This is a genomic window from Variovorax sp. P2_H12, assembly GCF_056403395.1.
In genome coordinates this window covers 1-56732 of sequence record NZ_JBFUFO010000013.1, presented here as the reverse complement: position 1 = coordinate 56732, position 56732 = coordinate 1, and the positions used below count along the sequence as shown (strand labels likewise).

The following is a 56732-nucleotide window of genomic DNA, read 5'->3' as shown; positions in this document are numbered from 1 at the left end:
GCGTTTGCAGCGATGACCCAACAGCACGCCGATGGACTCGTCATCTTCGGAGATGTGATGTTTACGCGTGATTCCGAACGGCTTGCCGAGCTGGCGCGCTTGCATGCGTTGCCATCCATCTATTTGCACAAGGCATTCGTTGTCGCCGGTGGACTGATGACTTACGGCCCCGATCTGCGGCGCCTTCTCGATCTCGCCACGGATTACGTCGACAAGATCCTCAAAGGCGAGAATCCTGGCGCGTTGCCGGTGCAGCAGCCGACAACGTTCAAGCTGATCATCAACACGAAGACCGCGAAGGCAATCGGGCTGAAGATCCCGCAATCGCTGCTCCGTCGCGCAGACGAGGTGATTCAATGATTGCGCATCGCCAATCGGTTTCGTCTGCCTCAACGCATGAAGGGTCTGCGTGCCAGCCCGGCCGGTTCCATCGGCCAAATCACTCGCGCGACGCGAGATGTTCGCGCACCGCGGCCACGTGATTGCCGACCTTGGCGAGGGCATCCCGCAGCTTCGCCTCGGTGCATCGAAGCTCCCTGCACCAGTACTGCAATGCTGAGTGCAACGGGGGGGCCGGGTCGCGTGCGCACCGCCTCCTGCTTGAATTCGGAGTCACTGCCTCACCGCATTCGCCACGATCAACCGCGAAGTCGCCCGCGTCGCCCCCACGTAGAACAACCGCATCTCCTCCAGCGGATCGCTCTCCTCCGCCTTCGCGCCGGTCGGGTCCCCCGCCACAGCCTGCCGCGCCCCCATCACCGCCACCACTGGAAACTCCAGCCCCTTGCTCGCGTGCAGGGTCATCACCTTGATGGTGTCGGCCAGCGGGTCGAAGTCGTGCGCGCCCTTGCGCACCTTGTGCGGCAGGCGGCGGCGGGTCAAGGCCTTGGCGCATTCGTCCATCAGCGCCCAGCTGCGGCACAGCACCGCCATGTCGCCCCAGGCATGGCCTTCGTTGTGGGCGCTGGCCATCAGCTCGGCGATGCGCTCGGCCTGCTCGCGCGGGGTCGGCAGGTCGATGACGATCGGCTCGGCGCCGTCGCGGCCGCAACTCACGGGGTGAAGCAGTGGGATGCCGTCGTCGCCGTTCTCCTGCGGGCGCAGCAGCTCGGTCGCCATCGCGCTGGCGGCCTGCAGGATCTGGCGGGTGTTGCGGTAGTTGATCTTCAAGATGGTGGTGCGGCCCTGCGCCTGCACGCCCACGCTCTTGAAGCTGAAGGGCTTACCGCCGCGCCGCTTGTCGTAGATGCTCTGGGCATCGTCATACAGCAGCAGCAGGCTGTTGGTGTGGGGGTCGACCATCTGCGTGACCAGCTTGAGCCATTCCGGCGCGAAGTCGTGGCCCTCGTCGACCAGCACCGCCAGGTACTGGCCCGAGGGGATCATGCGGCGGTCGACGCCGTCGATGACGTTCTGCACCATCTGCTCCATGAACGCCCCCACGGGCAAGCCATTGGGCGGCAGGGGCTGGCCGAAGGCCACCAGCTGGTCGCGGCACCACTTGTGGAAGTGCCGCACATGCACGCGCCCGTCCAGCTGCTTGGCCCGCATCACGGCCTGCAGCTTGACCGCCAGCGGCTCGTTGTAGCAAAGCACGAGCACCGGCTTGGCCGCGTCGGCGTTGGCGCCAACGGCCTTGGCCAGGTACTCGGCGCGGTAGCCGAGGATCATGGTCTTGCCGGAGCCGGCCACGCCGTGGATCACGCGGTGGCCGTCTCCGAGGCTGCGCGCCAGCTGCTCCTGCTGCAGGTCCATCACGCGCAGGAAGTCGGGGATGGTGGCGGCTTCATCCGCATCGTCGAAGGGAGACGCAGCGAAGAGCGTGCCCTGCTCGGCCACGCGCACCTCGGGAAACAGGTTCCAGCGCACGCGGTCGATCTGGGGCAACGAGAGCGTGCCGCGCATGAGCCGCGGGAACATCTCCCACAGCCGGCGCTGGAAGGGCTCGGGCTCGCACTCCTCCAGCATCTCGTCGGAGCAGATCACGCGGTGCGGCTCGATCGCGTTGCCGAGGCCCGCCGCATCGAACTGCTTGCGCGTGATGCGCGTGAAGACGACGCCGTAGCTCCACGGGAAGGTGAGCATGCCTTGCCACTTGCCCTCGTGAACGATCAGCTGCGCATCGCGCTTGAGGGCATCGACCACCTGCAGCGTCTGGTGGCGGGCCTGCTCGATGGGGTTGGGCACGCTCTTGGGCACACCGTCGGGCGCGATCAGCCAGTCGCCCCGGCTCGCCTTCTGGATGGTGTCGAGGCGCCAGTCCTTGGTCTCCAGGATCAGCAGGCCACGGCGCGGGTGCAGCACGACGAAGTCGGGATGGCACTGCTTGGGGCCGATGGGCACGTCGAACCACAGCAGGTAATCGTTGTCGAGCTTCTGCTGCAGGCGCTCGGCGAGACGGCGCTCGCCGGAGGTCATGCGGGCGACGCAGGTGCTGAGGGCGGGGAGGAGGACGGCCATGGAGGGGTGCTCGAGATGGTCAGCCTGGGATCATGGCCCTACTGTTCTCCTCTGGGTTTTCATGCTCTATCAACGAGGCGGGAACTGTGCAATATGTCCCGGCGTCGACTGCAAGAGGCGACCTCGAAGAGCTGGGTCCGAATTGCAGCGGAAGCAGTCATAGACCTCGTGACTGCGTCAAAGATGCGACCAAACATGTGAATTTGTTGGCAGCTAGTACTCCGTCCAGCGGATGCCACTAAGAAATTCAGGTCATCATCCCCGGAATAGATCTCGCAATCCCGCAAGCGATCTACCTTCCACGCCGCAGCATTCAACCTCATGGCCAAATACGACCCACTCATCGAGCTACTAAACGCAACATCGTCGTATGCCCTGCGATTGAGTTTTGGGGACGTCGAGAAAACCTTAAGGGATCGACTACCTGAGTCCGCAAGAAAGTACGCAGCATGGTGGGCCAACTCCAGCGTTGAGGACACTCATTCTTGGGCACACGCATGGCAAGCTGCGGGCTGGAAAGCGTCGGTGAAGCTCGCTTCTGGCATGGTCGATTTCCATCGCGTTCCGCGAGTGGCGGCCTCGGCGCTCAGTGTCCTACGACCCAAAACTCGCGAGTATGTGATGGATCTCGTCAAGCATGCCGGCGTCGACGTGACAGATTGGGAATTCACCGCCGACGGTCGCGAAGTGAAGAATCCGCGTGCCAACCCACGCTTCTGCTACGACTGGTCGTTCGGTAACGCTACTGAAGGCTATGTCCTATGCATTTGGCACGAGCTCCTGGAAGAGCGCAACGGCCGTGTGGTCTACAACTCAGACTACGGTGAACACACGAAGCAGCTTCGTGACCGACTTCATCGCGCGGGAGCAACGCAAGAGCAGCGGGGTCGGTTGCTACAGCAGATTCGACGATCCGAGGCGTTTGAAGAGGCATTGAACTCGTCGTTTCATGCAGACAGAGCAGTTCGAATTATTCTCAATGCAGGTGACATGCGCGCAGATCAGGAACTGGGTGACGCGTCCGCTGCCGTGAGCGAACGAAGCCTTGACCCGGCAGAGTGGTTCGTTCACCGAATCAACGACGGTGACGCGTTGATCGTCCGCGGCGAGCGTGGGGCCAGGTTGGCTGCAGTTGCGACGGACGGGATGCAACCACCCGAGACCGTGGGCGAAGACGACAGGTGGCGAGAGGGTCAAATTCGCCTCCGGCAGGGCCAGTCAGCATTCAGATCGTCGCTGCTCGCAGCGTATCGTCGACGATGCGCCGTCACGGGCTGTATCTTGGAGCCAGTGTTGGAGGCCGCACACATCATTCCTCACGCGGAGGGTACTGACTACCGCACGAGCAACGGATTGCTGCTTCGCTCGGATGTACACACCTTGTATGACCTCCATCATCTTTCCGTCGATAGCCGAGGGCAAATTCACCTCTCGAGGGAGGCAATGAGCACTGACTACCGTCAATTTCATGGCAAATCAATTAATCTTCCCGATTTAAGCACTCAGCAGCCGGCTTCTTCTAACCTCGAAAGCCGGCACAATCGATTTCTCTTAAAGGAGAAAGAACGACTCTAGTAGGTACAGAGAAGGAATGTCGTTGCGGCTGAGGGCCTCCCCCCTATTGATCAACTTCGATGGGCTCGAAGGAAGGCGCTGCAGATGCTGCCTCAGGCTCGGTTCACTAGCTGGTGCGCGCCACAATTGACCCGTGAAGCATACGACAGCCGAAGTGACCAATCTCGAAACAGCCGCAATGCTGCGGCAGCAATTGCCCAAAAACGCTGGACTTCAGCACCGGCCACTCAGGCGCGAGCTTCGCTTTGACCCTCCTTGGACGTTGACGAGCAGATGAGAGCAACACTTTCAGCACGCAAATACAAGCAACTCGCCTTGGAGTCGCTACGCAATTCCTTGAGGCTCTTGAGGGACTCAATCTCCCTATTTGAAATTGGATCGTATCCAACAGCCTTTCAACTTGCGGTACTCTCTATGGAAGAGTATGCGAAAGCAAAGTGGGTTGATCATGTTTACTACACCGCACTTACCAACGAGAGTCTCCCCGCGGCAGCGGAGGAGCAGCCATGGTTGAAGCTGCTCTACTTGCACTCGGAAAAACAGTCCGCTTTCATGGGCAGTGAATACTTCGAATTTTCCCCAAAGCTGCTCCGAGCTGCTGCTGATGGAAATTTGGAGCGCCGGAAGCAGGCAGCTATTTACGTTGGCCTCCCAAAGCAAGGCAAGCATGTCGATGTCAATGCGCGCGTTTCGCTTCCAAGCTCAACAAAGCAGCCCGACGCCAAGCAGATGATTTCGATCGTGGCTAGAGAGATCAGAGACGTCTACGCGCTCATTGAACGGAACGACCGATATTTCGGAATCGAGTCGCTCGATGAAGTAATTACGTCGCACGAAGCGATGTTCGTGTTTACATGGCCCCATGGATCCGGTCTGAAATCGCGACGGTTTCGGCCACTACACGGTTGGAAGAAGTAAGTTGAGAGCCTCTACTTGCGGCCAAGCACCTTCAGATTCGCCTCAATGCGGTTTTGCAGCGGTTTTTCCAGGTCAGAAACATCGCCTTGCAACTCGGGGGCTTGTCCGGCTAGAGGCGGAAGTTTGATGTCGCCCTTGCAGGTTCGCTAGGTCAATCTGCGCCGGCAGGGTCAGCCATAGGGGGCGAATGTCGAGCGGACTCGGACAAGAAGCTCTTCGCGCGCGCAGCTTGGGACTTCCTGAAGCTCAACTCGCTCTTAGCATGGCGAAGGATGTTGTTGACGGCCTCGTACTGTCCTTTGGGATACCAAATCGCAGTGATGCCTAAGCGCAAGAGTTCGCTGTTTCGGGCAACCAGCGTCTCCAACTGCTTGGGCGCCTGTTCGATGGAAAAATGCTGAGGGAACAGCACGTCGCCAGCACTTTCCTTGGTGGCTTGAAATACTTGTACGGTTCGATCGTTGTGCAAGCTGCAACCGATGAAGAACAGGCCGTTGTTGCAGTAGTAGCGCGCCAAGATCTTGGGTACGGGCCGGTGCAGATCCAGGCCGTCTTCGCCATAGGCCGCGTCGTACTGTGTTTTGCCAAGGATGCATTGCGCAGGCGCCTTGAAGTCCCCGTGGATCTTGATGATCGTGACCTTCGAAGGATCGGGTAGCTCCATGGCAGTCGTGCCGTTGATCACCTGCACGCGGCCGGCGCCATCGGTGTCGTACACCTGCTCCAGCAGGCGGTCGTAATTAGTGGTGATCAGCGTGTCGCTGAACAACTCCGAGATGAGCAGGGTGATGTCTTGAATGCTGCCGCGCTTGCCGAACACATCGCGGATTTCTTGGGCGAAGACATCGCGCCCATGTTGCTGCTCAATGTGCGCAATGATCTCTTCGTGTTGGCCTTGAGCCAGCCATGCCTCGACCTGTTCTGGCGCAATGCCCGCCGTGCGCCCCTGTTGGCGTAGATGATTGGCCCAGGTCGGAAAACCACCACCAGCAGATATGCCCGCGCCGATGAAAGGCACCACCTCCTGCGCTGCGAGGCATTCCACCAGCTGGTCGAAGCGCTGTTCGTTGCGCTCAAACCAGTGCAGACCGTCGGCTTCGCCGTAGGTCTCCACGAATGGATCGCGGCTCAGCACTGCCCGGCGACGCTCTGCGCGATAGGCCTTCAGGGCCTGCTCGTACGCCTCGCGGTCACCCGCGAAAAACGCCTTGCTGGGATTGGAGAGGCCGACTTGGTTGAGCCCGCGCAGCAGTGGCAACTCCAGATCTATGTCGCCCTCGTCGATCCAGGCATTGAAGTCCTCGAACAGCCCGTAATCCGCGTGCCCATCAGCTTGGCACCAGGTTTCGACCTGTCCGTTCATCATGGCCTCGCAAGCGCCTTCTCGGCCAAGGTATCGGCAAGATGCAGCTGGTTAGTTTGCGCGTCATTCAGGCGGAACTTGAGCCAGTCGCACAGTGCTATCAGCTCGTCGACTTTGGCGACGATGCGGTGTTGCTCTTCTATGGGAGCCAAAGGGAATCTGAAACTTCTAACTTTTTTCCCATTCAGCGCCGGTTGCGCCCCTCCATGACCATCATCTCTATGAGATTCATACTTGCTTTTAGCCCATATCCAAACATATTCAGGGAAAATAAATTGTTCATTGAATACAAATGCAGCAACATTCTGATTTGTACAGGCATTTATTTCAAGAAGAGCTGTTTGGCCTCGTGTTTTTCCTTGGCCGATGATGGCCATAAGTAGACTTCGCGCTGGAATCATTGATGCGCTCGATTTTTTTAAACCCTCTTGCGTTATTTTTTCGGAAGTATCCCTGATTATGCAATTAGCAACCTCCCCTGAGCTCACCCAAGGTATATCTCCATTCCAGAATTTTGACTCTGTCCTGCTTGGCGTACTGCCAAGACGAATATCAGCGAAATCCTGAACGACAATCTCTACCCAGGTAGCTGGCAACGCCTGCGACTTCCCCATTGGCTCAACGGGAAGATGATTTTTGATCACGCCTTCCTTCATCAGCTTGGCCTTCTCAGCAGCGATCTTCTTGAGTAATTCGCTGGCGGGCTCGTCGTTTGGATCTTGCGGGACGAGCATACCCATCACGGCTAGTTGCAGGATGGTCTGCTTGAGCTGGTTGATGCTTTCTTCGGTGGTGAACAGGGTGTCGAAGTGCTCGGCGATGCCCTGCCAAGCGCTTGTGAATTGCGCATGATCGGCGGCACTGGTCAGCGCGTTCAGGAAGGCCTCTACCAAGGTTTGATGGGCGCTACGGCTGGAGTTGGTCTGCTCTTCAAGCTGGTCGCACAGCGCCATCAGCTCATCCGCCTTGGCGACGATGCGGTGTTGTTCATCTAACGGCGGCACAGGCACGGGAAGTAGCACCACCGCGCTGGTGTTTAGTTCGACCTGCTGAGTGCTTCCAGAAACTAATGAAGCTTCGTGCGCTGGTTCGATTCTGATCTGTACGCCCGGCGAGGAAATATAGGTACGACAATATTTCGCATGCACGCCCAGTACTCTAACTACCGTGACATGAGAATCTGCGACAAGCGCTTGCTCGGGAACACGTTCTACGGCGTTAATTCGCCCAACTGTTCCTGTTCCCGTGGAGTTCCAAAGCAAATCTTGATTTTTAAGAAATCGTTCCTGCTTATACCCACTCAGACTTTCATCGTCTACAAATCGAGACGCTGAGATATCGAAGCCTGACCACTGGACGCATTTCTGGGAAACAACTTTTACTCGCCCAGAGTCGGCGTAGACGGGTCCTTTGCCGCGCTGAATATATTCACTGACATCTTGTAGTCGGCTCCATTCCCAACCGCTCGGCAAGTCAAACGGCTTTTCTTCCTCGGTAATCAGCGGCAGCGGCTTGTCCTTCTTGATCTTGCCTTCCTTCACCAGTCTCGCCTTCTCGGCGACGATATTCTTGAGCAGTTCGCTCGCGGGTTCGTCGTTCGGGTCTTGTGGGACCAGCAGGCCACGCACGGCCAGCTCCAGGATCAGCTCGCGCAGCTTCTTGATGCCATACAGCTCGATCTTGCTGGACGAGCCTCGGCCTGCGGTGGACTTGCGCTTGATCGCTGCGGTCCACAGGTCGACGTGGTCGGTAATGAGTTGCTCTCCGGCCATGCTCAGCGCGCTCCGGTGAGTGCCGCGGCAAGAATGGCCTTGAGCTGGTCGCGCAAGCTCTGGATGTCCTTTTTTTGGCCCTGGTACTTCGCCAACAACTCTTCCGGGTCGTGGCTGACCTGCTCGCCCACGTGCGGGTTCTTGATGTCGAGGTTGTAGTTGCGCGCGGTAATGTCCGCGATGCTGACTTTCCAGGCCTGCGGGGTCTCCACGCGGGCAGCAAAGCCATCGACCTCGCTGCCCCACCAGGCGCACTCAGAGGCGAACTCTTCGACCTGCATGGGGCGGGTCTTGTTGTAGCTGGTAACGCCTTCAGGGTAGGGGTGCTCGTAGAACCACACGTCTTGCGTGGCAGGCCATTGACCTTCAGGCCTCTTGGTGAAGAAGAGGATGTTGGTCTTGATGCCGGTGTACGGATTGAACACGCCATTGGGCAGCCGCACGATGGTGTGCAGACGGCACTGCTCTAGCAGCATCTGCTTGAGGCGGGTTTTCATGCCCTCGCCGAACAGGAAGCCATCGGGCAGCACCACGGCAGCACGGCCGTCGCTCTTGAGCAGCTTGACGACCAGGGCCATGAAGAGGTCGGCCGTCTCGCGGGTGCGCAGGGTGGCAGGGAACTGGTTCTCCACGCCATCTTCTTCCATGCCGCCGAAGGGTGGATTGGTGATGATGACGTGCACGCGGTCTGCCTCGCCGTAGTCTTTGTAGGCGCGGCGGCTGAGCATGTTGTCGTGCTCGATCTGCGTGGGCGTGTCGATGCCGTGCAGGATCATGTTGGTGGTGCACAGCATGTGGGGCAGGGCCTTTTTTTCCACGCCGTGGATGCTGGCGACGAGCACGGCCTCGTCGGCCGCGTTCTTCACATACTGCTTTTTGTGGTCGATGGTGCAGGCCAAAAAGCCGCCGGTGCCGCAGGCAGGGTCGAGCACGCTTTCGTCGAGCTTGGGGTCAACACGGTCGACGATGAACTTGGTGACGGCGCGGGGCGTGTAGAACTCGCCAGCGTTGCCGGCGCTTTGCAGGTCTTTGAGGATTTGCTCGTAGATGCTGCCGAAGGTATGGCGGTCTTGCGTGTTGTTGAAGTTGATCTCGCAGATCTTGTTGATGACCTGCCGCATGAGGGTGCCCGACTTCATGTAGTTATAGGCGTCCTCGAAGACGTTGCGGATGACCTTGGCGCGCTCGCCCGTCGGGCCGCTGACGGTGAGCTTGTTCTTGAGCGTAGGGAAGAGCTGCAGGTTGATGAAGTCGCTGAGGTCGTCCCCCGTCATGCCCTCGGGGTCGGACGCCCAGTTGCGCCAGCGCAGGTGCTCAGGGAGCGGCGACTTGTAGTTGTCTTCCAGCAGCTCGATCTCGGCTTCGCGGTCGTCGTAAATCTTGAGAAAGAACATCCACACCAATTGACTGATGCGCTGGGCGTCGCCATCGACGCCGACGTCCTTGCGCATGATGTCTTGAATGGACTTGATGACTCCGCTGACGTTGCTCATTGAGATTCCAGATTCACTTGCTTAACTTGCTTGTTTGAAGAGCTCGGCTTCGAGTTCTTGAAGGGCTTCTTCGTACTTGGCCTTGCCACCGAAGGCGCCGTTGATGATTTCCACGGGGGTTCCGAGCTGCTTGAAGGGGTCGAGCTTCAAGACGTTGTTGTTTTCGATGCTGGTGATGCCTTCGTTGGCGTACTTGTCCAGCAGGGCTTCCAGCACGGCGCGGGCCTTGTCGCCGTATTTGGTGAAGTAGTTGCGCTTCTTGACGTTGTTGGCGCGCTCGCTGCGGGTGCGCGGCGGTTGGTCAAAGGCGATGTGGCAGATCAGGTCGAAGTCGCCGTAGTCCTTGCCAACTTCCTTGGCAAGATTGGGCAGCTCGATGCCGTACTCGGCCAGGGCGTCGATGATGGCGGCCTTCTTTTTAGCGCTGTTCCACTTCTTCAGAAAGTCGTCGAGTGACGCGAATTCCTTGCGTATGTTCTTGCGGCTGTAGTCGCTATAGCTTTCGGCAACCATCTGGCCGTCTTCCCCGAGGTACTCGACCCGCTCCGCGAGGATCCGAACTTCCAAGCCACTGACGACGAACTTCTTGACGGTTTGCTCTTCATCGTCATCGTCCGGTTGGTCGTCGTCCCCGGGCTCAGGATCGGGCGGTACGGGGTCGTCGTCATTCCCGGGCTCGTAGATGACTACAGGCTCGCCATCAAACTCCGGATCCTTGAAGAGCTCGGTGGCCTTCTTAAAATCCATGATGGTGAAGAAGTACTTGTTCTGCGCCTCATCGATGCGCGTGCCACGCCCCACGATCTGCTTGAACGTGGTCATCGAGTTGATGGTCTTGTCCAGCACGATGAGCTTGCAGGTCTTCGCGTCCACGCCCGTGGTCAAAAGTTCTGACGTAGTGGCGATGACGGGGTACTTGCTCTCTGGGTCGATGAAGTTGTCCAGCTCGGCCTTGCCTTCGATGCTGTCCCCGGTGATACGCATCACATATCGGCTGTTCTCTGTGGCCAGCGTGCCAGCAGCATTGGTGATGGCCTTGCGCATGCGCTCAGCGTGATCGATGTCCTCGCAAAAGATGATGGTCTTCTGGAAGGGGTCTGTGGCGTTGAGCAGCTTCATCACACGCTTGGCGACGAGCTTGGTGCGTTGGTTGAGCACCAGCACGCGATCCATGTCGAGTTGGTTGTATTGACGCTGCTCGATCGCGTTACCAAGGTCGTCCTTCATGCCGGCGGGCGGTGTCCAGCCCTGGAGGTCTTTATCGATGTCGATGCGCACCACCTTGTAGGGCGCCAAGAAACCGTCTTGGATCCCTTGCTTCAGCGAGTAGGTGTAAACCGGCTCGCCAAAGTAGGTGATGTTGGAGGCGTACTTAGTTTCCTTGGGTGTGGCCGTGAGGCCAAGCTGGATGGCGCTGTCAAAGTACTCGAGAATTTCTTTCCAAGCCGAGTCGTCGTTGGCGCTGCCCCGGTGGCACTCATCGATCACGATCAGATCGAAGAAGTCCCGCTTTACGGACTTGAAGATCTTGTCTTCCTCATCGGGGCCAGTAAGTGATTGATACAAGCCGAGGTAGACCTCGTAGGACGGATCGATCTTCCGGTTGCGGATCTTGGTCATGACTGAGCCAAAGGGCTTGAAGTCATTGACCAAGGTTTGGTCAGCGAGGATGTTGCGATCAACCAGGAAAAGGACGCGCTTGACCTTCTTGGCCTTCCACAGGCGGTAGATGATCTGGAAGGTTGTGTAAGTCTTGCCGGTACCTGTGGCCATGACCAACAGCAACCGCTTTTCGCCCTGGGCTACCCGTTCGACGACACGGTTGATCGCTTCGGCCTGGTAATAGCGCGGCTCCTTGTTGCTGCCGTCGTCGTAGTAGGGTTCTGTAACCAGCGACTCCTGAGCATCCTCGATCCCCCGGAAAGCCTTATAGCGGCGCCAGAGTTCATCGGGGGTCGGGAAAGCATCCATACCGAACTCGGTTTCAATGACTTCTCCCACCGCCGCTGTCTTGTTGTGGCTGCCAAAACCGTCGCCGTTGGAACTGAAGGCGCAGGGCACATCGAGCAGATCTGCATAGCCCAGCGCCTGTTGCATGCCATCACTGATGGTATGCGTGTTGTCTTTGGCTTCGATTACGGCGATCGGAACGCCCTTCTCTTTTTGAAGCACGTAGTCAGCAAACTTCTTCTTCTTCTTGTTGCGTGACGAGAGATTGCCGCGGACTACGACCGGCCCGGGGGTGAGCGTGACTTCACGGCGAACTTGGGTCATCTCATCCCAGCCAACCTGAACGATGGCTGGCGTAATGAACTTGGCTTTGATGTCTGCCTCGCTGAGTTCCTTCTTTTCCTTTGGGTCCATTGCTACCTTCCTTGATTGCTCACAGACTCATTTCAGCGACTGCCGATACCGCTTCGACTTCGGTGCTCGAGTTTGTACGCCGGCTAACTCGATAAATGCGGCAGCGTCGCAGATCAAACACCATGATCAATTTTGACTACCGCAGCAAAACGCCCAGCAGAGCTGGGCGCTTACTTTCCAGAATTGAAGCACGTACTGCATGCCCGAAACTGCGGGCTTTGCTGTGTTTCTGAAGTAAAAATCCTGAGATGACCCGCTTGACAAATCAACGACTTTTATCTGCCCATACTAGGAAAACATGACATAGTTGCTGCGACTGGCCTGCAACGCGCCAAGATTACTCAGACATTGATCATAGCTGGGTCACAGGAGGCTCCTTGAATGTGACGGGAAGCTCGCTGTACTTCGGCTTCAGGCGCCGTTGAACGGCCAGTTTCGGAGTGCGGATTCAACCGGTCGATGCAACACACTAGAAACTGCGTAGGCAGAAGGAGTGTTGTAGATGAAGTATCGAACGCGGACCTACTACACGGACAGCCAGAAGGCCCTGATGTGGGAGCGCTGGAAAGCAGGCGACAGCCTTCAACAGATAGCCCAGTTGTTCGATCGATCGCATTCGTCGGTCGAAGGGATTCTGTCCCGAACAGGCGGAATACCGCCGCCAGAGCGGTGCCGGTCCTCCTTGGCACTGACCTTGGCCGAGCGCGAGGAGATCTCACGTGCTGTAGTGGCCGGCTTCTCAGTTCGAGCGATCGCCAGCATCCTCGGGCGAGCGCCATCGACTGTCAGCCGGGAGATCAAGCGCAACGGTGGTCGAGAGGGCTACCGGGCTGCTCAGGCCGACCAGGCGGCGTGGGACCGCGGGCACCGTCCCAAGAGATGCAAACTGACAAGGAACAGAGCCTTGGCGCGCATCGTGGCTGCCAAGCTCCAGTCGCTGTGGGCGCCCGAGCAGATCGCAGGGTGGCTCAAGCATAGTTATCCTGGCGACGAGGACTTCCAGGTGTCACACGAGACCATCTATCGCAGCCTCTTTATCCAAGCCCGTGGGGCCTTGAAGAAGGAACTGCTGCAGCATCTGCGACGCACGCGGGTGATGCGCCGTTCGCGCCACCACACGCAGAAGACCGATGACCACGGAAGAATCCTTGACACCGTATCGATCAGCGAGCGCCCGGCCACGGTGGAAGATCGGGCAGTGCCTGGTCATTGGGAAGGCGACCTGCTGTTCGGGGGCACGAGCAGTCAGATTGCCACCCTGGTCGAGCGTCAAACCCGCTACGTGATGCTGGTGAAACTTGGGGGCACGGACACCGAGACCGTCGTCAATGCGCTGATCAAGAACGCTCGCAAGCTGCCGCAGGAGCTGTACAAGTCGCTGACCTGGGATCGAGGCAAGGAGATGGCGGCTCACAAGCGCTTCACCCTGGCGACCGACGTCCAAGTCTACTTCTGTGACCCGCACAATCCCTGGCAGCGCGGAACCAACGAGAACACGAACGGCTTGCTCAGGCAGTACTTCCCTAAAGGGATCGATCTCTCGAGCCATTCACAGGCCAAGCTGAATGCCGTTGCAAGACAATTGAACGAGCGACCAAGGAAGACCCTCGACTTTCACACGCCCGCTGAGATGTTCAGCCAAATCGTTGCATCGACCGGTTGAATCCGCAGAGGCACTGCGGACGCGTAGCCAGCGGATGGGTCAATGACAGGTAGCGGCGGCAGCTGTCATCGATGCGCCAGAACTGAACGACTCCACCCAGTCTGCAGCAGACGTATCGGAGTCGCCCTCCCCGCGGCTCCGCCCACCTCACCCCCGATCCGGCACCGTCCCCCCACTCTTCACCCGCACCTCATCGATCGCACCCCTCAACGTCCGCAGGTGACGCTCCATATCAGCATTGAGCACAGTCACCAAGCCCCGCAGTTCGTTCGGCTCGATGTGAAATTCTTCGTGGTCCCCCAGGGGGTAGCGAGGCGACAGGAAGCTCTGCAGGCACTCGTAGGCGCGAAACGAATCAGTCAAATCGCAGAACGCCTCTTCGATATCCGAGACGTCAATCTTTTTCGATTCTGGAGACTCTGCTGTCTCTGGAGTCTCTGGAGTCTCTGGAATCTCTGGGTCGACGACTGGCACGCGAGGCCGCTTTGCAGCGACCGTTGTGGCCTTGACCGACTTGGAAATTTTCGAGGAATGCGCGAGCGCGCGAGCAGACGTAGCCATTTTTCGGCCTCCCTAGTGAATGCAGACTTGCCTCACCCGCCGCCTCCGAAGTCAAACGAAGGCGGCGGCTCGAACGGGTTGGAAGACCGGGGAAGTTCTCACGAAAAAACCGGCAGGGCTTGCGCCCTCCCGCCCGAGCCGCCAAAAACTGGGGCACGAGCGGCGAGAAGCCGCAGGCCATAAGGCAACTGCGGCTTCCGCCGTGATAACTTCATTTGCGGGCTTCCAAACCCGATCGCGCCCTTTTTCGACGCGACTTGCGCAGTATGCCAGCGCTATTTCATCTGGCGCACGCTATTGAGCGCTTCCTCGTTCCGATCCATCGCCCGGAATCTTCAGCGCCCGCTCATCAAGCCAGCTTGAAAGGCAACTCTCGCACCGGCTTCCCGGTAATCGCCGCCACCGCATTCGCAAACGCCTGAAGGTCCGCCTGACCAGCGCCACCGTCTGGTGAGGATGAAGACTTAGATAGACGACTTTCGTTAACAATTTCACGAAATCCGAAGTCGTGACGCCGGCGCCCCCAGGCGCCTGTATCGGAATGTAATCAGAATGGTCTACATGAAAACCGATCGAGACGACTTCCACGATTGGCAAATGAGCGAACGTGCCAGCATCAGCAGCACGCTCACTCCTCTTGAACGCCGGCGCACCCGAACGCCGCCGCTACCACCCCAGATGCCATGGGGGCGGATCGCGTTGATCGCCGTGGTCGGCCTGGTCTTCCTCCTCCTCGCTCTGAGATTGCATTTCCGCTGATTGACACTGCGTCCTGGGGTGGCTTGGCGATATAGCCGAGCAGGCCCTCACGCCTTCCGCACGCATCGGGCGCGGCCATCAACTCGCAGGCATCGCCCGAACGAGAAGCCGCCAGAGCTGTTCGTCGAAGCCCCGGTCCGGCGCCGCCTGCCCCGTGCGCACGACGACCAGCCTGCGGCTGGGAACAACAAAGAGCTTGCGGTCCAGCGCGCCCATCGCGGCGACCATGTCGGCGGGCGCGGCCCCGATGAGCGGGCCGGGGCGGCGGGGCGCGTTGGCGCCGACGCCCACGGTTTCAGCGCCGCCGTTGAGCCACCAGAGTCGGCCGTAGGAGGGGTTCGTCTTCGTGGGCACGAACAGCGCGTCGAGCTGCGCCTTGGAGATGACGCGCACCCCCGTGTCGGTGACGCCGCCGTTCCGCACGAATGCCCCATGCGGGCAATGTCGCGCGGGGTCGTGACCAGCCCAGTCGGGTTGCCGGCGCTCGACATCAGCGCCGGGCGGTTGCGCCAGGCGGTGTCGTGCATGGCGGCGGGGCGCGCGAGCCAGGCTTGCGTGATCTCGCCGAGCGGCTGCTTCGCCGCTGCTTCGAGCACCGGCTTCATCACCGCGTAGGCCGGCGTGTTGTAGAAGAATTTCGTGTCCGGCGCCGCGTCGAAGCTGAGGTCTTCCTTCAGGCCCGAGTTCATCTCCATCAGGTGGCGCACGGTGATCGCGGCCTCCTGCTGCGGCGTGGCCTTCGACCAGCCCGGGCCGATTTAGGACGACACGGGTTGCGAGAGATCCAGCAGGCCCTTGTCGACCGCGATGCCGGCGAGGATCGCGACGAAGCTCTTCTGCTGCGAGGCGACGTCTTCGAGCAGCGCGCCGTCCGGGGCCGTGCCGTGAACGAAGGCGGCGCGGAAGGCCCTGGCGTCGGCGGGCAGCGGCCAGAGCTTCTCGACGATGAGCTTGTCGCCCTGGATGATGACGAGGCCGGTCGATTTCTGGCTCGCGACATAGCGGGTCAGTTCGTCCAGCGCGGCCGCGTTCCAGTCCGCGGCGGCGACGGGCTCGGCGCGGGCCGGCTCGGCGCGTGGCGCGCCGGCCGGCGTGGCGATGGCGCACAGCACGACCAGTGCCACCGCCGAGAGGGTGGCCAGGGATCTGCGCACGGGCCCGCGCGTCAAGCCAGCTTGAAAGGCAACTCCCGCACCGGCTTCCCCGTGATCGCCGCCACCGCGTTCGCAAACGCCGGCGCCAGCGGCGGTAACCCCGGCTCGCCCATGCCGGTCGGCGCATCCGCGCTGGGCACCGTGTACACCGCAATCTGCGGCATGTCCGTGATGCGCGGCACCACGAAGTCCCCGAAGTTGCTCTGCTGCACCACGCCATCCTTCAGCGTGATCGCGGCACCCGGCAGGCACATCGACAGCCCCATCACCGCGGCCCCCTGCACCTGCGCCTCCACGCTTTGCGGGTTGACCACCAGGTTGCAGTGCACGCCCGCCGTCACCTGGTGCAATGTGGGCGTGCCGTCCTTCACCGAGGCTTCGACCACATAGGCCACCACCGAGTCGAAGGATTCGTGCACCGCCACGCCCCAGGCGCGGCCGGCTTCGAGCTTCTTCTTGCCGTAGCCGGACTTGTCCACGGCGAGTTGCAGCGCCGCCTTGTGGCGCGGGTGCTGGTCGCCGATGAGCTTCATGCGGTAGGCCACCGGGTCTTGCTTGGTGGTGCGGGCGATCTCGTCGAGCAGCGTTTCCATGACGAAGGCGGTGTGGGTCGAGCCCACGCTGCGCCACCAGAGCACCGGCACGTTGAGCTTGGGGTGCTGCACCGTGAGCCGCATCGGGATGTCGTACGGCTCCTTCATGCCCTCGACGGCGGTGGCGTCGATGCCGTCCTTGACCATCATCTGCTCGAACAGGGTGCCCATCAGCAGCGACTGGCCGACGATGGCGTGGTCCCAGGCCGTGATCTTGCCCTGCGCGTCGAAGCCGATCTTCGCGGTGTGCAGGTGCATCGGGCGGTAGTAGCCGCCCTTGATGTCGTCCTCGCGGCTCCACAGCGTGCGGATCGGCGCCTTGATGCCCGCCGCCTGCGCGGCCTTGACGACGCTGCAGGCCTCGGCCACGAAGTCGCTGGTCAGCAGGCCGCGCCGGCCGAAGCCGCCGCCCGCCATCTGCACGTTCACCTTGACGTTCTGCGGCGGCACGCCCAGCACCTTGGCGGCGGCCATGCCGTCGATGCCCGGCATCTGCGTGCCGGTCCACACTTCCGCCTTGTTGCCGACCAGGTGGACGGTGCAGTTGAGCGGCTCCATCGGCGCGTGCGCCAGGTAGGGGAAGACGAATTCGGCGTTGATCTTGTGCGGCGCGGCGGCCAGCTTCGACACATCGTCGTTGTACTTGCGCGGGCCCGGCAGGGTCGCGAGTTCGCGGTACTGCGCCAGCTGCTTCTCGCTGTCGACCTTGTCGACGCCGCTGGTGTCCCAATCGATCTTGAGCGCATCTCGCCCCTGCTTGGCGGCCCAGTAGCCATCGGCGACCACGGCCACGCCTTCGGCGCCACGGTCGAGCGGCACGCGCAGCACGGCCTTCACACCCTTGACCGCCTTGGCGGCGCTGTCGTCCACCGACTTGACCTTGGCGGCGAACACCGGCGGATGCACCACCACGGCAGTCAGCATGCCGGGCAGGCGCATGTCGATGCCGTAGTTCTGGTGGCCGCTGGACTTGGCCTGCGCGTCGAGCCGGCCGGTGGGCTTGCCGATGAGGCGGAAGTCCTTCGGGTCCTTGAGCTTGACCGTTTCGGGCACCGGCAGCTTCATGGCCGCTTCGGCCAGCTCGCCGTAGCCCAGCCTCTTGCCGCCGGGGCCGATGACGACGCCATCGCGCGTTTGCAGCGTGGAGGCACTCACCTTCCACTGTGCCGCCGCCGCGCCGACCAGCATGGCGCGGGTGCGGGCGCCGAGTTCGCGGTACTGCGTGTACGAGTTCTTGATCGAGCCCGAGCCGCCCGTGATGTGCATGCCGAACATGGGATCGATGTACGCCGGGTCGTTGGTGCCGTGGACGCTCTTGACCTTCGACCAGTCGGCGTCGAGTTCTTCGGCCAGGATCATCGGCAGCCCGGTCTGCACGCCCTGCCCGAAGTCGAGCCGGTTGATGGTGATGGTGGTGGTGCCGTCGCGGTCGATGCGCACGAAGGCCGAGGGCTGCTGCAATGGCTTCAGGCCTGGCGGCCGGCCTGATCCCGTGGGGTCCGCATCCTGTGCAAGTACACCCGCGGGGAAGACGCCGAGCGCGAAGCCGCTCACTGCCGTGAGCTTCAGGAAGCTGCGCCGCGGGAGGCCTTGGGGTTCGTCGGTGCTGTCTTCGTGGCGCGTCATCAACGCGCGCAGGTTGGCGGGCAGCTCGAAGGTGGTGGGGTCGAAGTTCATGGTGCTCTCCTTCTTCTTCAAGCCAGGGTCTTGGCGGCGTCGGCGACCGCGGCGCGGATGCGCGCGTAGGTGCCGCAGCGGCAGATGTTGCCGGCCATGGCCGAATCGATGTCGGCCTCGCTGGGCAGCTTGCCGGCCGGCATCGACTTCAGGAAGGCGGTGGCCGACATGATCTGGCCGCTCTGGCAGTAGCCGCACTGCGCCACGTCATGCTTGACCCAGGCCGCGCTCACGGCCTTGCCCACCTTGTCGCTGCCGTCGGTGACGGCTTCGATGGTGGTGATCTTCTGGCCCGCCGCGGCGGAGATCGGCGTGACGCACGAGCGGATCGGCTGGCCGTTGAGATGCACCGTGCAGGCGCCGCACAGCGCCGCGCCGCAGCCGAACTTGGTGCCCGTCATGCCGAGCGTGTCGCGCAGGGCCCAGAGGATGGGGGTGGACGGATCGGCATCGACCTGCCGATCCTTGCCGTTGATGTGAAGGGTGGTGGTCATGGTGGGGCTCTCTCTTCGATGAATAACGGTTCGGGTAAACAATAGACCTGTGGATGGGCCAGGTCAAGCGGCCAGGCTGGACTTTTCAGGCTTTGATGCCGTCCCAGCAGAGCCCGAAGGCCATCTGCAGGTTGGCGTCGGTGCGGGCCAGGGCGCCGGAGCGCAGCAGGTTGGCGGTCTCGCGCACCGAGCCGGCAAAGCTGTTGATCAGCAGCACGGTGGGCACGTCCTTCAGGATCTGCTGCGCCTTGGCGGTCTCGATCAGGTCGATCCAGCCCTTGATGAGCCGGGCGGAGAGATTGCGGCTCTCCTCGCTGAACCAGGGCGAGTTGTAGTACTGCTCCAGGAACACGACCTGCGCATAGTGCGTGAGGCGGTGCTCGAGCCAGTTCATCCACATGTGCCGGAAGCGGCTGCGAAACGGCGCCGTCGGGTCGTCGCCGTGCAGGAGGCTGGCGGTGGTGTTCGTCTTGGCCTGCTCGTAGAGCGCGACCATCAACTCTTCCTTCGACTTGAAGTAGACGTAGAGCGTGCCGGTGGCCAGGCCCGCCTCGCGCGCGATCGCCGCCATGGTGAGGCCGCTCAGGCCGGTCTGCTCGACCAGCGTGAACGTGGCTTCGGCGATGGCGCGGAGTTTGTCTTCGTCCTTGGGTTTCACGGGGCGATCTTAGTGCTTTCTAGCCTTTTGGTGAACAATTATTCGCTTAATGAGGAGCGGTTATGGCTGCGCCAGTACAGCGCCATGGGCAAGGGGTGGGGCATGCCATGCTCACCGATGCCATCGAGCGGCTCAAGGCCGACGGCGTCAGGCGCATCGAGCTGTACGCCGAGAGCGACAACACGCAAGCCCTGCGCTTCTACGAGAAGCTGGGTTTCGTGCACGAAGGCACGCTGCGAGAGTTCTACAAGCGCGCCGACGAGCCGCACTACGTCGACGAGTACGTGCTGGGCCTGCTCCTCGCCTGATTCAGAAGACAGGCCCTGGGGTTCGGGCCCCGATCGACACCGGCCCTACCAGCGCACCTTCACGCCGACGCTGGCGTTGAGCCCGCTGCTGGCGCGCGCATCGCCGCTCGAGGCCCAGAGCTTGCCGAGTTCGCCGTAGAGGCTGGTGGCGGCCGACAGCGCCAGCGTCGCGCCCGCGGCCAGCTCCGTGCTGGTGCCGCCGGTGCGGGTGGCAACGTCGGCGAAGCCGCCCGGGCCGATGAAGCGCGAGACATCGGTGCCCCGGCTGCTGCTGTAGACGTTCAGCCGGCCGTAGGGCTGCAGCACGCCGGCCGCCGTCGTCACATCGCCCTTCAGGCGCAGGCCCGCGCGCGCGATCCAGCCGTTATGGCTGTCCTGCTGCACGGTGGCGCCGACGATGGCGACCTCGTCGAGATCGACGCGCTGGTGCATCAGCTGCAGCTGCGGCTCCAGCGACCAGCCGGGAGCGACCTGGAAGCCCTGCCCCACCTCGATCGAGGCCAGCAGGCTGTCGCCCTTGCCGTGGCTGGCCAGTGCGAGCTGCGGCGACACGTCGTAGCGGTGGCGCCCGCCCTGCAGCACCGCGTCGGCATAGAAGCCGCCCTCGTTGCGCCAGGTGGCGTAGATGCCGAGGTAGCGGCTGCGCAGGTCGTTGCTGCCCACCGCCAGGTTGGCGATGCCGCGCGCGAAGCCCGTGACGCTCATGTCGCCTTCGAGCTGGCCGACGTACACGCCGGCGCGCCAGTTCGGGTCGGCCCACAGGTCGGTGCCGGCCTGGAAGCCGTTCAGGCGGCCTTCGCTGTCGGGGCTCACGGCGCCGGTCTGGCTCACCGTGCGGTCGGTGCTGATGATGCGGCCCCAGGCCTGGCGCGGCGCACCGGCGCCCGACTCGTCGCCCACGCGCTGGTGCAGGTTGCTCAGCATCACGAAGTTGCCCTGGCGCAACTGCTCGGGCAGCGCGGCGAACTGCGGGACTTCGGGGCGGTACATCGGCACCGCGATGGGCGGGGCGCTCGGAGCCGCAACGGGCGGGGTGCTCGGAGCCGCAGCGGGCGGTGTGGTCGAAGGCTCAGTGGGCGGAGTGATCGGAGGCGGCACGACGATCGCGGTGGAGCGCAGATACCAGTTCTCGCCGGCGCCGCCCGCATCGGCCGCGTACAGGCGGTACTCGAAGGCACCGGCATCCACATGGCCACCGGCGAGCGCGAACGCATCTTTCGTGGTCTGCGCCGTGGTGGTGGCGCCGTTGAGCGCACTGATGACCTCGATGCCGTTGCCGTTCGTCAATGCACCCAGGCCGCCGAGCTTGACGATCTGCACGGTGGTCTTGCCGCTGGCGATCGCGGTGGCGCCGTCGAGGATCAGCCGGTCGCTGACGCTGCTGCTGCCGCCGAGCGCCGTGCCCAGGCGCAGCGTGCCGTTGTTGCCGACCCAGGGGCTCTTGACCGTCAGCGTGGTGCCGGGCGCGCTGCCGGCGAGCGAGACTGTGCCGCCGTTGGCCATGGACGCGATGGAATGGCTGAAACCGGCCAGGTCCAGCGTACCGCCCGATGCCACCGTATAGGCCGAAGCGGAACTCAGTGTGCCGACCGCGCCCGCGCGCAACGTGCCGGCCGTCACGCGCGTGGCGCCGGCATAGGTGTTGGCTGCTGCAAGAATCGTCGTGCCGGGACCGCTCTGGCTCACCACCCCGCTGCTGGCCGTTCCGATGATCGGCACGGCGAAGCTGTAGCTGCTGTCGGTGTGGTTGAAGTCGACCCGCCCCGCACCGGCGCTCAATTCGACAGACGCGGCCTCCAGCACACCCGGGGCCTCGGCGACCTGCCCCAGGGCGCCGCCGATGCTCAATGTGCCCGTGGACGCGGCAGCGCTAGCGATCTTCATGGCCCCAGTGCCCGCCATCAAGGACGCCTTGCCCCCATTGGCCAATTGCAGAGAACCCGCACCAGCCCTTGCGATCTCGAGACTGATGCCCGCAGAGGACGCGGTCGAAATCAATTCCGAGCCGCTGCCCGAGACGGTGACGGACGCCGTGCGGCCCGCGGTGGTTCCAATGCGCGCCCACGAGGTGGACACGACGCCGCCATCGAGAATTGTCAAGGTTCCACGATGCACGCCCGCCTGGCCGGTATCGATCCGCGAGCCAGGCCCAGTCACCGTCACGGTGCCGGTGCCACCCTGCGAGCTCAGCGCGCCGATGCCGCCGATACCGAAGGAGGCACTCAGGATCCGGCCTCCGGCGGCGACGTCGATGAAGCCCGTTCCCCGGCTGATGGTCAGCCCGCTGACCGAGACGAGGGACCCTGTGCCATCGACCCTCAGCCTTCCCGTCGTACCGGCGGTATCGCCGATCGCGAGCTGATTCGTCACGCGGAACTCGCCGCCGTTCAGCACATTCAGGGAGCTTCCGGCCGCTGAGGCCACGCGTGATGAACCAGCGCGCGCATCCATCCAGGAACCTGGCCCGGTGATGGTGGCGCTCGCGTTGTCGCCGACTACCTCCAGCCCCGCATCGCCGACGCCATTGCCGAAAGTGATCTGCCCGCCGTTCTCGACACGCACCCCGCCGGAGCCAATCACCATGCGATTGACGTAACTGCTGCCCGTGCCGGTCAGGATCAGCGTGCCGGCACCGTCCTTGGTCAAACGGCTGGAGCCGGTCATCTTGCCATCGACGGTCACTGTCGCGCCTGCCGCGGCATTGATGTTCCCGCTGCCTGTGGTGGCGAGCGTGAAGCCGCCCAGGCTGATGGTGAGCGCCTGGGTCGCGGCGGGAAGGGTGCCGGGTGACGCGATCGTGAAGCCGTTGAGGAGCGTGATCGTTGACGCCGCATCCGCACTCGCATTGGCCTGGCTGATTGCCAGGGCGAGTTCCGCCTCGGTCGACGCTGTGTACGACGCCGCATGCGCCTGCGGGAGCATCCCGCCCGTGACAGAGACGAGCAGTCCTAGCACCGCGTGAGGAACGAGCCGCCTGGCGGCCCTGCCGCTTCCGCTCTTTCCACGCCCGTGCGCCACCTCCGACACCGCCACCCATGCGCCAAGCGCGCCATTCCACACCGACCGATAAGACCTGTTCACTGCAATCGACTCCACCTGTTTTGAAACGCTCTCGGACGCATCGAGAAACACAAGTGACATCCGGATGCAGGAGCAGCGACTGTCAGCACTCAGGTGGATGGCGTCAACCTCAGTTCCTTTCAGAAAGTGTCAATAACTTTCAGCGATGGCGTTTTCGTAGCGCTCCGCTCAAGACCGCGTTCGGCGACTCGCCCTATTGGGATTCGGGCGCTGAGGCGCTGCGCCCTGCCCCTGCGACGCATCAGGGATGCTGTCATGGGCAGGTCACCCACGGGGTCTAAACTAGGTCGTTTTCGGCGCAGGTCGAAAAGCGTGATTCGAAGATAGAAACTGCTACCGAGTGAAGAGTATCAAGGGCGAAGTCGCCATCCCGTTCGTGCATCCGATCTATGTCCGATGCGTCCTGGACTGCCTCAACAATCGGGGCGTGCGGCCCTCCGAGGTTCTTGCAAGTGCAGGCCTGGCCTGGCAGGACCTTTGCGACGGCAAGCCGTTGCTGGATTTCTCCGTGTTCCGGCGCTTTGTCGCGCACGCCATCAAGTGCAGCGGCGAGCCTGCGCTGGGTCTGATCGCAGGCTCCATGCTGCAGCCGTACCACAGCCCGGTGGGCATCGCGGCCGTGACGAGCGAAACGCTGGGGCAAAGCCTTCAGTTCGTGAGCGAAAACGCCAAGCTGATCTTCCGCAGCATGGACTTCCACATGGACAACGGACCTCGATGGAGCACCATCAGCGTCAGGCCGTTGCGCCCCTTGTGCGAGACGCATGTCTTCGTGATGCAGTCCATCGTCGGGGCGCACTGCCGGATGGTCGAGGCGATCCTGGGGCGCCCGGTCGACGAGCTCACGGTGGGGTTGCCGTACGCCCGTCCGGCTGGCACCGATGTGCCCTGTTTGCGCTTCGTCCGAAAGGTGGCGTTCGATCAGAAGTGCCTGACGCTTCAGCTGCCGACCCGGCTGCTGTCCGAACGTTCGCCCTCGGCCGACGAGAAGGCATTCCAGGCCGCGGCGCAGGACTGCCGAACCATGGAATCCGAACTCGGACACGTCGAGTTCATTCAGCGCGTCAAGCAGGCGCTGCTCGAACGCCTCACGACCAACCCCGAGCTGAGTGATCTGGCGCCGGACCTGGGTGTGTCCTCGCGGACCTTGGTGCGAAGGCTCGCGGATGCGGACCTCACCTACTCCGACATCAAGGATGGCCTGCGAAAGCAGCATGCCGCCTGGTATCTGCAGCACACCGAGCTGTCGATCGAAGCCATCGCATCGCAGCTGGGCTACAACGACCACACCAATTTCAGTCGCAAGTTCAAGGACTGGTATCGCGTCCCGCCGAGCAAGATGCGACAGACCCTTCGAGGCAGCCAGCACTGAGAATCCGGACGCCTGAATCCGCCGGGTGCGGAGGACGGCAACTGGCTTGACCAGTCGCCGACGTCCTTGAAGCGCGGCCTATGTCGTCGCGCCGAACCGGCCGACGACCTGTGGCCGGCCGCCGTGGCCGGCGCCGAGCCGGACCTGGATGCGGCCCATCGAGAGCAGCGGCTTGCGCTCCGCGGCGCCCATGCTCTTCGGACCGGCCAGCGCGCCAGAGCCGGCTCTGACCGAGAGGCTCCGGGGTGCGGTGTCGTCGTCGATGCCGCCCACGTACCCGATCGTTTCGTTGACGCGCGCGAGCATCTCGACGCAACTTTGTTTCAGATCGATGCCACGCCGGGTCAGCAAGACCTTGCGGGTCGTGCGCTCGAGCAAAGGCTCTTCCAGCATGGCTTCGAGCCGCGCAATGCTCCTGCTCACGCTCGACTTGTGGATCTGCAGTGCATCGGCAGCCGAGGAGAAGCTGCCGAGCGACGCGACATACGCAAAGATTCGGAGATCGTTGAGGTCGATCATCTTGTCTGCCATATGCCTGAATGGGGTACTGTTCTGCACTTGAGACTCTCCCTTGCCGATTCCTGAACCCGCCGCAGCGAGCCGATGAATGAAAGCAGGCTGCCCGACGTCTGTCGGGCAGCCTTCAGGGATCACCTGGTGATTCTGACTTGTGCGCTTGTCAGATCAGAACGAGTGACGGATGCCGAGGTCGTAGCCCGTCGAGCTCTTCGGGGTCAGCGCGCCGGTGAGGGCGTTGGTCGTCGTGTAGAACGACGGGCCGCCCACGGTCAGGTCGGCGCCGTTCTTGTTGTTGATGCGCGCCACCGTGGCGTACAGGGCCGTACGCTTCGAGAGGTTGTGCACATAGCCCAGCGCGAACTTGTCAGCCTTCGGGTCCGGACGGAAGCCGAACAGTTGGTTGATGTACGTGCCGGTGTCCTTGTAGTCCACTGCCGAGTACGAAACGCGGATCACGCCAGGACCGACAGGAACGGTTGCACCGAGCAGCCAGCCGTCAGCGCCGGGTTCACGGAAGCCGAACGGGTTGGTCGCGCCGGCAACGAAGTTGCTCGACGTGTCTTGCTTCTGGTTGGCGCTCGAGTACTCACCGAACAGCTTGACCACGCCGAAGTCGTACGAAGCACCGAGGTTCCAGGTGTCGAGGTTGTTCGTGGTGCCGGCGTAGTAGTTCGACGCGAGGGTGCTTTGACCGTACGCGAGAGCCACGTCCAGGGGACCGTTGGCGTAACCGATGCGGCCGCCCCAGTAGCGACCAGCGCGCTCGTTGCCGGCCGTGTTCAGCAATGCCGGGTTGTTCACGATGGCGGCGGCGCCCGGAGGGGTCAGCGCGGCCGGATCGTAGCTCGTCTTCTCGTTGAAGGCGTACATCACCTGGCCGTAGAAACCACCCAGGTTCGGCGGCAGGAAGAAGCCGACCGAGTTGCTGGCACGGGTGTAGGTCGTGTTCTGGGTGAAGCCACCTTGCGAGATCACGCTGCCCGGATTGTTGTAGCCGTTGGCGGTCACGATCAGGTTGGTGCCCACACCGTTGGCGCCGAACGGATCGAACACGGTGTCGTTCCAGTACGTCGGGGTGTAGTCACGACCGAGGCGAACTTCACCGAAAGCACCCGAGAGGCTCACGGTCGAACGACGCTGGAAGTTGAAGCCGCCGCCGGTTGCAGAACCGGTGCCGTCGTCGTTGTTGATCGCGCCTTCGAGCCAGAAGCCGGCCGACAAGCCACCACCGAGGTCTTCCGTGCCACGGAAGCCCAGACGGCTGGAGTTGTAGCCGGAGTTGCGCAGAACCGTTTGGCTCTTCGTGACGTCCTGGCCCAGAGCGCCTTCAGACTTGTTCGAGAAGCCGCTGATGGTCGCGTCAACCACACCGAACAGCGTGACCGACGACTGAGCCGAGGCAATACCGGCAACAGCCAGGGCAGCCAGGGCGACTAGAGATTTTTTCATTTCAAGTTTTCCAAGGATAAACATGGGGCTCCGGTGCGAAGGACTCACCGTGACTGGCACTTGTGTGCCCACCAGACCCCGGGGCCAACCTCCTTTTGGGAAGTTGCCCCTATTGCATCCGAGCCGGTTCGCAGGGGCGGCCGGAGGTATGCAAAGTCGATCCAAAACTATGCAATGCCGACGCAGGAGTTCCATGCGCCGTTGTGTGATTGCGACAAGGCTGAGCGCGCTACTGCAACTGCCGCACGATATCGAGCGCCTCTTCGATCCGCTCCACCACATGGATCGTCAGGCCCTCGATCTCCTTCGCGCCCTTGCGCGGCGCATTCGCCTTGGGCACCACCGCCACGCTGAAGCCCAGCTTGGCCGCCTCGCGCAGGCGCTCCTGCCCGCGCGGCGCCGGCCGCACCTCGCCGGCCAAGCCGACTTCGCCGAAGGCGATGAAGCCCTTGGGCAGCGGCTTGCCGCGCAGGCTCGACGTGATCGCGAGCATCACCGCGAGGTCGGCCGCGGGCTCGCTGATGCGCACCCCGCCCACCGCGTTGACGAACACGTCCTGGTCCATGCAGGCCACGCCCGCGTGCCGGTGCAGCACCGCCAGCAGCATCGCGAGGCGGTCGCGGTCCAGGCCCACCGACAGCCGGCGCGGGCTGGGCCCGCCGTCGTCGACCAGGGCCTGGATCTCGACCAGCATCGGCCGCGTGCCTTCCAGCGTGACCAGCACCACGCTGCCGGGCACCGGCTCGGCATGCTGACTCAGGAAGATCGCGCTCGGGTTCGCCACGCCCTTCAGGCCGCGCTCGGTCATCGCGAAGACGCCGATCTCGTTGACCGCGCCGAAGCGGTTCTTGATGGCCCGCACCAGGCGGAAGCTCGAATGCGTGTCGCCCTCGAAGTACAGCACCGTGTCGACCATGTGCTCCAGCACGCGCGGGCCGGCCAGCGCGCCCTCCTTGGTGACGTGGCCCACCAGCACGATGGCGGTGCCGCTGGCCTTGGCAAAGCGCGTGAGGTGCGCGGCGCACTCGCGCACCTGGGCCACCGAGCCCGGGGCCGAGGTGAGCTGGTCGGAGTACACGGTCTGGATCGAGTCGATGACCGCGATGGCCGGGCGGTGCGCGTCCAGCGTGGCGATGATCTTCTCCAGCTGGATCTCGGCCAGCACCTGCACCTGCGAATGCTCCAGGCCGAGCCGGCGCGAGCGCAAGGCCACCTGGGCGCCGCTCTCCTCGCCCGTGACGTAGAGCGCGTTGCGGCCGGCGTGCTGCAGCGCATCGACCGCCTGCAGCAGCAGGGTGGACTTGCCGATGCCCGGGTCGCCGCCGATCAGCGTCACGCCGCCGTCGACGATGCCGCCGCCCAGCACGCGGTCGAGTTCGTCGATGCCGGTGGGCGTGCGCGCGATGTCGGTGGCCTCGATGTCAGACAGGGTCGCGAGTTCGGCCGAGCCGGCCAGCGAGGTGAACTGGGTGCCGAAGCGGTTGTTGGCCGGCGCGCCCGGGGCGGGGCCGACCTGCTCGATCAATGTGTTCCAGGCGCCGCAGCTCGGGCATTTGCCGAGCCACTTGGGGCTGGTGCCGCCGCATTCGCTGCAGACGTAGAGGGTTTTTTCCTTGGCCATGGGGGGTGAGTGTAGGGAGGCACGGAGCGGGAGTTCCAGAAGGTTCCCGACCGGGATCAGATCTTTCAGAGCTTTGAGTGCAGCATCGGCGGAAAGGGGCTCGATACATTGAACGTTTGATCGAACCACGGATGTTCAGAAGCACCATGCGCGACGCACACATCCAGGCCCAAAGATGCGCGACATCCAGGCTTCTGTGGTTGCAGGCCCTCGCGGGGCTGGCGCAATGGATCGATATCTTCCTCATCTTCTCGGTCCCCGCATTTCTTTGGAGGTCGAGCCCTTCGGAGATCGCCTTCCTTGCCGCGTGCTTCGGGGTACCCAGCCTGGTGCTTGGCCCTTTCATCGGCGCATTCCTCGACCACTCCGATCCTCGGAAGGCGATGGCGCTCGGCATCCATGCGCGTTCGATTCTTTCCGCCCTGATCGCGTTTGCACCAGGGTATGGCGCCTTCTGCGCCTTGGTCTTCCTGAAAGGGCTCGCGAACCAGTGCTACTGGCCTTCCACCTTCATCCTCACGAATCGCGTGGTCGGCGAGGACGAAAGGACTCGGTACTTCAGCAGCCTCAGCGTTTGCGATCAGGTCTCGAAGATCGCAACGCCGCTCGTGGCGGGCGTGCTAGGACTCATCGCCGGATCACAGCTCACATTCCTGGCGTCGGCCGCGTTGACGTTCGTCGGCTCCAGCCTTCTTCCCGGCCTTTTTTCGAATCTCGACATCGAGCGGCGTCCGCGCAGGCTTGTGCGCGAAATCAGGAGTGAATTGCTCTCCGGATTTCGTGCCATGGCCGGTCTCGATCGGCGCTTGATCGCCACCATCGCCTTGGCAGTTGGAATGTCGCTGACCCTGGCCCTCTATGACCCTCACGTGGCGAGCTTCCTCAAGCATTCGGGCTTCGACGCGCAGGCTTTTTCGTTGGTCGTGGCGGGAACGGCGGGTGGTGCGGTGATGGGTGCACTGCTGGTTCGACTCTGGCTGACTCGATGGACTCCTGCGCAACTCATTCGCAGTGGAATCGTGGGGTTCGCCATCTCGACTACGGGAATTGCCGTTGCCGCGATGTCGTCCAAGGGCCAAGGAGTTTCGGTCTACGTCGCCCTTTGGGCTGTGAACGGCATGGGGTATGAGCTGTTTCTCATCGGCCTGGGCGTGAGCATGCAGAACCTTTGCCCGAGGAACCTTCTAGGTCGAGTCAGCAGTTCCACGCGCAGCCTTCAGATGCTGGCCGTCGTCACCGGTCCCAGCCTTGGCGCTTGGCTCATCACGACCCAGACGCGGGCGTGGCCATTCGTGGCAGCAGCTGGGCTGTCGATCGTGCTCCTACTCGCATCGAACTGGGGAGACGAGACCCTGGGTTGACCAGTTCTACCAGGGCATAGGCCCGAATCTGAAGGTTGAAGCGGCCGAGCCGCACGCCAACACGACGCCCGCCCTGCCTCATCGCTCCTTGCGCCGCCCGCCGCGATCGTGTCGCGGAATCCAGTACCCCAGCGTCGCCGCTGCAGCCAAGGCCATCAGCCCGACCGCGGCAATCCCCGAGGCCAGCGACAGGCTGGCCGCCAGGAAGGACAGCAGCGCCGGCCCGCACGAAGAGCCGATGTCGGACATCAGCCGCCACACGCCAAGGAAGTGCGCGCGCCCGTGGCGCGGCGAATGGTCGGCGCCGATGGTCATGATGATCCCCGAGCCGATGCCGTTGCCGAAGCCGATGGCCAGTGCCGCGAGCAACAGCGTGAAGGTCCCGGTCGTCAGCGGCATCAGCAGCATCGCCAGCCCCATGATCAGCATCGACGGCACCGCCACCCAGGCCCGGCCCTTCAGGTCCATCACCTTCCCGGCCGGGTAGAAGACCAGCATGTCGATACCGCCGGCCAAGCCGTAGATCAGGGAGGCCACCGAGGGCGCCAGCGCGAGGTGGTCGGCCCACAGCGGAATCACGGCCTGGCGCGAGGCCCGCACCGCGCTGATCAGCACCACGCCGATGCCCAGGGTCAGGAACACGTGCTTGTGGTCGCGCAGCGTCGAGACGATGGTCGGCGCGGCGGGCGCGACATGCCCGGGCGGCAGCGGCGGCGCCTCCAGGTCGGGAATGCGCGCGCCCACGATCGCCGCCCCCATGGCACCGACGAAGCCGACCACGTAGGCCGCGGACAGGCCGAAGGAATGCACCGCAGCGGCCGCGAGAAAGGGGCCCAGGAACATGCCGATGCGCATCACGCCACCCAGCGTCGACAGCGCGCGCGCACGGTAGGCGATGGGCACCGCCTCGGTCATGTAGCTCTGGCGTGCCAGGTTGTAGACGGCCTGCGACATGCCAACCATGAAGCAGCCCGCGGCGAACAGGCCCAGGTGCGACGTCCACACGCACAGCGCCATGCCGAGCGCGCTCCACACGCCCGCCGCGACGATGGCCCAGCGCTCGCCCCAGCGCATCGTGATGAACGACGCCGGGATATTGTTGAGCAGCGATCCGATGCCGATCAGCGCGACCATCAGCGCCGCCATCGGCACCGAGGCCCCCAGGTCGCGTGCCGTGAGCGGGACGATGGGCAGGATGGCGCCTTCGCCGATGCCGAACAGCAGCGAGGGGCCGAAGACCGGCACGGCGATGCGCCGGAGGGAAAACGACGAGGAGGACGTGGAGGTCGGGGTCGGAACGGCAGGCGGGGATGACATGCGCGGAAGGATTCGGGTGGGTCGCCCCGGGCCGGCCGGCGGACAAAGGCACGGCATTGTCTCGCCGATGCGGGATGTCTGCAGGACTGCGGGCGCGTGCCCCCGCCGCACGGTCTTCGCCAGCACCCGCCTGTCCAGTGGGGGTGAGCGCAGGGAGGCTGGGCGCGCCGGCCGGCAGGCGATAGGTACAAACCCAGGCGAGACGCCAACGCCCAGGGCGCCTATCGTTCTCCCACGCCGAAATCTGCCAAGGGCGAGAGGATGACCGCTGAATCACAGCGACCGAACGCGGCTGGGTCAGCGCTGCCGCGACCGGTTCATTCCCGCTGACGCCACTCGTTTCGAGGAGCATCGTCATGAACGGTTTCATGCTGGTCAGGCACAAGGTCAAGGACTTCACCGTCTGGAAGGCGGGCTATGACGCCCACGCGCCCAAGCGCAACGAGGCGGGGCTCACCGAGCAATACCTGCTGCGCGGCGTCGATGACGCCAACGAGGTCGTGATGCTGTTCGAGGCGCAGGACATCGCCCGGGCCAAGGCGTTCGCCGAATCCACGGATCTGCGGGAGACGATGCAGGCCGTCGGGGTGATCGACAAGCCGGACATCCACTTCCTCAACCGCTGAGCCGATCCACCCAGCCCTCAGGACCTCGACATGACCACCACCCTCACGCTCGTGATCTACATGGCCATCCTGACCTGGCTCACCGTGCTTCTCGCGAGCCTGATCCGGGTCAAGGGCTGGACGCCGTCCGGCACCATGATGGCGCTGGGCAACCGCGACAAGCTGCCCGAGGCCACGCCCTTCGCAGGCCGCGCCGAGCGCGCCGCCCGCAACACGCTCGAGAACTTCGTGCTGTTCGCCGCGATCGCGCTGGTGGCGCATGCCGCGGGCGCGACCAGCCCGAAGATCGCCACGGGCGCGCAGATCTTCTTCTGGGCCCGGGTGCTGTACGTCCCGGTCTACTGCGCCGGCATCGCCTATCTGCGCACGGCGATCTGGGTGGTCAGCATCGTGGGGCTGGGGATGATGATTTCCGGCATCTTGTAGTTGGGATCCGCCACGCATCGTCGAAGCGATGCGCCCATCCGTGCGAAGGGGACCGCGATGAACACCACGTCTTCGACCTTCGTCGCCAGCGACGGCGATGCCTACGAAAAGCTGATGGGCCGCTGGAGCCGCCAGCTCGCCCTGCCCTTCCTGGACTTCGTCGGCACCGCGGACGGCGACCGGGTGCTCGATGTCGGCTGCGGCACGGGCCACCTGGCCTTCGCCGTGACCCGCCGCACCGGCGCCGGCGAAGTGCGCGGCGTGGACCTCGCCGAGCCCTACATCGCGCATGCCAGGCGCCACAACCAGGATCCGCGCATCGTCTTCGAGGTGGCCGACGCCTGCGCGCTGCCCTTCCCCGACCGGAGCTTCGACCGCGTGCTCTCGCTGCTGGTGCTGCACTTCGTGCCCGACGCGGACAAGGCGATTGCCGAGATGCGGCGGGTCGCCAAGCCCGGGAGCGTGGTCGGCGCGACCGTGTGGGACGTGCGTGGCGGCTTCGTCTCCAACCGCATGTTCTTCGACACCGCCGCCGCGCTCGACCCGGCAGCGAGGGAGCGGCGCGCCCGCAACTTCACGCGGCCGATGACGCGGCCCGGCCAACTGGCCCAGGCGTGGCGCGCCGCCGGCTTCAAGGGCGTCGACGAGACGACGCTCAGCATCCGGATGGAGTTCGCTTCGTTCGCGGACTACTGGGCGCCCTTCGAGGGCAAGGACGGCCCCGGTGCGGAATACGTCGCCACGCTGGGCGAGGAAGCGCACGCCCGGCTGCGCGAAGCCGTCGAGTCCGCCTACCTCGACGGCGAAGCGGACGGCCCGCGCTCCTATGCGGCGCTGGCCTGGGCGGTCAAGGGCAAAGCGCCTGCGTAGCGCTTAGGGCGGCTGACAAAACGCCTTAAGATTCCGAGCGCAAATGACACGACATGCCAAGGAAAGCAGCGCCACCCCACCAGGCATTGCAGGTGTCACAGGGCAGTACCGGGAAGACGTTCCTCGCCCCGGACTGCAGGCGCATTTCCAATGCATCTGGACGAGCGTCCTGCCGGACCCGCATGCTGGCGGTATCGCCGTGGTACCGGACGGCTGCGTCGATCTCATCTGGCGAGCCGGCCGACTGCGGGTCGTCGGCCCGGACGTCATTGCGGCCCGTCCCGACCTTTCACCTGGCGCGCGCGTGCTTGGCGCCCGATTCCAACCCGGCGCCGCACGCCAATGGCTGGGCCTGCCGCTCTCGGAGATCGTTGGCCAGTCAGTCGAGTTGGCCGATCTGCGGGGAACCCTGGCCAGGGATTTCGCCTTCCGGATGGAAGACACGCAATCCATTGCCCGGCAGGCACAGGTGTTTCAGGAGCAACTGATGGCGATGCCGCAGCCGATGACCGCGCCGGACAAGAGTGCGTCGGAGATCTTCCGTCTTGCAGCCATGCCGTCGCGAGACGAAGGCTTGGTAGCAGCCCGTATGCGCGAGCGCTTGGGCCTCAGCGAGCGCACGTTGCTGCGCCATTGCCGAGATCACTTCGGCTACGGACCGAAGACACTGGAACGCATCCTCCGCTTCCAGCGCTTCCTGTCACTGGCCCGCGAGGATCGAAATGCCGGCTTGGTCGCACTGGCGGTCGATGCCGGCTATGCAGATCAAGCCCATCTCGCCCGTGAAGTCCGGACGCTGTGCGGTATGACCGCTTCGGCGTTGTTGAGCCAGGTCCGTCACTGAGCGGGCACTGCTGATTGGCCGTTTTGTTCAAGACACCGAATCGCGGCCGGGCGATCATGGCGGCTATTCATCCAGCATCAGGAAAAACGCATGGCAACAACAGGCCGGGACCGGCAAATCGACAACATTGAGTTCAACGTTACCGACATCGCGCGCAGCAAGGCGTTCTACGGCGCGGTATTCGATTGGACGTTCACCGACTACGGACCGACGTACAGCGAGTTCCACGACGGCCGATTGACCGGCGGCTTCACCACGGGCGAACCCGTACGTCCAGGCGGCCCGTTGGTCATCGTCTACGCGGACGATCTTGCCGAGACGCAGCGGCGCATTGAAGCGGCGGGCGCCACGATCACCAAACCAGTCTTTGCTTTCCCCGGCGGGCGCCGCTTCCACTTTCTGGACCCGGACGGGTACGAGTTGGCGATCTGGTCGGCGCTATAGCACGAGGCCGGACGCATCGCAGCTAGCCTGCGTCTTTCAATGCCTGCTTGGCCTTTTCGGCCGAACTCTTCGATCTGTTCTTGTGATAGCCCCTGCGCCACCAGACGGATAGCTCGCGTCAGGTTTCCCCGCTCGCTTCCGCGCCCGGATGTTTTCTGCGCCAACGTCCCGCAAGGGTTTACCCGCAGGCTTGCCCACTTGACCCAATCATTTAATATATTAAATAATTCGGGCCGACATGAGCACTTCCTTCTCCCACCGCAATTTGCCGCGCCTGCTGCTGCAGGCCCGCGAGGCCGTCATGGGCCACACGCGGCCCAGCCTGCGCGAGCATTCGCTGTCCGACCAGCAATGGCGCGTGCTGCGCGTGCTCGGCGAACACGGTGCGGTCGAAACCGGCCGCGTGGCGCGCGAGGCCTTCATCCTCGGGCCGAGCCTGACCGGCGTGCTGGCGCGCATGGAGCGCGACGAGCTCATCACGCGCAGCCGCGACCCCGAGGACCAGCGTCGCACCGTCGTCGAGGCCACGGCGCACGGGCGCCGGCTGGTGAAGAAGCTCTCGACCAGCATCGAAGCCCACTACGCGTGGATGGAAGAGGCGATGGGCAAACAGAAGCTCGCCCAGATCTACGCCTTGCTCGACGAACTCATCGCACTGGAGCAACCACAACCATGAGCTACACCCCCACAGGCACCGTCTACGGCGTGCTGCTGAACTTCCGTGCGGAGTTCGACGCCCTGGCGCCGCAGATGAGCCAGCCGCCGTACAAGGCACCGCCGAAGGCGCCGGTGCTCTACGTCAAGACCGCCAACACCTGGAGCCCGCACGGCAGCACGATCACCGTGCCGGCGCAGGTGGCCGAGGTGGAGGTCGGCGCCACCATCGCGATGGTGATCGGCGTCGACAACGACGTCGAGGGCTTCGTGCTGATGAACGACCTGTCGATCCCGCATGCGAGCTTCTTCCGCCCGCCGGTCAAGTTCAAGTGCGTCGACGGCTTCCTGGGCATCGGCCCGGCGATGCGCGACGCGCAGGAGGTGGCCGACCCGGCGCAGTTCAAGCTCGAAGTGCGCATCAACGGCGAGCTGCGCCAGTCGGTCGACTTCTCGCAGACGGTGCGCAGCGCCGCGCAGCTGCTGGCCGAGGTCGGCGACTTCATGACGCTGGCGCACGGCGAGGTGCTGATGCTCGGCTGCGATGCCGGCCGCCCGCTGGCGCGCCCCGGCGACCGCATCGAAATCAGTGCGCCAGGCTTCGAGACCCTGGTCAACACGCTGGTGAAGGAGCAAGCATGAAGCGCGCACGCATCCTGTTCGAAGGCGCGGTGCACGAGGCCGTCGAGGCCGATGGCCAGCTGCGCCTGGCCGATGGCCGGCTGCTGCAGGCCGATGCCGTGTCGTGGCTGCCGCCGCTGGCGCCGGTGGCGCGCCCGCGCACCATCCTCGCGCTGGGCCTCAACTACGCCGACCATGCCAAGGAGCTGGAGTTCAAGGCGCCCGAGGATCCGCTGGTGTTCGTCAAGGGCGAGAGCACGCTGACCGGCCATCGCCACCTGACCTATCGCCCGGCCGACGTGCAGTTCATGCACTACGAATGCGAGCTCGCGATCGTGGTCGGCAAGACCGCGAAGAAGGTCAGGCGCGACGATGCCTACGACTTCATCGGCGGCTACACGGTGGCCAACGACTACGCGATCCGCGACTACCTCGAGAACTGGTACCGCCCCAACCTGCGCGTGAAGAACCGCGACACCTGCACGCCGATCGGCCCCTGGCTGGTCGACGCCAGGGACGTGGCCGACCCGATGGCGCTGGCGCTGCAGACCACGGTCAACGGCAAGCTCACGCAGTCGGGCAACACGAAGGACATGATCTTCGACGCGCCCTTCCTGATCGAGTACTTCAGCAGCTTCATGACCTTGTCGCCCGGCGACCTGATCCTCACGGGCACGCCCGACGGCGTGGTCGACTGCCGCCCCGGCGACGTGGTCGTGACCGAGATCGCGCAGATCGGCGCGCTCATCAACACCATTGCCGCGGGCTGAGCGGCGAAGCAAACGGAGACCACATGAAGAAGATGATCAAGCTCGCAACCGCCATGGCCGCGCTGGCCGCGTCGGTGGTGGCGTTCGATGCGCCGGCACAGTCCTTCCCGACCAAGCCGGTGCGCTGGGTGGTCGGCTATCCGGCCGGCGGCGGCACCGACTTTCTCGCCCGCACGGCGGGGGCCCAGCTGTCGCAGCAGATCGGCCAGCCGGTGCTGGTCGACAACCGCCCCGGGGCCAGCGCCATCATCGCCTCCGAGAACGTGGCGCGTTCGCCGGGCGACGGCTACACGGTGTTCTCGGCCGACAACGGCGTGCTGGTCTACAACCCGGTGCTCTACAAGAAGCTGCCCTACGACGCCGAGAAGGATTTCGTCGCGCTCGGCATGATGGGCCGCTCGCCGCTGATCCTCACGGCCGCGCCGGGCGCGGGCTTCGCCGATGCCAAGGCGCTGATCGCCGCGCTCAAGGCAGCGCCGGGCAAGTACAGCGTGGCGACGCCGGGCGCCGGCAGCCCGCACCACCTGGCGCTGGAGCTGTTCCAGCGCGAGGCCGGCGTGCAGCTGCTGCACGTGCCCTACAAGGGCGGCGCCCCGGCGCTGCAGGACCTGATGGGCGGCCAGGTGCCGCTGATGATGCTCGACCTGCCCAGCGGCATCAGCGCCGTCAAGGCCGGCAAGGTGGTGCCGCTGCTCGCCATGTCCGGCGAGCGCGTGCCGCAACTGCCCCAGGTGCCGACGGCCAGGGAACTCGGCCTTGCCGGTGTCGAGGCCTACACCTGGCAAGGCCTGGTGGCGCCCGCCGCCACGCCGAAGGACATTCAGCAGAAGCTCGGCACCGACCTGCTGAAGGCCATGAACGACCCTGGCGTGCGCCAGAAGCTTTTCGACGCCGGCTGGGAACCCCGTCCCACCGACGCCGCCGAGATGAACCGCTATGTCCAGTCGGAGCGCAAGAAATGGCAGGCGCTGATCGCCTCGCGCGAGATCCGGCTCGACTGAACCCCGAAGGACACCCCATGCAGATCGACCACCTCATCAACGGCAAATCCGTCGCCGGCCGCGACTACTTCCAGACCGTCAACCCCGCCACCCAGGAAGTGCTGGCCGAGGTCGCCTCGGGCGGCGAGGCCGAGGTGAACGCGGCCGTGGCCGCTGCCAAGGAAGCCTTTCCGAAGTGGGCCGGCCTGCCCGCGCCCGAACGCGCCAGGCTGATCCGCAAGCTCGGCGACCTGATCGCCGCGCATGTGCCCGAGATCGCGCAGACCGAGACCAACGACTGCGGCCAGGTCATCGCGCAGACCGGCAAGCAGCTGGTGCCGCGCGCGGCCGACAACTTCTACTACTTCGCCGAGATGTGCACGCGCGTCGACGGCCACACCTACCCGACGCCCACGCACCTGAACTACACGCTGTTCCACCCGGTGGGCGTGTGCGCGCTGATCTCGCCGTGGAACGTGCCCTTCATGACCGCCACCTGGAAGGTCGCGCCCTGCCTGGCGTTCGGCAACACGGCGGTGCTCAAGATGAGCGAGCTGTCGCCGCTGACGGCCGCGCGCCTGGGCGAGCTGGCGCTCGAAGCCGGCATTCCGGCGGGCGTGCTGAACCTGGTGCACGGCTTCGGCAAGGAAGCCGGCGAGCCGCTGGTGGCGCACCCCGATGTGCGCGCGATCTCGTTCACCGGATCGACCGCCACGGGCAACCGCATCGTGAAGAGCGCGGGCCTGAAGAAGTTCAGCATGGAACTCGGCGGCAAGAGCCCGTTCGTGATCTTCGACGACGCCGATCTCGACCGCGCGCTCGATGCCGCGATCTTCATGATCTTCAGCAACAACGGCGAGCGCTGCACGGCGGGCTCGCGCATCCTGGTGCAGCAGTCGATCTATGCCGACTTCGCGGCGAAGTTTGCCGAGCGCGCGAAGCGCATCACGGTCGGCGACCCGCTCGACGAGAAGACCATCGTCGGGCCGATGATCTCGCAGGCCCACCTGGCCAAGGTGCGCAGCTACATCGAGCTGGGCCCGAAGGAAGGCGCCACGCTGCTGTGCGGCGGCCTCGGCGCGCCCGACCTGCCCGAGCGCGTCCGGCGCGGCAACTACGTGCTGCCCACCGTGTTCGCCGACGTCGACAACCGCATGAAGATCGCGCAGGACGAGATCTTCGGCCCGGTGGCCTGCCTGATTCCGTTCAAGGACGAGGCCGACGCGATCCGCCTCGCCAACGACATCGCCTACGGCCTGTCGAGCTACGTGTGGACCGAGAACATCGGCCGCGCGCACCGTGTCGCCGCGGCTGTGGAGGCCGGCATGTGCTTCGTCAACAGCCAGAACGTGCGCGACCTGCGCCAGCCCTTCGGCGGCACCAAGGCCTCGGGCACGGGACGCGAGGGCGGGACCTGGAGCTACGAGGTCTTCTGCGAACCGAAGAACGTGGCGGTGAGCCTGGGCAGCCACCACATTCCGCATTGGGGAGTCTGACCATGGGCAAGCTCGCACTCGCTGCCAAGATCACGCACGTGCCCTCGCTCTACCTGAGCGAGCTGGACGGTCCGCGCAAGGGCAGTCGGCAGGCTGCCATCGACGGCCTCAAGGAGATCGGCCGCCGCTGCCGCGCACTGGGCGTGGACACCATCGTGGTGTTCGACACCCACTGGCTGGTGAACGCGAGCTACCACCTCAATTGCGCGCCGCATTTCAAGGGTGTCTACACCAGCAACGAGCTGCCGCACTTCATCAGCAACATGCCCTACGAGATGCCCGGCAATCCGGAACTCGGCAAGCTGCTGGCGAAAACATGCAACGAATGGGGCGTGGAGACGCTGGCGCACGACGCCACCACGCTCGGGCCGGAATACGGCACGCTGGTTCCGATGCGCTACATGAACGAGGACCAGCACTTCAAGGCGATCTGCGTCTCGGCCCTGTGCACCAGCCACTACCTGAACGACAGCGCCCGCCTGGGCTGGGCCATGCGGCGTGCGGTGGAGGACCACTACGACGGCACCGTGGCCTTCCTGGCCAGCGGATCGCTGTCGCATCGCTTCGCGCAGAACGGCCTGGCGCCGCAGTTCGCCGACCGCGTCTGGAGCCCGCTGCTGGAGCGCATGGACCACGAGGTGGTGCGGATGTGGGAACACGGCGAGTGGGCCGACTTCTGCGCGATGCTGCCGGAGTACGCGGCCAAGGGGCACGGGGAAGGATTCATGCACGACACGGCCATGATGCTCGGCGCCCTCGGCTGGTCGGCCTACGACGGCAAGGCGGAGGTGATCACGCCCTATTTCGGATCTTCCGCCACCGGCCAGATCAATGCGGTCTTCCCGGTCACGCCGCAGGATGGCCACGCGATCCCGAACGCGCAGGCGTCGAGCGCCGAGGGATTCCAGAGCGTCTCGCGCCTCTGAGCCGTTCGACCCCAACCTCCACGGAACGACGCCATGCCGCACCTCGTGATCCTCTACACGCCCAACATCGAGCGCGAGACCGACATGTCGGCGCTGTGCCGCTCGCTCGCCGACTGCATGCTCGCGCAGCGCGACGACGAAGGCAAACAGGTCTACCCGACCGGCGGCACCCGCGTGCTGGCCTATCCGGCGGCGCACTACGCCGTGGCCGACGGCCGCGCCGACTACGCCTTCGTCTACCTCAACGTGCGCATGGGCGCGGGCCGTACGGCTTCTGTGCACCAGCGCGTCGGCGACGCCCTGCTGGGCGTGACGAAGGCGCACTTCGCGCCAGTCTTCGACCAGCGCCCCATCGGCATCACGCTGCAGATCGACGAGAGCCCCGGCCAGGTCTACGACGGCAAGCACAGCAACCTGCATCCTCTCTTCAACAAGGCCTGAACCATGCTCGACACCCATCTCATCCGGCAACTGGCCGCCGAACTCCACGAGAGCGAGAAGTCGCGCGTGCAGGTCGAGCACTTCTCCAAGCGCTACCCCGAGATGACGATCGAGGACGGCTATGCGATCTCGCGCGAATGGGTCAGGACCAAGATCTCCGAGGGGCGCATCGTCAAGGGCCACAAGATCGGCCTGACCTCGCGCGCGATGCAGCAGGCCAGCCAGATCGACGAGCCCGACTACGGCACCTTGCTCGACGACATGTTCTTCGACCAGGGCGGCGACATCCCGTTCACGCGCTTCATCGCGCCGCGGGTCGAGGTCGAGCTGGCCTTCGTGCTCGGCAAGCGGCTGCAGGGGCCGAAGGTGACGATCTTCGACGTGCTCGCGGCCACCGACTACGTGGTGCCGGCGATCGAGATCATCGATTCGCGCATCGAGCAGTTCGACCGCCACACCAAGCAGATGCGCCGCGTGTTCGACACCATCTCCGACAACGCGGCCAATGCCGGCATCGTGACCGGCGGCCGACCCGTGAAGCCCGACGCAGTCGACCTGCGCTGGGTCAGCGCCCTGCTGTACAAGAACGGCGTGATCGAGGAATCCGGTGTCGCGGCCGCTGTGCTCAACCATCCCGCCACCGGCGTGGCCTGGCTCGCCAACAAGCTGGCGCCGTGGGACGAATGCCTGGAGGCCGGCGAGATCGTGCTCGGCGGCTCGTTCACGCGGCCGACGCCGGCATCGCCCGGCGACACCTTCCATGCGGATTACGGCCCTCTCGGCACGATCTCCTTTCGCTTCGTCTGAAAGGCATTCAATGACCACCACCCCCCCGAACCCCTTCAAGCAGGCCCTGATCGACAAGCGCGCCCAGATCGGCCTCTGGCTCGGCCTGGCCGACGCCTACAGCGCCGAGATCTGCGCCGGCGCCGGCTTCGACTGGCTGCTGATCGACGGCGAGCATTCGCCCAACGGCCTGCAGAGCATCCTGCAGCAGGCGCAGGCGATCGCCGCCTATCCGGGCGTGAACGCGATCGCGCGCGTTCCGCTGGGCCACGGCGACGCCGGCACGGCGCTGATCAAGCAGTACCTCGACCTCGGCCTGCAGACGCTGCTGGTGCCGATGGTCGACACGCCCGCGCAGGCCCAGGCCATCGTGCGCGCGATGCGCTATCCGCCCGAGGGCATCCGCGGCATGGGCGGGGCGCGCGCCTCGCGCTGGGGCCGCTACCCGGGCTATGCCAGGGAAGCCAACGACCGCGTCTGCCTGCTGGTGCAGGCCGAGTCGCGCGAGGCGCTGGCCAACCTGGACGCGATCGCGGCGATCGATGGCGTCGACGGCATCTTCATCGGGCCGGCCGACCTGTCGGCCTCGATGGGGCACGTGGGCGACTCCGACCACCCCGAGGTGCAGGCGGCGATCGAGGACGCCATCGCGCGCATCCAGCGCGCCGGCAAGGCCGCGGGCATCCTGACGCCCAACGAGGCGCTGGCACGCAAGTACCTGACGCTGGGCGCGAGCTTCGTCGCCGTCGGCCTCGACACCAACCTGCTGGTGCGCAGCACCAGCGCACTGGCGGCCAGCTTCAAGGGCACCGCCAAGCCCACGGCGGCCGGCGGCACCTACTGACCGACGGACGGTCGATGCGAGGACTTTGGGTTGAAGACGTGAGGTAAACGCGGGTGTCAGGCGGCACGGGTTGCGGGAAGAATATGCCCTCAGCGCGCGGCCTGGCCACCAGGGCGCCGTGACTCTCTCCGGCGCCGCCATCCCGGTGGCGCAACGAGTTCTCAAGCAAGCAAGCTTCCATCCATCCCGAGGAGACATCGAATGACCATCACCCGCCGCCATCTGCTGCAGACCACCAGCGCCTCGGCGCTGCTCGCGAGCCTGGGCCAGCACGCCTTCGCGCAGGCGCAAGCCTTCCCCTTCGAGACCGCGCGCCTGATCACCGGCTTCGCGGCCGGCGGTACGTCCGACACCCTGTGCCGGCGCGTCGCCGCCCGCCTGCAGCCCGACTACGGCCGTGCCGTGGTGGTCGAGAACCGCACCGGCGCGGGCGGCCAGATCGCCGTGACCTACGTCAAGAGCCAGCCGGCCGACGGCGCCACGATCCTGCAGACGCCGACCTCGATCCTCACGATCTATCCGCACATCTACAAGAAGCTGCCGTACGACCCGCTGGTCGACCTGTCGCCGGTGACCGTCGCCTGCGTGTTCGACTTCGGCTTCGCGGTCGGCCCGGCCGTTCCGCTGTCGGTCAAGACCGTGCCCGAATTCCTGGCCTGGGCCAAGACCCATCCCGAAGGCGCCAACTTCGGTTCGCCGGCGGCCGGCTCGACGCCGCACTTCATCGGTGCGCTGCTCGGCAAGAGCGCGGGCGTGGAACTGAAGCACGCGGCCTACCGCGGCACCCAGCCGGCGATGCTCGACCTGCTGGGCGGCAACATCGCGGCGGTGTCGGGCCCGATCGGCGACATCACGCAGCACCTGCCCACGGGCAAGATCCGCATCCTCGGCGTGTCCGGCGCCAAGCGCAGCCGCTTCGCGCCCGATGTGCCCACCTTCGAGGAACAAGGCATCAAGAACATGACGCACAGCGAGTGGTTCGCCTTCCTGCTGCCGGCCAAGGCCTCGCCGGAAGTGGTGAACCGCGCCAACGCCGCCTTCAAGACCGCGCTGGCGCAGAAGGACGTGATCGACGGCCTGGCGAACTTCGGCCTGGAGGCGATGTCCTCCTCGCCCGCCGAGCTGACGGAATTGATCAAGAAAGACACCGCCAAGTGGGCGCCGATCGTCAAGCAGGTCGGCTTCACCGCCGAAAACTAGTCACTCACTCACCCCCAGGTTGGCTCACTTCGTGTAGCCGCCCACCCCCTCGCCGGGGGCAATACCAGCGGCCCGGCAAAGCCGGTTCCGCGGTATTCCTGGAAGGGGATCGGGGCGTATCGATTTACTTGAAGGAAATGCCATGAACACACTCGCCACCCCATCGCCCTCGGCGCTGGTGCATCCCGCGATCCACCCCGACGAGCGCGCCGCAAGGCTGGAGCTCGCCGCCTGCTATCGCGTGTTCGCGATGCTGGGCTGGACCGAGATGATCTACAACCACATCACGGTGCGGCTGCCCGACAGCGTGACCGGTGGCGAGAAGCAGTTCCTGATCAATCCCTTCGGCCTGCACTACAGCGAGGTCACGGCCAGCAACCTGGTCAAGATCGACCTGCAGGGCAAGGTGCTCGACGGCTCGACCTACCCGGTCAACCCGGCCGGCTTCACGGTACATGCCGCGATCCACGACGGGCTGCCCGGCGCACATTGCGTGATGCACACCCATACCACCGCCGGCGTGGCGGTGGCCTGCGTGCAGGGTGGCCTGCAGCAGACCAATTTCTATACCGCGCAGCTGCACGGCATGGTGGCCTACCATGAGTTCGAGGGCATCACCATTCACGCCGACGAGGGGCCGCGCCTGCTCAGGAGCATGGGCGACCGGCAGGCGGTGATCCTGCGCAACCACGGCCTGCTGGCCTGGGGCCAGACGCTGCCGCAGACCTTCGCGATCCTCTGGACGCTGCAGCGCGCCTGCGAGATCCAGCTGGCGACCTTCTCGATGGGGCCGGCGATTCCGGTCGCCGAAGAGATCGCGCAGCGCTGCACGCGCGATGCGCTGCAATTCAATCCGGCGCACGGCGCCGGCAAGGATGTGTTCGACGCCCTGGTGCGCCAGGTCGATCGCATCGACAACACGTACAAGCAATAACCCCCAGGTTGGCCCACTTCGTGTGGCCGCCCACCCCCTTGCAGGGGGCAATACCAGCGGCCCGGCAAAGCCGGTTCCGCGGTATTCCTGGAATGGGGCAAGGTGTGCCCCGACCGAAGATCAAAGGAGCATCTCTCGATGAAAGTGTGCATCTACGGCGCCGGCGCGATCGGCGGCTGGATCGGCTCGAAGCTCGCGCAGGCGGGCTCGACCATCGACGTGGTGGCGCGCGGCGCCACCCTGGAAGCCCTGAAGCGCGACGGGCTGGTGCTCGCGAGCGGCGACACGCGCGTGGCGGTGCCGGTCAACGCCAGCGAAGACCCGAAGACGCTCGGCGTGCAGGACCTCGTGATCGTGGCCGTGAAGGCACCCTCGCTGCCCGCGGTGGCGCAGCAGATCGCGCCGCTGCTGGGCCCGGACACCATCGTGCTCACGGCCATGAACGGCGTGCCGTGGTGGTTCCTGCAGGGCGGCTTCGGCGGCCCGCTGGCCGGCGCGCAGCTCGAGGCCGTGGACCCGGGCGGCCGCATCGACGCCGCGATCCCTGCCAGGCACGTGATCGGCTGCGTGGTGCACGCGAGCTGCTCGCTCGACGCGCCCGGCGTGGTGCGGCATCACTTCGGCAACGGCCTGATCATCGGCGAGCCCTCGGGCGAGGCGACCCCGCGCGCGAAGGCGCTGCTCGACCTGCTGGTGGGCACGGGCATCGACACCAAGCTCTCGCCGCAGATCCAGAAGGACGTCTGGTACAAGCTCTGGGGCAACATGACGGTCAACCCGATCAGCGCGCTGACCGGCGCCACCACCGACCTCATCCTCAACGACGACCTGGTGCGCGGCTTCATCTCCACGATCATGCTGGAGGCCAAGGAGATCGGCGCGCGCATCGGCGTGCCGATCGCCGACAGCCCCGAGGACCGGCACGCCATCACCCGCAAGCTCGGCGCCTTCAAGACCTCGATGCTGCAGGACGTGGAGGCCCACCGCGCGGTCGAGCTCGACGCGCTGGTGACCGCCGTGCGCGAGCTGGGCCAGCGCGCCGGCGTGGCGACGCCGTTCACCGATGCGCTGCTGGGGCTGGCGCGGCTGCGGACGCGGCAGTTGGGGTTGTACTGAGCCCCCACGCTCCCCCACTGCGTGTGGGTCGCTGCCCCCCGAGGGGGCCGCAGGCCGCCTTGGGGCGGCCCGGCGCCGGCCTGAATGGCCCCCACGCTCCCCCACTGCGTGTGGGTCGCTGCCCCCCGAGGGGGCCGCAGGCCGCCTTGGGGCGGCCCGGCGCCGGCCTGAGCCATCGCTCGGGCACTAACGCCCGAGCAGCACCCGCACCGCCGCCGGCAGCGAATTCACCTGCGGCATGAAGCGGTCGATCGCCGCGCCGAGCAGCACCGCGCACAGCAGCGCCCCGAGCAGCGGCTTCCAGCTCAGGCGCAGCGCGACCGCCAGCCAGCCTTCGCGCGCGATGCGCACCACGGCGCGCGCCGACACGTACGAGAACGCGATCTCGATCGCCACCGCGAGCAGCGCGTCCCAGCCGAAATAGAGCAACACCAGCGCGCCGGCCCCGCACACGATGGCGACGCCGATCAGGAAGATGGCCACGACCGGCACCACGAAGACCGCGCCCTCGTCGAGACCGCCCGCGAGGTCGAGCGCACCACCGCCCACGTCAGGCAGATCGAACTGGCCCCCCGAGCCGTGCGCCGACGGACCATCGAAGGTGCCGGGGTCCGGCAGATCGGGATCGAAGTTTGTGTTGCGCTGCACCAATCTTCCGGCCCACCAGCGCAGGAGCAGCAGGTAGACGGCGTAGCCGGCGCCCAGCGTCAGCGCGTAGCGCAGGGCCAGCGAGTCGACGCCCAGGCGCATCTGCAGGTGCGACACCACCCACATCAGCAGCAGGATCGTGGCGCCGATCGCGAAGCCGTGCAGGCGCAGGTCGTGGCTGCGATGCAGCTCCTGCTCGACGCGCGACTCCCAGAGCCGAACCGAGCGCCAGTCGGAGAGAATCTTCAAACTGCGGCGGCCCTCAGTCCGCCGTGATGGGGACACGCGGCGCCACGGCGCACATCAGCTCGTAGCCCACGGTGCCGCCGGCCTTCGCGACCTCGTCGATCGGCAGCAAGGCGCCCTTCGACGAACGGCCCCACAGCGTGACCTCGCTGCCGAATCCGGCGTCGGGCACCGGTGTCAGGTCGACCGTGATCATGTCCATGCTGACGCGCCCGACCATCCGCGTACGCACCCCGTTCACCAGCACCGGCGTGCCGGTGCTGCAGTGGCGCGGATAGCCGTCGGCATAGCCGACCGCGGCCACGCCGATGCGCAGCGGGCCCTCGGCGCGGAAGCTGGAGCCGTAGCCGATGGTGTCGCCGGGCTTCAGCGTCTGCACCCCGATCAGCCGCGTGGACAGCGTCATGGCCGGCTGCAGCTGCCAGTGCGCCGCATCATGCTCGGGAAAATCGGGCGCGCTGCCGTACAGCACGATGCCCGGCCGCACCCAGTCGGCCCGGGTCTGGGTCGCGTGGCGCAGCGTGGCGGCGCTGTTGGCGATCGAGCGTTCGCCCGGCAGGTCCTGGGTGGCGTGGTCGAAGACCTCGAGCTGGTGCGCGATGCCGCGGTCGCCGTCGGCATCGCTGAAATGCGTCATCAGCGAGATCTCGTCGACCTGCGGCAGCGCGTTCAGCCGCGTCCAGGCCGAGCGGAAGCGCTCGGGCGCGAAGCCCAGGCGGTTCATGCCGGAGTTCATCTTGAGGAAGACGCGCTGCGGCACCTGCGTCTTGTGGGCGGCCAGCATGTCGATCTGGGCGTCGCAGTGCACCGCGTGCCAGAGGTCGAGCCGGGAGCACAGTTCGAGGTCGCGGGCCTCGAACACGCCTTCGAGCAGCAGGATCGGGCCGCGCCAGCCCAGCGCGCGCACCCTTTCGGCCTCGGCCAGGTCGAGCAGCGCGAAGCCGTCGGCGGCCCGGAAGGCATCGAAAACCCGTTCGATGCCGTGCCCGTAGGCGTTGGCCTTGACGACCGCCCAGACCCGGGAATCGAGCGCGGCGCGGCGGACCCGGTCGAGGTTGTGGCGCAAGGCGGCGGCGTGAACGGTGGCTAGGATGGGACGTGGCACGGCAAAAACCCGGTGAAAAGCTGGAAACGCTCACACAAAAAGGCCCGGCGTGATGCGCGGAAAGCGCCATTCTGACATCGCGCACCCCATGCTATAACCGCGCACCCGCCTCTGAAGCGGACCATTTTTCCACTATCGCCAGCGGTCCCACCCGCGGCCAGCCAGCTCATCGATGAAGCGCGGTTTCTACACCATCATGTCGGCCCAGTTCTTTTCGTCGCTGGCCGACAACGCGCTTTTCGTTGCCGCGGTGGAACTCATGCGAACCAGCGGCGCGCCGGAGTGGCAGCGCGCCGCGCTGGTGCCGATCTTCGCCGTCTTCTATGTGGCGCTGGCGCCGCTGGTGGGCGCCTTCGCCGACGCCTTGCCCAAAGGCAAGGTCATGTTCATCAGCAACGCGATCAAGGTGGTGGGCTGCGTGATGATGCTGTTCGGCTCGCATCCGCTGATGGCCTACGCCGTCGTCGGGCTCGGCGCCGCGGCCTATTCGCCGGCCAAGTACGGGATCCTGACCGAGCTGCTGCCGGCCTCCCAGCTGGTCAAGGCCAACGGCTGGATCGAGGGCCTGACCATCGCGTCCATCATCCTGGGCATCGTGCTCGGCGGCCAACTGGTGGGCCATACGCTGTCGAACCACCTGCTGGCGTTCGACTTCCCCGGCATCGACACCGGCATCGACACGGCGCCCGAGGCCGCGATCTCGGCGCTGATCCTGGTCTACATGGTGGCGGCCTGGTTCAATACGCGCATCCCGTACACCGGCGTCGAGATGCGGCCGCTGCGCGCCAATCCGCGGCACGGCATCGTGCGCAACATGTTCGCCCTGCTGCCCGATTTCTGGCACTGCAATTCGCGCCTCTGGCGCGACAAGCTCGGCCAGATCTCGCTGGCCACCACCACGCTGTTCTGGGGCGCCGGCGGCAACCTCAAGTACATCGTCCTGGCCTGGGCCTCGCTGGCGCTGGGCTACAACACGGCGCAGGCCTCGTCGCTGACCGGGGTGGTGGCGATCGGCACCGCGGTGGGCGCCATCGTGGCCTCGATGCGGATGCGGCTGGACATGGCCACGCGCGTGATCCCGATGGGCATCGGCATGGGCCTGCTGGTGATCGGCATGAACTTCATCGGCAGCATCTGGATCGCCGTGCCCTTCCTGATCCTGCTCGGCGGCCTGGGCGGCTTCCTGGTGGTGCCGATGAACGCGCTGCTGCAGCACCGCGGCCACAACCTGATGGGCGCCGGTCGTTCGATCGCGGTGCAGAACTTCAACGAGAACGCAAGCATCCTGATGCTGGGCGCGTTCTACAGCGCCTGCACCGGCCTGGGCCTGTCGGCCTACGCGGCGATCACCGCCTTCGGCGTCGTGGTGGCGGGCTTCATGTGGCTCATCAGGCGCTGGCACCAGAACAACCTGAAGCGCTACCCCGAAGAAGTCGAGCACCTGCTCGCCATCGCGCGCAGCGACAAGCACCACTGATCTCTTGCCTGCTCTCGCGCTGATCTTCAACGCCTTCGTCTGGGGCGTCTCCTGGTTTCCCTTCCGGCAGATCGAAGGCCATGGCCTGCATCCGGTATGGGCCACCTGCCTGGTCTATGCCGCCATCGCGATCGCCATGGCGCTGCTGCGCCGCCGCCTCTGGGGACTCTTCGCGCAACAGCCGGGGCTGGTGCTGCTGGGGCTGGCGGCGGGCTTCACCAATGTCGGCTTCAACTGGGCGGTGACGCAGGGCGACGTGGTGCGGGTGGTGCTGCTGTTCTACCTGATGCCGCTGTGGAGCGTGCTGCTGGCCTGGGTCTTCCTGGGCGAGCGCCCGAGCCTGGCGGCGCTGGCCCGCGTGGCGCTGGCGCTGACGGGCGTGATGGTGGTGCTCAAGACGCCCGAGACCGACTGGCCGGTGCCGTCCAGCCTGCCGGACTGGCTCGGCGTGGCGGCCGGCTTCGGCTTCGCGGTGACCAACATCCTGCTGCGCCGGCTGCGCAGCGCGCCCGGCGAGGCGCGCGCGCTGGCGATGTTCGGCGGCTGCGCGGTGGTGGCCGGCGTGACCGCGCTGGCCGGCACCGCGCTGGGCGCGATCGCGGCACCGCCGCTGGTGGCGCCGGCCTGGTGGGGCTGGGCCCTGGTGCTGGGCACCGGCTTCGTCTTCGCGAACGTCTGCCTGCAGTACGGGGCGGCCCGGCTCACGGCCAGCGCGACCTCGGTGATCATGCTGTCGGAAGTGCTGTTCGCGAGCACCTCGTCGGTCGCGCTCGGAGCGGCCACGATGGAGGAACGGATCTGGTTCGGCGGCGCGCTGATCGTGCTGGCCGCGGTGTGGTCGGCATTTGCAGGCGAGCCCACGGCAGGTGATGATCGACAACCCCTTCCCTGCAAGGACATGCCATGACCAGCATCTACGATTTCGAGGCGCGCCGAATCGACGGCCAGCCGGCCCCGCTGTCGGACTACCGCGGCCGGGTGCTGCTGATCGTCAACACGGCCAGCAAGTGCGGCTTCACGCCCCAGTTCGAGGGGCTGGAGGCGCTGTACAAGAAGTACGCGACCCAGGGCCTGACGGTGCTGGGCTTCCCGTCCAACCAGTTCATGAGCCAGGACCCCGGCACCAACGAGGAAATCGGCGCCTTCTGCACCCGCAACTACGGCGTCAGCTTTCCGATGATGGAGAAGATCGACGTCAACGGCGCCGACGCCGCGCCGCTCTACAAGTGGCTGGTCAAGGAGGCTCCGGGCCTGCTGGGCAGCACCGCGATCAAGTGGAACTTCACCAAGTTCCTGATCGGCAAGGACGGCCGGGTGCTCAAGCGCTACGCGCCGGTGGACAAGCCGGAGTCGATCACCGACGACATAGAAACGGCCCTGGCGAGTTGAACTCGCCCGGCCGGCGCAGCCAGGCCCGTTCGTGAAACACCGTGGAACCGGCTTCGCCGGGCCGCCGGTGTTGCCCCCGGACGGGGGTGGGCGCCCCGACACGCAGTGCGGGGCAACTTGGGGGCGAGCCTAGAACCGGAAGTCGGCCGTCTTGGAGCCGCTGCCCAGGGTCACGGCCTGGCTCTTGGTGACGCCTTCGCTGGCGGCCTCGACCGTGTAGCGGCCGGCCGGCAGGTCGATCAGGCACACCGGCCCGCTGGCGCGCATCGCCAGCGCGGTGCGGCCGCTCGCATCCTTCACCATGACGTCGACGTCGGCCAGGTATTCGCCGCCGGCGCGCGCGAACAGCAACGACAGCGGATGGTCCTTCATGGCCGCGCGCAGGGCGGTGGATTCTTCGGCACCGATGCCGCCGCAGACGTAGCGTCCCGCATCCTGGACTTTCATCGCCGGCATCGCGGTGATCTGGGCCTGGGCGACCCAGGGCGCGGCGGCACAGGCGCAGAGGGCCGCGCCGCGCAAGAGGGTTCGGAAAGAGACACGCATCAGGAATCTCCCGTTGGGAACACCCCGACATCCTCGCGCGGCGCCGGCGCGCCGGGGGTCGGACCAGACCCCTTGCGGCTGTCCGATCAGGCCGCCGCTTCGGGCGCCAGCGCGGCGTCGAGCAGCTCGACCCAGTGCCGCACGGGCGTTTCGGTGCCGCTTTGCAGGTGGGTGATGCAACCGATGTTGGCCGACACGATGGCAGCAGGCCGCAACTGGTTCAGGTGGCCCAGCTTGCGGTCGCGCAAGGGGTAGGCCAGCTCGGGCTGCAGCACCGAGTAGGTGCCGGCCGAGCCGCAGCACAGGTGCGACTCGCTCTGCGCCACCCGGATGTCGAAGCCGAGCGCGCGCAGGTTCTGCTCGACGCCGCCGCGCAGCTTTTGCCCGTGCTGCAGCGTGCACGGCGGGTGGTAGGCGACGACGCCCTGGGGGGCGCGCACGCGCGCCTTCAGCAGCGGCACCAGCTCGGGCAGCAGTTCGCTCAGGTCGCGGGTCAGCGCGCTGATGCGCGCCGCCCTCGCCGCGTAGGCCGGGTCGTCCTTGAGGATGTGGCCGTACTCGCGCACCGTGACGCCGCAGCCCGAGGCGTTCATCACGATCGCCTCCACCGCGCCGCTGTCGACCTGCGGCCACCAGGCATCGATGTTGGCGCGCATCTGCGCCTTGGCGCCGTCCTGGTCGTCGAGGTGGAACTTCACGGCGCCGCAGCAGCCGGCCTTGTTCGCGATCACGGCCTCGATGCCGGCGGCGTCGAGCACGCGCGCGGTCGCGCTGTTGATGTTGGGCGCCATCGAAGGCTGCACGCAGCCGGCCAGCATCAGCACCTTGCGCGCGTGGCTGCGCCGGGGCCACGCGCCTGCGGGCTGCGGCACCGGCACCTTGGCCTGGAGCGGGGCCGGCAGCAGGCCGCGCACCGACTGGCCGAGCTTCATCGCCGGCGCGAAGAGGGGCGAGGGCAGCGCCTCCTTGAGGGTCCAGCGGACCGCGCGCTCGAGCGCCGGGCGGGGCACCTTGCGGTCGACGATCTTGCGGCCGATGTCGACCAGGTGGCCGTATTGCACGCCGCTCGGGCAGGTGCTCTCGCAGTTGCGGCAGGTCAGGCAGCGGTCCAGGTGCAGCTGGGTGCTGCGCGTCGGCTGCTTGCCTTCGAGCACCTGCTTGATCAGGTAGATGCGCCCGCGCGGGCCGTCGAGCTCGTCGCCGAGCAGCTGGTAGGTCGGACAGGTGGCGGTGCAGAAGCCGCAGTGCACGCACTTGCGCAGGATCGCCTCGGCCTCGCGGCCGTCGGCGGTGCCCTGGAATTCGGGAGCGAGTTCGGTTTGCATGCGGGGCTTCAGTTCGCGGGGAGCGTGGAGGTCGAAGGGTAGAGCCGTGCGCGGTCGAAGACCGCGTGCGGGTCGAACTCGTTCATCAGCGCGCGGTGGATGCGCTCGACGGGCGCGCTCAGGGTGTCGAAGCGGTCGGCGGTCGACCCACCGTCCGCCGAGCCCCTGAACAGCGTCGCGTGGCCGCCGGCGGCGCGGGCCGCCGCGCGCAGGCGCGCGCCCTGCCCGGGCGCCGCCCAGTACCAGCGCTGGCCGCCATGCCATTCGACCAGCGGCGTGCCTTCCACCGCGAGCACCGGCGCGGTCTGCGGCACCGAGAGCCGCCACAGCTCGCCCCCGCCTGCGGCGAACCACGGATGCTGCTGGTCGCGCAGCGACTGCCAGCCGGCCGCCGAGCGCTCCTTGTCCTGCCGCTCGCCGCCCAGGTGCGCGCAGGCCGCCTCGACCGCCGCCACCGCGCCGCGCAGGCGCAGCGACAGCACGCCTGCGCCGTCGCGCTCGCGCCAGACGCTGGCGTTGAGCGGCAGCGGCCGGCCGCCCCATTCATTGAGCAGGTCCAGCGCATCGGCCTGGCTGCAGGCGAATTCGAGCGTGGCCTCGGCCGGCGCCACCGGCAGCACCTTGAGGCTGGCTTCGGCGACCAGGCCGAGCGTCCCCATGGAACCGGCCAGCACGCGCGAGACGTCGTAGCCGGCGACGTTCTTCATCACCTGGCCGCCGAAGGTCAGCACCTCGCCGCGGCCGTTGACCAGCGTGACGCCCAGCAGGTAGTCGCGCACCGCGCCGACGCTGGCGCGCGCCGGCCCGCTCAGGCCGGCGGCGATCATGCCTCCTACGGTCGCTGCGCTCCCTGCGGCGGTGCCTCCGTCCAGGACGCGCTCGCCCAAGGGCTCGGCGCGGGTCCCTCCCCGCGCGAAGCGCGGCGGCTCGAAGGGCAGGCACTGGCCCTCTTGGGCCAGCAAGGCCTCGAGCTCGGCCAGCGGCGTGCCGGCGCGCACCGTGACGACCAGCTCGCTGGGCTCGTAGCTGGTGACGCCGCGCAGCGCGGTGGTCTCGAGCGCCTCGCCGCGCGCGGGCTCGCCATAGAAGGCCTTGGTGCCGCCGCCGCGGATGCTCAGCGTGCGGCCGTCGGCCGCGGCGGCGCGGATGCGCTCGACCGCCTCGCGCAGGGCTGGGAATTCCATCGTGTTGTCTTCTCTCGTTGGGTCGTCAAAAGCGCGGCAGCTCGGCAAAGGGCATCGGCTGCCCGGCGCGGAACACCTGCTTGCCGTACTCGGCGCAGCGCGACAGCGTCGGGATGACCTTGCCGGGGTTCAGCAGCCCCGCCGCGTCGAAGGCGCGCTTGACGCCGAACATCTGCTCGTTCTCGGTCGCGGTGAACTGCACGCACATGCTGTTGAGCTTCTCGACGCCGACACCGTGCTCGCCCGACACCGTGCCGCCCATCGCGACGCTGGTCTCGAGGATGTCGGCGCCGAAGAGCTCGCAGCGGTGCAGCTCGTCGGGGTCGTTGGCGTCGAACAGCACCAGCGGATGCAGGTTGCCGTCGCCCGCGTGGAACACGTTGCAGCAGCGCAGCTTGTACTTCTTCTCCATCTGCTGGATGGCCAGCAGGATGTCGGCCAGGCGCTTGCGCGGGATGGTCGAGTCGAGGCACATGTAGTCCGGGCTGATGCGGCCCGAGGCCGGGAAGGCGTTCTTGCGGCCGCTCCAGAACCTGAGCCGCTCGTCCTCGCTGGTGCTGACCGAGATCGCGGTGGCGCCGTACTGGCGCAGCACCTCGGTCATGCGGCCGATCTCCTCCTCGACCTCCTCGGGCGTGCCATCGGATTCGCACAGCAGGATGGCGGCGGCCTCGAGGTCGTAGCCGGCGTGCACGAAGTCCTCGACCGCGGCGGTCATGGGCTTGTCCATCATCTCGAGGCCGGCCGGGATGATGCCGGCCGCGATCACCGCGGCGACCGCGTCGCCGGCCTTTCGCACGTCGTCGAAGCTGGCCATGATGCAGCGCGCCAGCTGGGGCCTGGGCACCAGCCTGACCGTGACCTCGAGGGTGACGGCCAGCATGCCCTCGCTGCCGATCACCAGCGCCAGCAGGTCGAGGCCGGCGCAGTCGAGGGCCTCGCTGCCGAACTCGATCGGCTCGCCTTCGGCCGTGAAGCCGCGCACCCGCAGCACGTTGTGCAGCGTGAGCCCGTACTTGAGGCAGTGCACGCCGCCCGAGTTCTCGGCGACGTTGCCGCCGATGGTGCAGGCGATCTGGCTCGACGGGTCGGGCGCGTAGTAGAGGTTGAAGGGCGCGGCGGCCTCGCTGATCGCGAGGTTGCGCACGCCGCACTGGACGGTCGCGGTGCGGCTGACCGGGTCGACCTCGATGATCCGGTTGAACTTGGCCAGCGACAGCGTCACGCCCGACGCGTGGGGCATCGCGCCGCCCGAGAGCCCGGTGCCGGCGCCGCGCGCGACCACCGGCACGCCGAGCCGATGGCAGATCTGCAGCACCGCCGCCACCTGCGCCTCGGTTTCCGGCAAGGCCACGACCATCGGCCGCTGCCGATAGGCCGTGAGGCCGTCGCATTCGTAGGGCGTGGTGTCCTCGGCGTGCCAGATCAGCGCATGCGCGGGCAGGTGCGCCTGCAGCGCCTGGACCACCTGGGCCTGGCGGTCCGGCTTGGACAGCGATTCGTGGGGGGCAGGAGCAGGCGGCGCGTTCATGCCTGCATTTTCGGCGCAGGCAGGCGCTCCCGGATCGAGGGTTTTTCTCTCGCGACTTGAAGAAAGTTGGTCGCCGCCGGGGCGGTGCGCACGATCAGTCCTCGAAGAAGGCGACGGGAAGCCCGGGCGTGTCGACGCGCATCCGGATCACGCAACCCGAGGCCGGCCGCTCTTCGAGCTCGTCCGCGGGCCGGCCGCGGCGGGCGGTGGTGACGAACAGCGTCTTCAGGTCGTCGCCGCCGAAGCAGGGCATGGTCGGGCACTGGACCGGGGTCGCGAGCGCCGCCACCCGTTGGCCCGAAGGCGCGAAGCGCAGCAGCTGGCCGCCTTCGAACATCGCCACCCAGTAGTTCCCTTCGGCGTCGATCGTGGCGCCGTCGGGCCGGCCCTCGTAGCGCAGCGCCGACGCCGGCGTCCACCCCGCGGGCTTGTTCTTGAACTGCTGGAACACGCGTTCGCGCGACAAGATGTTCGCGCGTGCCGCCCAGTCCCAGGCCCGCACCCGGTGGGCCGCGGTGTCGGCCCAGTAGGCGGTGGCGTCGTCGGGCGCGAAAGCCAGCCCGTTGCCCGTGATGGCCTGGTTGGCCATCGTCACCAGCGCCGGGGCGCGGCCGCCGCGGGCGTCGAGGCAATAGAGCGCTGCATTGGCGCGGTCCTTGGCCTCGTTGATGGTGCCGGCCCAGAAGCGGCCCAGCCCATCGCACTTGCCGTCGTTGAAGCGCATGGTGCGGATGTCGTGGTCGACGCGGGCCAGCGGCTTCAGCTCACCGCCCCAGACGGGCGCGCGATAGACGCCGTCGCGCAGCGCGATCACCAGCCCGCCGCGCCGCGCCGGCGCCATGCAGCCGGGCTCGGTCGCGAGGCTCCAGCGCTCGACGGTCGGGCTGTCGTCGATGTCGCCCCGCGTGCGCAGCACCGCGCGGCCGGGAATGTCGAGCCAATAGAGCGAGCGCTCGACCGGATGCCAGAACGGCGATTCGCCCAACTGGCTCAAGCTGTCATTGAGAGTGGTCCACATAAGAAAATTATGCTCGCCCCCAGGTTGGGCTCACTTCGTGTAGCCCGCCCACCCCCTACCGGGGGCGCAACCAGCGGCCCGGCGAAGCCGGTTCCGCGGCCGCCCACGAACAGGCGCGCTGCGCGCAGCCGAAACTGGCACGCAACAAGAACTGGACAGGGGTGGGGATGGGGGCCAGGGACTGCGCCTGGCCGGCCGGCGAAGCCAGGCCCGTTGGTGAAACACCGCGGATCCGGCTCTGCCGGTCCGCTGGTGTTGCCCCCGGTAGGGGGTGGGCGCCCCGACACGAAGTGCGGGGCAACCTGGGGGCGAGCAACAGTTCAGCGGTTATATGCGGTTTCGCCGTGCGAGGAGATGTCGAGGCCTTCGCGCTCTTCTTCTTCGGAGACCCGCAGACCGATGGTCAGGTCGGCGATCTTGAAGGCGATGAACGCCACCACACCCGACCAGACGATGGTCAGCACCACGGCCTTGAGCTGGATCCAGACCTGGGCGCCGATGCCGTTGGAGATGACGCCCGCCGTCACCCAGTCGCCGACCAGGCCGGGGCCGCCGAGCGCTTGGGTGTTGAACACGCCGGTCAACAGCGCGCCGACGATGCCGCCGACGCCGTGGACGCCGAAGACGTCGAGCGAGTCGTCCGCGCCGAGCATCTTCTTGAGGCCGTTGACGCCCCAGAGGCAGGCGAAGCCGGCGACGAAGCCGACGATGAGCGCGCCCATCAGGCCGACGTTGCCGGCGGCCGGGGTGATGGCCACCAGGCCGGCGACGGCGCCGGACGCAGCACCCAGCATCGAGGCCTTGCCGCGCATCAGCGCTTCACCGATGCACCATGCGAGCACCGCGGCGGCGGTGGCCGAGAAGGTGTTCATGAAGGCCAGCACGGCGCTGGTGCTCGATTCGAGGGCAGAGCCGGCGTTGAAGCCGAACCAGCCGACCCACAGCAGCGAGGCGCCGACCATGGTGAGCGTCAGCGAATGCGGCGTGAAGGATTCCTTGCCGTAGCCGATGCGCTTGCCGACCAGGTAGGCACCCACGAGGCCGGCGACGGCGGCGTTGATGTGCACCACGGTGCCGCCCGCGAAGTCGAGCGCGCCCCATTGCCAGATCAGGCCGGCCTTGTCGTTCATGGCGTCGACCACTTCCTTGCTCGCGTAGGCGTCCGGGCCCATCCAGAACCAGACCATGTGCGCGATCGGCGCATAGCTGAAGGTGAACCAGATCACCATGAACAGCAGTACGGCCGAGAACTTGATGCGTTCGGCGAAGGCGCCGACGATCAGGCAGCAGGTGATGCCGGCGAAGGTGGCCTGGAAGGCGGCGAACAGCAACTCGGGGATGTACACGCCCTTGCTGAAGGTCGCGCCCGGGGCGAACACGCCGGTGGCCGGATCGAAGACGCCCCTCATGAAGAGCCGGTCGAAGCCGCCGATGAAGGCGTTGCCCTCGGTGAAGGCCAGGCTGTAGCCGTAGATCATCCACAGCACGACGATCATCGAGAACGTGACCATCACCTGCATCAGCACCGACAGCATGTTCTTGCTGCGCACCAGGCCGCCGTAGAACAGCGCCAGGCCGGGAATGGTCATCATGATCACGAGCAGCGTCGAGACCATCATCCAGGCGGTGTCGCCCTTGTTGAACGAGGGTGCCGGCGCGGCAGCGACCGCCTCGGCGGCGGGGGCTGCGGCCGCGGCGGCAGGCGCGGCCGCAGCAGGCGCGGCGGCCGGTGCCGCGGCGGCCGGTGCCGCGG

The 56732-nt window shown here is 65.7% G+C and carries 53 protein-coding genes (1 of these 53 running past the window's edge); 28 read left to right on the top strand and 25 right to left on the bottom strand.

Annotated features, from left to right (window positions below; all coding sequences use genetic code 11):
- Window positions 1–360: the end of an ABC transporter substrate-binding protein gene (locus tag AC1DYK_RS11185; protein ID WP_478166359.1), read on the top strand. The gene continues 630 nt to the left of window position 1, outside the view; the window shows 360 of its 990 coding nt (coding positions 631–990); its start codon lies beyond the left edge, outside the window; the stop codon is at window positions 358–360.
- A gap of 79 nt (window positions 361–439) precedes the next feature.
- Here the strand turns inward: AC1DYK_RS11185 and AC1DYK_RS11180 are convergent, their stop codons facing one another.
- Together AC1DYK_RS11180 and AC1DYK_RS11175 are read right to left on the bottom strand one after the other, a co-directional pair.
- Entirely contained in the window at window positions 440–616 is a 177-nt protein-coding gene (locus AC1DYK_RS11180; RefSeq protein ID WP_478166358.1) for a DUF3606 domain-containing protein, read from the bottom strand.
- Window positions 613–2460, bottom strand: coding sequence for a 3'-5' exonuclease (locus tag AC1DYK_RS11175; protein WP_478166357.1), 1848 nt, complete (start codon window positions 2458–2460; stop codon window positions 613–615). Before AC1DYK_RS11175 ends, AC1DYK_RS11180 begins: the two co-directional genes overlap by 4 nt.
- Window positions 2461–2781: 321 nt before the next feature.
- On the opposite strand from AC1DYK_RS11175, the gene AC1DYK_RS11170 reads away from it, so the two are divergent.
- On the top strand, window positions 2782–4035 hold the full coding sequence (locus AC1DYK_RS11170) for an HNH endonuclease (protein ID WP_478166356.1): 1254 nt from the start codon (window positions 2782–2784) through the stop codon (window positions 4033–4035).
- A gap of 255 nt (window positions 4036–4290) precedes the next feature.
- The gene (locus tag AC1DYK_RS11165; protein ID WP_478166355.1) at window positions 4291–4953 is read left to right on the top strand and encodes an AbiV family abortive infection protein; all 663 of its coding nucleotides are present in this window, start codon (window positions 4291–4293) and stop codon (window positions 4951–4953) included.
- A gap of 151 nt (window positions 4954–5104) precedes the next feature.
- Here AC1DYK_RS11165 and AC1DYK_RS11160 read toward each other — a convergent pair whose 3' ends face one another.
- From AC1DYK_RS11160 to hsdR, 4 genes are read right to left on the bottom strand one after another with little or no spacing between them, the layout of a single operon-like run.
- On the bottom strand, window positions 5105–6316 hold the full coding sequence (locus tag AC1DYK_RS11160; protein WP_478166354.1) for an SIR2 family NAD-dependent protein deacylase: 1212 nt from the start codon (window positions 6314–6316) through the stop codon (window positions 5105–5107).
- Window positions 6316–8088, bottom strand: coding sequence for a restriction endonuclease subunit S (locus AC1DYK_RS11155; RefSeq protein WP_478166353.1), 1773 nt, complete (start codon window positions 8086–8088; stop codon window positions 6316–6318). Before AC1DYK_RS11155 ends, AC1DYK_RS11160 begins: the two co-directional genes overlap by 1 nt.
- A 2-nt stretch (window positions 8089–8090) precedes the next feature.
- A complete protein-coding gene (locus AC1DYK_RS11150) occupies window positions 8091–9581 on the bottom strand; it encodes a type I restriction-modification system subunit M (RefSeq protein ID WP_478166352.1) in 1491 nt (496 codons plus the stop codon).
- 21 nt (window positions 9582–9602) lie between these two features.
- Entirely contained in the window at window positions 9603–11945 is a 2343-nt protein-coding gene (gene hsdR / locus AC1DYK_RS11145) for an EcoAI/FtnUII family type I restriction enzme subunit R (RefSeq protein WP_478166351.1), read from the bottom strand.
- 502 nt (window positions 11946–12447) lie between these two features.
- Here hsdR and AC1DYK_RS11140 point away from each other — a divergent pair.
- Window positions 12448–13608, top strand: a complete 1161-nt coding sequence (locus AC1DYK_RS11140) for an IS30 family transposase (protein WP_478166350.1) — start codon at window positions 12448–12450, stop codon at window positions 13606–13608.
- Between the two features lie 147 nt (window positions 13609–13755).
- Here AC1DYK_RS11140 and AC1DYK_RS11135 read toward each other — a convergent pair whose 3' ends face one another.
- On the bottom strand, window positions 13756–14169 hold the full coding sequence (locus tag AC1DYK_RS11135; RefSeq protein ID WP_478166349.1) for a hypothetical protein: 414 nt from the start codon (window positions 14167–14169) through the stop codon (window positions 13756–13758).
- Between the two features lie 561 nt (window positions 14170–14730).
- Here AC1DYK_RS11135 and AC1DYK_RS11130 point away from each other — a divergent pair.
- Window positions 14731–14928, top strand: a complete 198-nt coding sequence (locus AC1DYK_RS11130; RefSeq protein WP_478166348.1) for a hypothetical protein — start codon at window positions 14731–14733, stop codon at window positions 14926–14928.
- Window positions 14929–14975: 47 nt separating this feature from the next.
- On the opposite strand, the gene AC1DYK_RS11125 is transcribed toward AC1DYK_RS11130, so the two are convergent.
- From AC1DYK_RS11125 to AC1DYK_RS11105, 5 genes are all read right to left on the bottom strand, one after another.
- Window positions 14976–15617: a serine hydrolase gene (locus AC1DYK_RS11125; RefSeq protein ID WP_478166446.1), complete on the bottom strand. Its 642-nt coding sequence runs from the start codon at window positions 15615–15617 to the stop codon at window positions 14976–14978.
- Between the two features lie 69 nt (window positions 15618–15686).
- Window positions 15687–16082: a hypothetical protein gene (locus tag AC1DYK_RS11120; RefSeq protein ID WP_478166347.1), complete on the bottom strand. Its 396-nt coding sequence runs from the start codon at window positions 16080–16082 to the stop codon at window positions 15687–15689.
- Between the two features lie 11 nt (window positions 16083–16093).
- Window positions 16094–18301 carry a xanthine dehydrogenase family protein molybdopterin-binding subunit gene (locus AC1DYK_RS11115; protein WP_478166445.1) on the bottom strand — a complete coding sequence of 736 codons (2208 nt, stop codon included), beginning with the start codon at window positions 18299–18301 and terminating at the stop codon, window positions 16094–16096.
- A 68-nt stretch (window positions 18302–18369) separates the two neighbouring features.
- Window positions 18370–18846, bottom strand: coding sequence for a (2Fe-2S)-binding protein (locus tag AC1DYK_RS11110; RefSeq protein ID WP_478166346.1), 477 nt, complete (start codon window positions 18844–18846; stop codon window positions 18370–18372).
- Window positions 18847–18931: 85 nt separating this feature from the next.
- The gene (locus AC1DYK_RS11105) at window positions 18932–19504 is read right to left on the bottom strand and encodes a TetR/AcrR family transcriptional regulator (protein WP_478166345.1); all 573 of its coding nucleotides are present in this window, start codon (window positions 19502–19504) and stop codon (window positions 18932–18934) included.
- 62 nt (window positions 19505–19566) lie between these two features.
- Here AC1DYK_RS11105 and AC1DYK_RS11100 point away from each other — a divergent pair, with 62 nt between their 5' ends.
- Window positions 19567–19812, top strand: coding sequence for an N-acetyltransferase family protein (locus AC1DYK_RS11100; protein WP_478166344.1), 246 nt, complete (start codon window positions 19567–19569; stop codon window positions 19810–19812).
- Window positions 19813–19857: 45 nt separating this feature from the next.
- Here the strand turns inward: AC1DYK_RS11100 and AC1DYK_RS11095 are convergent, their stop codons facing one another.
- Window positions 19858–22953, bottom strand: coding sequence for an autotransporter outer membrane beta-barrel domain-containing protein (locus AC1DYK_RS11095; protein ID WP_478166343.1), 3096 nt, complete (start codon window positions 22951–22953; stop codon window positions 19858–19860).
- Between the two features lie 280 nt (window positions 22954–23233).
- On the opposite strand from AC1DYK_RS11095, the gene AC1DYK_RS11090 reads away from it, so the two are divergent.
- A complete protein-coding gene (locus tag AC1DYK_RS11090; RefSeq protein WP_478166342.1) occupies window positions 23234–24265 on the top strand; it encodes an AraC family transcriptional regulator in 1032 nt (343 codons plus the stop codon).
- Between the two features lie 78 nt (window positions 24266–24343).
- Here the strand turns inward: AC1DYK_RS11090 and AC1DYK_RS11085 are convergent, their stop codons facing one another.
- The 3 genes from AC1DYK_RS11085 to radA form a co-directional block, all read right to left on the bottom strand.
- Window positions 24344–24784, bottom strand: coding sequence for a LysR family transcriptional regulator (locus tag AC1DYK_RS11085; RefSeq protein WP_478093568.1), 441 nt, complete (start codon window positions 24782–24784; stop codon window positions 24344–24346).
- A gap of 165 nt (window positions 24785–24949) precedes the next feature.
- Window positions 24950–26233, bottom strand: a complete 1284-nt coding sequence (locus AC1DYK_RS11080) for a porin (RefSeq protein ID WP_478166444.1) — start codon at window positions 26231–26233, stop codon at window positions 24950–24952.
- Window positions 26234–26462: 229 nt separating this feature from the next.
- On the bottom strand, window positions 26463–27854 hold the full coding sequence (gene radA / locus AC1DYK_RS11075; RefSeq protein WP_478166341.1) for a DNA repair protein RadA: 1392 nt from the start codon (window positions 27852–27854) through the stop codon (window positions 26463–26465).
- A gap of 146 nt (window positions 27855–28000) precedes the next feature.
- Here radA and AC1DYK_RS11070 point away from each other — a divergent pair, with 146 nt between their 5' ends.
- On the top strand, window positions 28001–29215 hold the full coding sequence (locus AC1DYK_RS11070) for an MFS transporter (RefSeq protein ID WP_478166340.1): 1215 nt from the start codon (window positions 28001–28003) through the stop codon (window positions 29213–29215).
- Between the two features lie 78 nt (window positions 29216–29293).
- Here the strand turns inward: AC1DYK_RS11070 and AC1DYK_RS11065 are convergent, their stop codons facing one another.
- Window positions 29294–30532, bottom strand: coding sequence for an MFS transporter (locus AC1DYK_RS11065; RefSeq protein WP_478166339.1), 1239 nt, complete (start codon window positions 30530–30532; stop codon window positions 29294–29296).
- 356 nt (window positions 30533–30888) lie between these two features.
- Between AC1DYK_RS11065 and AC1DYK_RS11060 the strand changes: the two genes are divergently transcribed.
- The 17 genes from AC1DYK_RS11060 (at window position 30889) to AC1DYK_RS10980 (ending at window position 44510) form a co-directional block, all read left to right on the top strand.
- Window positions 30889–31158, top strand: a complete 270-nt coding sequence (locus tag AC1DYK_RS11060; RefSeq protein ID WP_478166338.1) for a hypothetical protein — start codon at window positions 30889–30891, stop codon at window positions 31156–31158.
- A gap of 30 nt (window positions 31159–31188) precedes the next feature.
- Window positions 31189–31584 (top strand): MAPEG family protein, encoded by a 396-nt coding sequence (locus AC1DYK_RS11055; protein ID WP_478166337.1) that lies wholly within the window; start codon window positions 31189–31191, stop codon window positions 31582–31584.
- A gap of 57 nt (window positions 31585–31641) precedes the next feature.
- On the top strand, window positions 31642–32454 hold the full coding sequence (locus AC1DYK_RS11050; protein ID WP_478166336.1) for a class I SAM-dependent methyltransferase: 813 nt from the start codon (window positions 31642–31644) through the stop codon (window positions 32452–32454).
- Between the two features lie 43 nt (window positions 32455–32497).
- The gene (locus AC1DYK_RS11045) at window positions 32498–33298 is read left to right on the top strand and encodes a DUF6597 domain-containing transcriptional factor (RefSeq protein ID WP_478166335.1); all 801 of its coding nucleotides are present in this window, start codon (window positions 32498–32500) and stop codon (window positions 33296–33298) included.
- A gap of 90 nt (window positions 33299–33388) precedes the next feature.
- Window positions 33389–33742 (top strand): VOC family protein, encoded by a 354-nt coding sequence (locus tag AC1DYK_RS11040; protein WP_478166334.1) that lies wholly within the window; start codon window positions 33389–33391, stop codon window positions 33740–33742.
- Between the two features lie 238 nt (window positions 33743–33980).
- A complete protein-coding gene (hpaR, locus tag AC1DYK_RS11035) occupies window positions 33981–34418 on the top strand; it encodes a homoprotocatechuate degradation operon regulator HpaR (protein WP_478089731.1) in 438 nt (145 codons plus the stop codon).
- Window positions 34415–35038 (top strand): fumarylacetoacetate hydrolase family protein, encoded by a 624-nt coding sequence (locus tag AC1DYK_RS11030; RefSeq protein WP_478166333.1) that lies wholly within the window; start codon window positions 34415–34417, stop codon window positions 35036–35038. The genes hpaR and AC1DYK_RS11030 overlap by 4 nt, the downstream gene beginning before the upstream one ends.
- Window positions 35035–35787 carry a fumarylacetoacetate hydrolase family protein gene (locus tag AC1DYK_RS11025; protein ID WP_478166332.1) on the top strand — a complete coding sequence of 251 codons (753 nt, stop codon included), beginning with the start codon at window positions 35035–35037 and terminating at the stop codon, window positions 35785–35787. The genes AC1DYK_RS11030 and AC1DYK_RS11025 overlap by 4 nt, the downstream gene beginning before the upstream one ends.
- A gap of 23 nt (window positions 35788–35810) precedes the next feature.
- Window positions 35811–36788 (top strand): Bug family tripartite tricarboxylate transporter substrate binding protein, encoded by a 978-nt coding sequence (locus AC1DYK_RS11020; RefSeq protein ID WP_478166331.1) that lies wholly within the window; start codon window positions 35811–35813, stop codon window positions 36786–36788.
- Window positions 36789–36805: 17 nt separating this feature from the next.
- Entirely contained in the window at window positions 36806–38263 is a 1458-nt protein-coding gene (gene hpaE / locus AC1DYK_RS11015; protein ID WP_478166330.1) for a 5-carboxymethyl-2-hydroxymuconate semialdehyde dehydrogenase, read from the top strand.
- A 2-nt stretch (window positions 38264–38265) separates the two neighbouring features.
- The gene (gene hpaD / locus AC1DYK_RS11010; protein ID WP_478166329.1) at window positions 38266–39189 is read left to right on the top strand and encodes a 3,4-dihydroxyphenylacetate 2,3-dioxygenase; all 924 of its coding nucleotides are present in this window, start codon (window positions 38266–38268) and stop codon (window positions 39187–39189) included.
- A gap of 33 nt (window positions 39190–39222) precedes the next feature.
- Window positions 39223–39630 (top strand): 5-carboxymethyl-2-hydroxymuconate isomerase, encoded by a 408-nt coding sequence (locus AC1DYK_RS11005; protein ID WP_478166328.1) that lies wholly within the window; start codon window positions 39223–39225, stop codon window positions 39628–39630.
- A gap of 3 nt (window positions 39631–39633) precedes the next feature.
- A complete protein-coding gene (hpaH, locus tag AC1DYK_RS11000; protein ID WP_478166327.1) occupies window positions 39634–40437 on the top strand; it encodes a 2-oxo-hept-4-ene-1,7-dioate hydratase in 804 nt (267 codons plus the stop codon).
- 10 nt (window positions 40438–40447) lie between these two features.
- Window positions 40448–41260 (top strand): aldolase/citrate lyase family protein, encoded by an 813-nt coding sequence (locus tag AC1DYK_RS10995; protein WP_478166326.1) that lies wholly within the window; start codon window positions 40448–40450, stop codon window positions 41258–41260.
- 201 nt (window positions 41261–41461) lie between these two features.
- Window positions 41462–42460: a Bug family tripartite tricarboxylate transporter substrate binding protein gene (locus tag AC1DYK_RS10990; protein WP_478166325.1), complete on the top strand. Its 999-nt coding sequence runs from the start codon at window positions 41462–41464 to the stop codon at window positions 42458–42460.
- 142 nt (window positions 42461–42602) lie between these two features.
- Window positions 42603–43394, top strand: a complete 792-nt coding sequence (locus AC1DYK_RS10985) for a class II aldolase/adducin family protein (RefSeq protein WP_478166324.1) — start codon at window positions 42603–42605, stop codon at window positions 43392–43394.
- A gap of 138 nt (window positions 43395–43532) precedes the next feature.
- On the top strand, window positions 43533–44510 hold the full coding sequence (locus AC1DYK_RS10980) for a 2-dehydropantoate 2-reductase (protein WP_478166323.1): 978 nt from the start codon (window positions 43533–43535) through the stop codon (window positions 44508–44510).
- Window positions 44511–44696: 186 nt separating this feature from the next.
- Here AC1DYK_RS10980 and AC1DYK_RS10975 read toward each other — a convergent pair whose 3' ends face one another.
- On the bottom strand, window positions 44697–45407 hold the full coding sequence (locus AC1DYK_RS10975; RefSeq protein ID WP_478166322.1) for a hypothetical protein: 711 nt from the start codon (window positions 45405–45407) through the stop codon (window positions 44697–44699).
- Window positions 45408–45420: 13 nt separating this feature from the next.
- A complete protein-coding gene (gene alr / locus AC1DYK_RS10970; protein WP_478166321.1) occupies window positions 45421–46509 on the bottom strand; it encodes an alanine racemase in 1089 nt (362 codons plus the stop codon).
- A 172-nt stretch (window positions 46510–46681) separates the two neighbouring features.
- Here alr and lplT point away from each other — a divergent pair, with 172 nt between their 5' ends.
- The 3 genes from lplT to AC1DYK_RS10955 are packed head-to-tail and all read left to right on the top strand — an operon-like array spanning window position 46682 to window position 49375.
- Window positions 46682–47986, top strand: a complete 1305-nt coding sequence (gene lplT / locus AC1DYK_RS10965) for a lysophospholipid transporter LplT (RefSeq protein WP_478166320.1) — start codon at window positions 46682–46684, stop codon at window positions 47984–47986.
- A gap of 4 nt (window positions 47987–47990) precedes the next feature.
- Entirely contained in the window at window positions 47991–48893 is a 903-nt protein-coding gene (locus AC1DYK_RS10960) for a DMT family transporter (protein ID WP_478166319.1), read from the top strand.
- Entirely contained in the window at window positions 48890–49375 is a 486-nt protein-coding gene (locus AC1DYK_RS10955) for a glutathione peroxidase (RefSeq protein WP_478166318.1), read from the top strand. The genes AC1DYK_RS10960 and AC1DYK_RS10955 overlap by 4 nt, the downstream gene beginning before the upstream one ends.
- Before the next feature lie 129 nt (window positions 49376–49504).
- Here AC1DYK_RS10955 and AC1DYK_RS10950 read toward each other — a convergent pair whose 3' ends face one another.
- From AC1DYK_RS10950 to amt, 6 genes are all read right to left on the bottom strand, one after another.
- Window positions 49505–49921, bottom strand: a complete 417-nt coding sequence (locus AC1DYK_RS10950) for a carboxypeptidase regulatory-like domain-containing protein (RefSeq protein WP_478166317.1) — start codon at window positions 49919–49921, stop codon at window positions 49505–49507.
- 86 nt (window positions 49922–50007) lie between these two features.
- Window positions 50008–51246: a glycolate oxidase subunit GlcF gene (glcF, locus tag AC1DYK_RS10945; protein WP_478166316.1), complete on the bottom strand. Its 1239-nt coding sequence runs from the start codon at window positions 51244–51246 to the stop codon at window positions 50008–50010.
- An 8-nt stretch (window positions 51247–51254) separates the two neighbouring features.
- The gene (gene glcE / locus AC1DYK_RS10940) at window positions 51255–52430 is read right to left on the bottom strand and encodes a glycolate oxidase subunit GlcE (RefSeq protein ID WP_478166315.1); all 1176 of its coding nucleotides are present in this window, start codon (window positions 52428–52430) and stop codon (window positions 51255–51257) included.
- 25 nt (window positions 52431–52455) lie between these two features.
- Window positions 52456–53961, bottom strand: coding sequence for an FAD-linked oxidase C-terminal domain-containing protein (locus tag AC1DYK_RS10935; RefSeq protein ID WP_478166314.1), 1506 nt, complete (start codon window positions 53959–53961; stop codon window positions 52456–52458).
- Window positions 53962–54055: 94 nt separating this feature from the next.
- Window positions 54056–54979, bottom strand: a complete 924-nt coding sequence (locus AC1DYK_RS10930; protein WP_478166313.1) for an SMP-30/gluconolactonase/LRE family protein — start codon at window positions 54977–54979, stop codon at window positions 54056–54058.
- 320 nt (window positions 54980–55299) lie between these two features.
- Window positions 55300–56732: ammonium transporter (gene amt / locus AC1DYK_RS10925; protein ID WP_478166312.1), on the bottom strand; the 1433-nt coding region annotated here is incomplete at its 5' end.

Bases quoted from the DNA above. Each gene is read 5' to 3' on its own strand.
- AC1DYK_RS11175 (WP_478166357.1), bottom strand. From the start codon at position 2,460: ATGGCCGTCCTCCTCCCCGCCCTCAGCACCTGCGTCGCCCGCATGACC.
- AC1DYK_RS11170 (WP_478166356.1), top strand. From the start codon at position 2,782: ATGGCCAAATACGACCCACTCATCGAGCTACTAAACGCAACATCGTCG.
- AC1DYK_RS11160 (WP_478166354.1), bottom strand. From the start codon at position 6,316: ATGAACGGACAGGTCGAAACCTGGTGCCAAGCTGATGGGCACGCGGAT.
- AC1DYK_RS11155 (WP_478166353.1), bottom strand. From the start codon at position 8,088: ATGGCCGGAGAGCAACTCATTACCGACCACGTCGACCTGTGGACCGCA.
- AC1DYK_RS11150 (WP_478166352.1), bottom strand. From the start codon at position 9,581: ATGAGCAACGTCAGCGGAGTCATCAAGTCCATTCAAGACATCATGCGC.
- hsdR (WP_478166351.1), bottom strand. From the start codon at position 11,945: ATGGACCCAAAGGAAAAGAAGGAACTCAGCGAGGCAGACATCAAAGCC.
- AC1DYK_RS11140 (WP_478166350.1), top strand. From the start codon at position 12,448: ATGAAGTATCGAACGCGGACCTACTACACGGACAGCCAGAAGGCCCTG.
- AC1DYK_RS11135 (WP_478166349.1), bottom strand. From the start codon at position 14,169: ATGGCTACGTCTGCTCGCGCGCTCGCGCATTCCTCGAAAATTTCCAAG.
- AC1DYK_RS11130 (WP_478166348.1), top strand. From the start codon at position 14,731: ATGAAAACCGATCGAGACGACTTCCACGATTGGCAAATGAGCGAACGT.
- AC1DYK_RS11125 (WP_478166446.1), bottom strand. From the start codon at position 15,617: ATGAACTCGGGCCTGAAGGAAGACCTCAGCTTCGACGCGGCGCCGGAC.
- AC1DYK_RS11115 (WP_478166445.1), bottom strand. From the start codon at position 18,301: ATGACGCGCCACGAAGACAGCACCGACGAACCCCAAGGCCTCCCGCGG.
- AC1DYK_RS11110 (WP_478166346.1), bottom strand. From the start codon at position 18,846: ATGACCACCACCCTTCACATCAACGGCAAGGATCGGCAGGTCGATGCC.
- AC1DYK_RS11100 (WP_478166344.1), top strand. From the start codon at position 19,567: ATGGCTGCGCCAGTACAGCGCCATGGGCAAGGGGTGGGGCATGCCATG.
- AC1DYK_RS11095 (WP_478166343.1), bottom strand. From the start codon at position 22,953: ATGTCACTTGTGTTTCTCGATGCGTCCGAGAGCGTTTCAAAACAGGTG.
- AC1DYK_RS11085 (WP_478093568.1), bottom strand. From the start codon at position 24,784: ATGATCGACCTCAACGATCTCCGAATCTTTGCGTATGTCGCGTCGCTC.
- AC1DYK_RS11080 (WP_478166444.1), bottom strand. From the start codon at position 26,233: ATGAAAAAATCTCTAGTCGCCCTGGCTGCCCTGGCTGTTGCCGGTATT.
- radA (WP_478166341.1), bottom strand. From the start codon at position 27,854: ATGGCCAAGGAAAAAACCCTCTACGTCTGCAGCGAATGCGGCGGCACC.
- AC1DYK_RS11070 (WP_478166340.1), top strand. From the start codon at position 28,001: ATGCGCGACGCACACATCCAGGCCCAAAGATGCGCGACATCCAGGCTT.
- AC1DYK_RS11065 (WP_478166339.1), bottom strand. From the start codon at position 30,532: ATGTCATCCCCGCCTGCCGTTCCGACCCCGACCTCCACGTCCTCCTCG.
- AC1DYK_RS11060 (WP_478166338.1), top strand. From the start codon at position 30,889: ATGAACGGTTTCATGCTGGTCAGGCACAAGGTCAAGGACTTCACCGTC.
- AC1DYK_RS11055 (WP_478166337.1), top strand. From the start codon at position 31,189: ATGACCACCACCCTCACGCTCGTGATCTACATGGCCATCCTGACCTGG.
- AC1DYK_RS11050 (WP_478166336.1), top strand. From the start codon at position 31,642: ATGAACACCACGTCTTCGACCTTCGTCGCCAGCGACGGCGATGCCTAC.
- AC1DYK_RS11045 (WP_478166335.1), top strand. From the start codon at position 32,498: ATGACACGACATGCCAAGGAAAGCAGCGCCACCCCACCAGGCATTGCA.
- AC1DYK_RS11040 (WP_478166334.1), top strand. From the start codon at position 33,389: ATGGCAACAACAGGCCGGGACCGGCAAATCGACAACATTGAGTTCAAC.
- hpaR (WP_478089731.1), top strand. From the start codon at position 33,981: ATGAGCACTTCCTTCTCCCACCGCAATTTGCCGCGCCTGCTGCTGCAG.
- AC1DYK_RS11030 (WP_478166333.1), top strand. From the start codon at position 34,415: ATGAGCTACACCCCCACAGGCACCGTCTACGGCGTGCTGCTGAACTTC.
- AC1DYK_RS11025 (WP_478166332.1), top strand. From the start codon at position 35,035: ATGAAGCGCGCACGCATCCTGTTCGAAGGCGCGGTGCACGAGGCCGTC.
- AC1DYK_RS11020 (WP_478166331.1), top strand. From the start codon at position 35,811: ATGAAGAAGATGATCAAGCTCGCAACCGCCATGGCCGCGCTGGCCGCG.
- hpaE (WP_478166330.1), top strand. From the start codon at position 36,806: ATGCAGATCGACCACCTCATCAACGGCAAATCCGTCGCCGGCCGCGAC.
- hpaD (WP_478166329.1), top strand. From the start codon at position 38,266: ATGGGCAAGCTCGCACTCGCTGCCAAGATCACGCACGTGCCCTCGCTC.
- AC1DYK_RS11005 (WP_478166328.1), top strand. From the start codon at position 39,223: ATGCCGCACCTCGTGATCCTCTACACGCCCAACATCGAGCGCGAGACC.
- hpaH (WP_478166327.1), top strand. From the start codon at position 39,634: ATGCTCGACACCCATCTCATCCGGCAACTGGCCGCCGAACTCCACGAG.
- AC1DYK_RS10995 (WP_478166326.1), top strand. From the start codon at position 40,448: ATGACCACCACCCCCCCGAACCCCTTCAAGCAGGCCCTGATCGACAAG.
- AC1DYK_RS10990 (WP_478166325.1), top strand. From the start codon at position 41,462: ATGACCATCACCCGCCGCCATCTGCTGCAGACCACCAGCGCCTCGGCG.
- AC1DYK_RS10985 (WP_478166324.1), top strand. From the start codon at position 42,603: ATGAACACACTCGCCACCCCATCGCCCTCGGCGCTGGTGCATCCCGCG.
- AC1DYK_RS10980 (WP_478166323.1), top strand. From the start codon at position 43,533: ATGAAAGTGTGCATCTACGGCGCCGGCGCGATCGGCGGCTGGATCGGC.
- lplT (WP_478166320.1), top strand. From the start codon at position 46,682: ATGAAGCGCGGTTTCTACACCATCATGTCGGCCCAGTTCTTTTCGTCG.
- AC1DYK_RS10955 (WP_478166318.1), top strand. From the start codon at position 48,890: ATGACCAGCATCTACGATTTCGAGGCGCGCCGAATCGACGGCCAGCCG.
- AC1DYK_RS10950 (WP_478166317.1), bottom strand. From the start codon at position 49,921: ATGCGTGTCTCTTTCCGAACCCTCTTGCGCGGCGCGGCCCTCTGCGCC.
- glcF (WP_478166316.1), bottom strand. From the start codon at position 51,246: ATGCAAACCGAACTCGCTCCCGAATTCCAGGGCACCGCCGACGGCCGC.
- glcE (WP_478166315.1), bottom strand. From the start codon at position 52,430: ATGGAATTCCCAGCCCTGCGCGAGGCGGTCGAGCGCATCCGCGCCGCC.
- AC1DYK_RS10935 (WP_478166314.1), bottom strand. From the start codon at position 53,961: ATGAACGCGCCGCCTGCTCCTGCCCCCCACGAATCGCTGTCCAAGCCG.
- AC1DYK_RS10930 (WP_478166313.1), bottom strand. From the start codon at position 54,979: ATGTGGACCACTCTCAATGACAGCTTGAGCCAGTTGGGCGAATCGCCG.